Here is a 57,671-nt window from a genome sequence, read left to right as displayed (position 1 = left end):
ACGGAAGAACAAAAACCCGGAATGATAGTCGGGGAAGGAACGCCGGTAGAACCTCATGTTCAGCATATGGAGATGGGGAGAGATCAGGCCCATGGCGGTGGCGACTTAACCAACGCGGCCATCATAACCCGTTTGATCCATGCTCAGGGAACCAAAATAGACCCGGTAGCCGGAACCCCGTCTACAGCGGACAATGCAGTAGGCATAATGGAGTTTCTGAATGATCGAATTTTAGGGGCAGCCAACTATTTCTGGCAGTTCATGCTCGGTTATGACACGCCATGGACACCGCAGGCATACGCAATTACCGGCGGCGACCCTGATAACGTTGGTATGGGCGGATATATAAGAGACACTTATAATACAATTGCACACGGTTACTGGGGAAGATTTGGGACGGCTAACTTCTGGGATTTTTATTCCTACTATACGTATGTCAAACATGAGGATGTAGCCCAGAAAGCGCCATACTATTATGAAGCCTTCACCAAGAAACTCGTACCGAGCCCTGGTGGCTGGCGGAATAAGGATGCAGGCAATGACTTCTGGCTCTACTTGCCTCAAGAGGCTGAGGCTGATGCGGCAAAGTTTATTCCTCAGGATCAAACAAGCGGAAAAACCCTGCATCTGGAAGACCGGTACACGAATCTTGACAACAATACGGCTACTATGCAAGAGGGCGATACCAGATTTATTCGATTTAATGCAACGCAAGAAGGAAGTAAAATAGCTGTTCTCAGCTTTGCAGGCGCTGCCGGTTCGGGACCCTTCGGATTCAAGATTCGAACCAATGGCGTAACCACATTTGATTCGTTGGGTTCGACCTTTACTCTTCCGGATACGAAGGGGGAGTGGAAATATGTAGTGCTGGCAGGGTCTTTTTACGATATTGTCTTTATGACGGTAAAAGGGGCCCCCGGTGTTACCGTCGATATTGACTCCGTTGATGCGGCGGCAGGTACGAATCTGACACCGCCGGTATTCAAAGCCGGAAGCTCGGATTTGAAGATCTATTCTTATGTAGGAGCGTCCGTGAATATAGATTTGTCTGCTACGGATGCAAACAGCACGGATGTGATTGCATATGAGTTTCAGAATAATTCCAAAGGGCTTCCGATAGATGCCCATACAGGCGCATTTTCCTGGCAGCCTACAGAGGCCGGAAACTATTCCGTTGTCGTTGCGGCTACGGACGGCACTGCCGTTTCGGTCAAAAATGTAAACATTATCGTAAGCAGCGACCGTGCTTCCGCAGTACAAGCCATCATTGCTTCCTATGATCAAAACCAAGTTTACGTGGAAGCAACGCTCAACAATTTCCAAACGGTTTATAACGACACGTTGAGTCTGATTAACACTGCGTCCGAAGCGGAGTTCGATATGCAATTGCAAGCTCTAAGGGCTGCAGTCGATGGTCTGGAATTAGTGACGCCTTTAACTGATTTCGGTATGCCTTGGTCCAAGGTTGTAGCTTGGTCCACCTTTGGTAAAGATGCCTATTTAGTGAATGATGGTGATTGGGAAAGCGGCGCTTGGTTTGGTCTGGCGCAGGGGTCACCGCCGCATTTGTATCATTTGCTGGATTTCGGTCCCGATTATAAGGTTTCAGCTACCAAGTTTGGATTCAAGAGCAATATTTTCGTAGATCGTCTCGCCAACTCCACGGTATATGGATCCAATGATAAGATGAACTGGACACGTTTGACACCGGGAGTCACCCAGTATACGCAAGCTTATCATACCCTTGATGTGGATCCTGCGTACCAAAATGAGAAATACCGTTATATCAAATTGGAAATGATCAAACCGCTGCCCGATGTTCTTCGTGGGAATTTGATTAATCTCTTGGAAATGCGCGATTTTGACATTTATGGAACACGTCATGAAATCGGCAACAAGCTTCAATCGGTTTCCTTAAGTTCGGATCAGGCTCTTAACGGCAGGGTTGCACTAGGCAATACAATTAAAGCATCCATCACGGCCAAAGAAGCGATCCAAAACGTAACGGTCAAAATTCAAGGCCAGGATGCCACAGTCAGTACGACGGACAATATCAACTGGACGGCTACGGCAACCTTGACTGGAAAAGATCAAACAGGCGATGTAAAAGTTAGTGTCGATTATACCAAGCAGGACGGAACGAACGGAGACACCGTGTATGGTACAACCGATGGTTCCAAGTTGTTCGTTGCCGATGAATCGGATTTGATAAGCAATGTAACCAGCCTCGCGAATTTAATAGATTCTACTTCCGGAAGAAGCGCGGCGGATACATTAACACAAGTGAATAATTTATTTGACAACGATGCAACTTCGGGTTCCGACTTCCGGTTGAACGGCTCCGGCTCCGGAAGCTATATCACCTTTGACTTTAAGGAAGGCAATCTCGTTACGCTTTCGAGTGTAGAATTGCTTGCAAGACAAGGATCATTATCTGGCAGAATTAACGGTGCCGTTGTCCAAGGCTCCAACGATAATACGACTTGGACGACACTCACGAAAGCAGCGGTTTCTACACCGGATTGGCAAACGTTATCGGTCAGCGGCAATGTCCCGTATCGTTATATTCGAATTTTCAATGGCAATGCTTGGTATGGCAATATGTCCGAGGTGAAATTCCATGGAAAGATTGAATCCGTGACCCAAATCCAATCGGCTTCGATCAGCTCGCCTCAAGTCATTATGAACAGGATCGTGCCTGGAAACACGGTAAATGTAGCGATTGTAGCCAAAGAGCCTATTAAAGACGTAAAAGTCACGATTCAAGGCCAAGATGCAGTTGTGTCTTCTACCGACAATATCAACTGGATGGCTACGCCGACCTTAAATCAAGGGGTGGAAGCAGGCCCTGTTAAATTCACCGTTAACTACAATAGACAAGATGGAACGGAAGGGTTTCCGGCTACTCAAACAACAGACAACACTTCCCTTTATCTTGTCGATGAGTCGGATGTGATTCGCGATGTCACCAGCATCACAAATTTGATTGATTCCACTTCAGGAAGAACTGCCGCGCAAACCTTGCAGCAGGTGAATTACTTGTTTGACAGCAATGCAAGCACGGGTTCCGACTTCCGTATTGGCAACAACTCCGGAACGGGAAGCTACATTATCTTTGACTTTAAAGCAGGCAATCAAGCTACGCTTACGAGTGTAGAACTGCTCGGAAGAACTTTGTATGACAGAATTCGCTGGGCAGTAGTCCAAGGCTCTAATGATAATACGACATGGACGACTCTCACCACTCCGGCGGTATCTACACCGAATTGGCAAACCTTTGAAGTAAGCAGTAAAGTGCCTTACCGTTACATTAGAATTTATAATGGAAGCACTTGGTATGGGAATATGGCAGAAGTCAGATTCCATGGAGCAGTGAAAGCGGCGGACGTGACAGCTCCGGTCACAACGGATGATGCTCCTCAGGGTTCGGTTGTCATAGGTACAACGATAAACCTCAATGCCACAGATGATAGCTCAGGTGTTGCGGCAACTTATTACACCGTTGACGGCGGCACGCAACAAGCCGGTAAAACGGTAACATTAAATACCGATGGAGCGCATACGATCGTTTATTGGAGCGTAGACTGGGCAGGCAATGAGGAGCAGCGTCACACGCTTACTGTAAACATCGACGATACTACTCCGCCTGTTGAGGCCGGTTTGTATGCAGATATTACAGCGCCGACCAACAAAGATGTTACAGTGACGATCTACTATCCACTTGACGCGGCGGTGAAGGAGTACAAAGTGGGCGATAACGTTGAATGGACCGTTTACACTGCTCCTGTAACGGTTTCCGACAACACAACGGTGTATGCAAGAAGTGCGGATGCCGCAGGCAACATCTCGGAAGTGGCGAGCTACACGGTCAGCAACATCTATAAGACAGCACCTTCGGACGCTATCTTCACAGCTGACATTACAGACCCGACCAGCGGCAATGTTACCTTGACGATCAGCTATCCGGACAACGCGACGGTCAAGGAGTACAAAATCGGTGAGAACGGCACATGGACAGCGTACGAATCACCTGTCACCGTATCCGACAATGTTATTGTCTATGCACAGAGCAAGGACTTTGTAGGCAATGTATCGAATGTGACCAGCTATACCGTCAGCAATATCGACAGGACGCCGCCTGCGGACGCCGTATTGTCCGCCGACATTACAGAGCCGACGAACCAGGATGTAACCGTAACGGTCACTTATCCGGTCGATGCTGCAGTGAAGGAGTATAAGGTTGGCGAGACCGGCGTTTGGACCGCGTACGGCGCTCCTGTGGTGATCTCCGAAAACAGCATGGTGTATGCAAGAAGTACGGATGCTGCCGGCAATGTCTCCAACGTCACCGAATATGCGGTTGGCAATATCGACCGTATACCGCCGGCTGACGCAATCTTGGCAGTAGATACCACAGTTCTGACCAATCAAGGTGTAACCGTAATGATCACCTATCCGGACGATGCGGCGGTGAAAGAGTATAAAGTGGGCGATAGCGGCCTGTGGGAAGCTTATACGGAGCCCGTTGTTGTTCAGGAGAATGATACGGTATATGCAAGAGGAACGGACGTTGTAGGCAATATATCGAATGTAACCAGCACGGTTGTAAGCAACATTTGGAAGAATGCACCTGTCACCACGGCAGCATTAAGCCCTGCTCAGCCTACCGGCAAGAACAGCTGGTACACAATGGATGTTACCGTAAGCTTATCGGTATCCGCCGATCCAGCTGGAGGAGCTGTAATAACGGAGTACCAGGTCAATGACGGCGAGTGGATGGTATACACCGGTTCCATTCCTTCCTTTGGCGATGGGGTTTATAAGCTCAGTTACCGCAGCAAGGATGAAGCCGGCAATGTAGAACAACTCAAAACGATTGAGTTCAAAGTGGACAAGACAGCCCCTGTATTATCTGTCCAGTTGGACAAGACGTCGATTTGGCCGCCGAATCATATGATGGTACCTATCAATGCCACTTTGCTTTCGACCGATGACGGTTCAGGAGTTGAATCTGTGGTGTTGACCTCCATCACAAGCAATCAGCCGGACAGCGGTAATGGCGATATTCTTGCCAATTTCGGTACAGCCGCCACTTCATTCAGCGTGCGTGCGGAAAGAGGAAGTATCTACACCATCACGTACACGGCTACTGATAAAGCGGGCAACAAAACGCCTGTATCTGTAACTGTCACCGTGCCTCACGATCAATCCGGCATTTAATAAGAAGAATCATGTTGCGGGAGGAAGGCCTTAGTGCCTTCCTCCTAATACCGGTCAGCAATGGTATACGCAAGCGATCAACAACAATACGGCATACCGTTATCTGCGATATTACACGCCGAATGGTTTTGCAAACGTCGGGGAGTTGCAATTCCTCTTTGTGGATCGTACGTTGCTTGCGCTCTTGCTGAACCAAGCGGATCAGGTCGTTGCCGACCACTATACGGCTGAAAGCGTTACAGCGCTTCAGGTTGAAGTATCGGCTGCACAATCTGTGAATAACAATACCGGGGCATCGCAGGGCGAGGTCGATGCGGCAGCTCAGAAGCTGCGTGAAGCGCTGGAAGGTCTGAAGATCAAGATCACGGCTTCGCTCGATCCTTCCGCACCGAACGGCCTGAACGGCTGGTATACAGCTCCCGTGACGGTGACGTTATCGGCCTACGGGAATGTGCAGTACAGCCTGGACGGCGGTAGCAGCTGGAGCAGCTGGAAACGGCTGAAGCGAGAGCGGCAGAAAGAAAAGGCACGGAAGCCCGCAAACTGCTGCAAGCGTATTTCACGGAAGTGAACAAGCAAAGCGGTAACGTGTTCACGGCCGAGCAAGCGGCAGTGCTTGTCCGCTGGGCACAGTGGCTGCACGATGTAACGCCGTTAGCATCGGGAGCACCGGGTAAACCGGTCCTTTCCGACAACAACGGACATGACACGGGACTGAAGGACGGCAGCTATACCGTCACCATGAACCTGTGGTGGGGGAACAACGGTACCGAATTCAAGCTGTACAAGAACGGCAAGCTGATCTCTGCGCAGAAGCTGACGGACAACTCGCCGGAGGCCCAAACCGTGAAAATCGATATCACGGATAAAGCGAACGGTACGTATACGTACACCTGTGAACTGACGAACGTCTTCGGCACGACAGCATGCGACCCGCTTATCGTAAAAGTCACCGACGCTTCGCCGGGCAAACTGGTATTGTCCCATAACAACTGGGACGGCGACGGGAATTACGATGTTACGATGAACATGTGGTGGGGAACGAACGGTTCCGAGTACCGCCTGTACGAGAACGGCGTATTGATTGACACGAAGACGCTGAGCGTGGCAACGCCGAAAGCCCAGCAGGCGGTAACGAATATATCCGGCAGGGCTCCGGGCGTATACGAGTACCGCGCTGTACTGGTCAATGCGGCAGGCGAGACGTCCAGCGAGACGATCACCATTACCGTCAAGCAGCAATAAACCGGACAAACCGGTACGTTTGGCCAAGTCGCTGAATTATTAGGCATCAAAGCACGGAGTAAAGGGGAGGCCGAATGGAGAGCACGAGTCGGTCTTCCCCTTTAGTTTGTTATTTCGTTTGCAATCCTGCTCATGATTTAGGCCGTCCCTTTAGGCGTAACGGTCAACCGAAAAATGTAAGCGTTGCCACAACGGCGCGCGGGGGAATCTTGTACACGCAAGCCGATTTTGACTTGCCCAGCAAAAGGTCGCAATGGGCGCGAGAGGATTAAGATTTTTCCCGCATATAAGATGAATTTTCAATTAACGATAATGTTGTAAGCGATTACAACATGTTGAAGAGCGAAAGCACTTCAATCCAACGATAGCTATATATTTGTACGAGATTTCAAAAATGCGTTTGAAAGGGGGGATGCGATAGAGGAAGCGCTTGTAAACGGGCTGCGGAGATAAAACAGGCCACAGTGAGCAGTTAAAAAAAGGAGGTTAATGACATGTATCTCTTCAAGAAGAACAGTTTTCCCCACAGGATTGTTTCCGGCATTCTTTGTTTGGTGTTGGCGATGACGACCTTTCTCACGATCGGCAGCCAAACGGCAAAAGCGGCGATTTCGCCGCTGATTACTTCTTATAAGCCGCAGGTAGTAAGTACGTCTGCAAATTTGTCGTATATCAATTCCTCAGGGAACACGGTAATGGGAACCATTCACCATCCTGGCATTGCGATGAGACAGGCGGATCTGGACAACATGCGCGATCACGTAAGAGCGGGGGATGAGCCTTGGAATACGGCGTTTAATGCCTTTGCCGCCGACTCCCAATCCAGTAAAACGCCAAGAATCTATTATGAAGATGTTTATATATTCCGGCACATTCAAGGGCCTTGGGGGTTTACCGACCCCGAGACGGGTGTCTATTACAGTAATCCCAGCGAATATGTAGGAGCGCGTGCCAATACCGATTCCGAAACCGCTTTCATGCAGGCGGTTATGTGGTATATTACCGGAGATGAAACGTATCGCACCAATGCCATGAAAATCATCAGGAGTTATTCTGCCGCAGTAGATTGCGTTACCCATACGAACTTCCGTTTAGCTACGATGAGTTATCTTCTCTCGGCGGCGGCGGAAATCCTGCGCTATTCCGATACGCCTACGGCGAGTCTGAAATGGACGGGTGCGGATACAGCGAATCTTACCCATCTCATGGACATCGTTTCCGTCACTTATAACGCTCATAGCTTTTTTATGAATCAGCATCAGTTTACGGTGATGGGAACGATGGGAAGAGCTATCTTCACCAATAATCTCCAGCTTTACGATGAGGCTGTAGAAGCTGCAACCGTAAATGCCGCAGGCGATCAAGGGGGAAGAAACGGTTCCATTAAGCATCAGATGCGGTGGATGACGACAAATGAGCGAACAGGAGCGGCATTGGACCCGGCGGACTACCATGTGCAGGCTATCGAAATGGGGCGCGATGTGGGGCATTCTTACGGTAATGTTGCCGGACTGTCTACATTGGTGCGGACCATCTATGCCCAAGGTACGAAGGTTGACCCGGGCACCGGGGCGAGGTCTGCGGCTTCCAATGCAGTGAATGTATTCAACTTCCTAGAAGACCGGCTGCTGGCAGGAACCACTTATCTGCTCAAGTATCATCTGGGTTACGATGTGTTATGGACGCCTGCGCGGGCAAACCAAAGCAGTACGATTCAATATTATGATACGATCAACGCAGACGGCAGAGGCAGAATCGATGCGTTCTACAGTGTTTTATATAACTATTACAAATATATCGAAAATCAAGATATGACTGGGGAGAAGTACAAATATTTGGCCTATGCCTACGAAACGAGAATGCCTGAGGTTGCGTTTAAGGATTATCCGCTTTTCATGCTGCTATACACGCCCGATGCGGCCAAGACGGTTGGCCTCAGCAACAAGATCACGTTAGGCTCGATTACGGGATTGACGGCAACGGCAGCGGGTGCGAATACGATCTACTTAAGCTGGTCGGATGTGCCGAATGCGCTGGGGTATAACATCTACCGCTCCACAGATCCGAATGGCACCTTTACAAAGATTAGCAGCGCCCCCAATGCAGCGACATTATATCGCGATACAAACTTGACCCCTGATTCGAGCTACTATTATCAGGTAGAAGTAGCCGGAGGATCAAAATCCGCTGCCGTATCTGCAACTACAGGAGGAACTTTGGGGACTGCTTCGGTCAGATTCAAAAACGCCGCCACCGGCTTGTACACCGATGGGATGGGCCGCACGGTGAACGGCTCCGCTGCCGGACAATGGAGTTCCGGCACCAGCAATAATCAGCGGTGGATTGAAGAAATTAGCGGGAGCTATGTGCGATTTAAGAATGTCGCAACCGGACTTTACCTGGACGGTATGGGCCTCACGACCAACGGCTCCAATGTCGGGCAATGGAGCTCAAGCACCAGCAATAATCAGCAATGGTCCGTCTCGATCGACGGCAACAATGTGCGGCTCCAAAACCGCGCAACGGGGTTATATCTGGACGGGATGGGCCGTACGACCAACGGGTCTGACCTGGGCCTATGGGGAGGAGGCAGCAGCGCCAACCAAAGATGGCAGATTGTAAACTGAGTATACTGAATATACTGAATACTTGAGTATATGCCGCTCATATCCGTCGGGTGTGAGCGGTTTTTTGATGTTACACGCTAACGGGCACAAGATTCTAAAGAAATCAAAATAAAGTAAATGATTTTGAAATTGATGAAATGAGCATGATTTGCTAGTCTAAGCTAGATTCAGAACCTTTGGGCTAATCCGATCTGCTCGAAACGGATATCTTCATTCGCTGCCCTGAAAGAAGATCGTCCTGGATCGCAATATATATTTTGAGGTGAAAGTACGATGGTAGAAGCATCATATGGAGAGAATAGTATTTGCTTGAGTTTAGATGATAGCGGAAAAATATGGTACACCGTTAAGCGTAATGGGGCTGAGGTTGTTCTTCCTTCCAGGCTTGGTCTGCACCTTGCCGATTCCCATCCATTATGTGACAGGTTTACGATAACAAAAGTAACCAAAAGAAATGTGGCAGGTACATGGAAACCGATATACGGAGAACGGGCTGAGATTGACGATAGTTTCGAAGAGGCAACGGTTTGCGTGGAAGATGATCTGGGACGAAGAATGGAAATCCGGTTGCGTGCCTATATTGAAGGTACTGCATTGCAATACGTTATACCGGAGCAGGAAAAATTAAAAAGTTTTACCATTATCCAAGAAGATACAAGCTTTGCATTTCCAGAAGGAAGTCTTGCATGGGAAGAGCATGGAGTAGAAGGGGAATACACTGTAAAACGAGTCGGTGATGTGAGCGGCTATTGTGAACGTCCATTTGCCGTGCAAGTACCGGAAGGCGGATATGTTCTTATTCATGAAGCAGGGCTGACAGATTACGCAAGAATGTTGATTGTAAAGGATCAAGAAGCCGAAAACACATTAAAAGTACATTTGTCAGGACATTTGTGCGGACTATATAGGCAAGATGATTATGTAGGATACGGTTTTACTTTAAACGAAGATGAAGATGACAGTATATCTTCTTATGTGGAAGGAACTACCCCTTTTGCAACACCATGGCGTACTTTCATCCTTGCAGACCATGCAGCGGAATTGCTATGCCGGAGCGATATGGCACTTAACCTAAGTGAGGCTTGTAATGCTGATGATTTTACATATGTAAAGCCCGGAAAAGCACTTAGGGATATGCTGCTGTCTACCCGAAGTGCGTTTGCCTGTATCGATTTTTGTGCAGACCATGGGTTCCAATACATTCTTTTTGATGGAGGCTGGTATGGATCGCTTGATTCGGAAAATAAAGCAATTGATCCAAGAAGGGAAGATCCCGACCGGGACCTGGATTTAAGGAGAGTCATTTCATATGGGAAAGAAAAAGGGATAGGCGTATTCCTCTATATTGATAGAACTGCTGCGGAACCGTATTTGGATGAATCATTGCCTATTTGGAAGGATTGGGGAATATCAGGTATTAAATTGGGTTTTGTGAAAGTAGGACCTCAAGAGTGGACACGTTGGGTGGTAAATGCAGTAAAAAAGTGTCATGAATATGGATTGATGGTAAATATACATGATGCCTACCGTCCGACAGGCCTTTCACGTACCTATCCTAATGTACTTACACAGGAGGGTATTCGGGGAAACGAGCATTTTCCCACGGCTAAACATAACACAACATTACCTTTTGTACGTTTTCAGGCAGGCGCCGGTGATTATACGCTTTGCTATTTTGATAAACGGTTGAAGGTAACACATGCTCATATGCTGGCAATGGGCGTTATTGTTTATAGTCCAATGCAGATGATGTTCTGGTATGATAAGCCGTCGGATTGGAATGGTGAGGAGGAAATTGAATTCTTGGAGCGACTACCGGTAACTTGGGACGAGTCAATCGGAATATCGGGTGAGATCGGAGAGTATGCAATTATTGCAAGACGCAAGGACAGCAAGTGGTTTATTGGATGCATTAATAATGAGAACGTCCGTACTGTGAAAATTCCGCTGCATTTTCTGGATGCCGGGAATAAATATGCTGCACAGATTTATGAGGACGTACCGGAACTTGAAACTCGCACAGAGGTGGGTATTCGGTCTGTCGAGGTTACCAACGGTTCCGTACTTGAGTTTCATTTGGAAAGCTCGGGAGGATCAGCTATTTATTTAGAACCTATGTAATGTAAAGCTCTTACTGCTGGTATTGGAAAAATTTGATACGGCGGCTATTAAACTAAATCGGTTGGAGGTACCAATATGTCAAATGAAACAAAACTGATTACGTATCCGGGTCCCGCGGGGGTAGCGGAAAATCACGATTTCACGGTCAGGGCAAGACCGGCGGGCGGCGAATGGGAGCAGCTCTTCGTCTATGATGTCAAAGTAGACATGCATCAGGTCCGGCATGCCTCTATGGCGATGTTTGATTGCTCGGGCCCGATTGAGATTGAGGTTACAAAGAACGAGGGGACCGTAAACGAATGCGTCATTCGTCCGTTGTCGCGCGGCGTTTCTTTCGCGCTTAACGGCAATACGATCACGTTTGCCATTGACGGCCCGCAAAAGCTGTCGGTGGAAGTGAATGGGGATAGATTCCATAATTTGCATCTGTTCGCCAATCCGCTCGAGCAGGATGCGCCGTCCCCTGACGAGCCGGGCATCGCGTACGTCAAGCCGGGTATCCACCGGACCGAGGATCTTCTGGCGCTGCTGACGGCTGCGGGAACAGACGGCTGCGAGACGCATACGCTCTATTTTGGGCCGGGCATGCATCATTTGGAGGAAGTGATTCTGCGAATCCCGTCGGGGAAGACGGTTTACATCGCCGGGGGAGCGGCGGTCGCGGGCTCGATGGTATGCGACTCCGTCAGCGATGTCACGGTCCGCGGCAGAGGAGTTCTTTACTTGACCGAATTCGGGCGATTTTCCGCATTCCGCGGGGTACGCATCATCTTCTCCAAGCGGATTCGCGTCGAGGGAATTGCCCTTATCGATCCGCCGCATTACAGCATCTATATCGGCAAGTCCGAGCAGATCCGGATCGCGAACTTCAAAGCGTTCAGCACGAAGGGCTGGTCGGACGGGATCGATATGATGGCCAGCTCAGATATCGAGATCGAGGATGTGTTTATGCGCAATTCCGACGATTGCATCGCGGTTTACGCCAGCCGTTGGGATTATCAGGGGGACACGCGGAATGTCGCCGTCCGAAATTCCGTCTTATGGGCGGACGTGGCTCATCCGATGAATCTCGGCGGGCATGGCAATCACCATAAAGGGGACGTCATCGAGAACGTCCTGTTCGAAAATATCGATGTGCTGGAGCATCATGAGCCGCAGCCCGACTATCGGGGCTGTATGTCGATTAACTGCGGCGATAACAATACGGTCCGAAATGTGACCTACCGGAACATCCGGGTTGAACCGTTCGAGTTAGGACGTCTGTTCGATATCCGCGTGCTCTTCAACCCGAAGTACAATCCGGTACCGGGCAAACGAATCGAACAAATCCGCTACGAGAATATTTCCTTTTTCGGGGACTGCAGCAATCCATCGCGAATCGGTGGGTACGATGCGGACAGGACGGTCGAGCATATCGTATTCAAGAATGTCACAATCAACGGGAAGCCGGTGACGGACGCCGAATCGGGCAATATCCAGGTGCTTCCGTTTGCTAATGACATCCGTTTTGAATAACGCATAAGGCTGCAACCTTCAGCGGAAGCGGCAAGTTCGGTATTGTCCCAAAAGCGGCAAGCTCTCCTTTAGTCAGACAGGTTAAATAACAAAACCTGCAACCTAAAGGAGAGCTTTTTTCTAACGATTCGAGTTCATATTCACCCCCAAGCATGGTTCATGGCTGAACCATCATTGAAGTGTTCTTTGCCATGATGTTCAAGCAGGTACTTCGATATATTCGTGTTCAATCCAAGGAAGAATTGAAACGATCGTTCTACTAGTATCTTTTTTCTGTTCAAATTCCACTTTATAACAAGCTTCGTTTGACATTCATTTTGAGAACGATTATCATATTCAGCAGATAGATTCATTAACCCTTTAGGAGACATAGCATATGGTTCCCTTCGATTTACCTTTATTTCAAAATCGATTCAATATTTCACTTGAAGCATGTACGAACAAGGAAGCAATAGCTTTGGATTCTGAAGAACAATTTGTTTATTTGCTGAAACGTTTCGGTGAAAATTTGAATACATCGAATAGCAGAGTCATCGGTTCTCTATTTATTAAACGTTACGGCTCATTAATTGCTGGGGGATTGTATTTATGGACGCACCATCAAATCGGCATCGATATGTCGGTGGAAAAGGTGAAAATAACGGTAAACGGCAGCGGATTAAACTTTCATATCGCAGATTCGGTTGAATTTAATCCATTGAAATCTGTCCATGACCCGAAACGGAAAAATGATTTGTATATTGGACATTTACTTTCGGAAAACGTCCATCCCGTGTTTACTAAAACCGTGTATCATACCGGAATTCGAGAATCAAACTTGTGGGCTACCTTCTCCTATCTGCTTGCATATTGGAAGAAGGAATGGATCAAAGAGGCTGAATCAAGCGAAAATCGCAGCAACATTGAGAATGTTTTCCGCGCCATGACAGAGCCTTATCAATCAGATTGGTTTCCCGGAAAAGCGTACAATCCTATAATTACCCGCTTTCGGAGCGTAGATGATCCGCTGCATGAGGGACAGCAAATTTTGCTTCGGGCAAAATGCTGTTTAAATTACCGTCTGCCCGGTGAGGACCGTTATTGTTATACATGCCCTCTCATATCGGATGAGAAACGCGTTGAAAAATATTTGGCGGCCCACGAAGGAGAACATAAACCACTATCGGCACAAGGGAAACCATAAGGTGCATGAAAGAAAAGAGAAGCAACTTGAACGGAAAAGTCGCTTCTCTTTTTCATTTCGTCTAGGAATGATTTTTAATGGAATATCGGGAGGGTGCTATGTCTGTGACAAAAATTAGACTAACGATCGACTCTAGCGTAATGGATGAGACGGGTCGCGCCAAGCTGGCCGGTCTGCATCTCGACGTTGTGGAGCAGGTGATGCGGCTTGGCATCTCTGAATATGTGAAAGTGACTCTTGAGTGTAATGGCGCTTGTCAGGAAAAGAATCCGGCAGAGGAGCCACTTCTAGGTCATGATGCGGCACTTCCGGCGCCGCTCAGCAACAGGCAGCAGCAAATCGCGGTCATGCTCTGCGGGCATTATTCAATAAAGCGGATTGCCGGAGAGCTTTACGTTTCCGAAAACACGGTTAAAAAGCATATTCAAAACATGAAAAAGGCGCTCGAGATTGAAAAATCAGGCGCGGATTTTATTTATGTATTAAAACAAATGCTGCAAATAGGGGGGAAGTAGTGAAGAACATACTCTAATCGGATAGTAGAGATTATCCGATCGAATCATTTACCAAGGGTCGTACATCATGCTAATCTGAATATAGATAAAATGATAATGATTATCAATATCATAATTTATGGTCAGTAAGGGAGGATGGAAATCATGGTTTTGGTGCTGAAAAAAAAGGAAGAGCTGACAGCTATTAAAAACTCGGTGGCCGAATGTGTTGGCAATACCCCCATGGTCCGTTTAAGCCGGATGTTCCCGCAGACGCATGTCGAAGTTATTGCGAAATTAGAGTATATGAACCCCGGAGGCAGCATGAAAGACCGCCCCGCCCGATTCATCATCGAAGAGGGATTAAAAAGCGGAGCCATCCATACGGGCACGCATATTATTGAAAGCACCTCGGGCAATTTGGGCGTAGCTCTAGCAATGATGGCGCGCATATACGGACTGACCGTCACCTGTGTGGTCGATCCGAAAATCGCCAAGACCAACCTGAGCATTTTAAAGCAAATGGGCGCCAATATCGCGATGGTCGAGGAACGTGACGATCAAGGCGGATATTTGCAGACGAGAATACGCCGGGTACAACAGCTGCTGCAATCTGATCCGAACGGTTACTGGATTAATCAGTATGCCAACGATAACAACTGGCGCGCACATTTTGAAGGGGCTGGCTCGGAAATAGCGGAATCGCTCGAATATGCGGATATATTTGTGGCGGGCGTCAGCACGTCAGGGAGCATCATGGGAACTAGCAGGAGGATGCGTCAAAAATTTCCTCAGCTCCGGGTCGTTGCCGTTGACGCGGTCGGCTCGATTATTTTCGGAAGTCCGGCAGGACCGCGGGAACTACCGGGAATAGGGGCAAGCCGCGTACCGGAGTTGTTGAACAGAGCGGAAATTGACGACGTCATCCATGTGGGCGACCGGGATTCGGCCAGAGGCTGCCGTGAGCTTCTACTGAGCGAAGGTATCTTTGCGGGCGGTTCTACCGGCTCGGTCGTTGCGGCGATACAGCAATTGATTATGACGCTTGAGCCGGTAGCGGAAAGGCCGATTCGTATCGTTGCCCTGTTTCCCGACCGCGGAGACCGCTATTTGGATCTCGTTTACAATGACGAATGGGTGGAAGGGCTGCCGGAGTCGTCCTTATAAAAAGCATTGCAATTAAGAGAGGAGCATACATAAATGAGCATGAAAGCAGCAGGCGGAACTGCACAAACGATATCGCCTGAACAGACAAGATCCAACAACGGTAAAGCGCCAACGCTGCTTTATTTAGACAGAGAAACGATCGCCTCGCTGGGAGGAGAAAGATCTGATCTTTATGTGGAGGCGATCGAGCAGGCGCTGACACTGCATGCGAGGGGAGAGTACGTCCAGCCGCTTAAACCTTACTTGCGTACCGACAGCAAAGACGGACATATCGCTGACCGTATCATCGCCATGCCCGCGCATATCGGGGGGGACACTCCTATGTCGGGTATCAAATGGATCGGAAGCAAGCACGACAACCCGCAAAGAAAAGGACTCGAGAGGGCGAGCGGCATTATCGCGCTTAACGATCCGCAAAGCAATTATCCGGTCGCCATTTTGGAGGCGGGACTCATCAGCAGCATGCGTACGGCTGCGGTAACCGCAGTCGCGGCAAGGCATCTCGCACGCAAAAACTTCCGCCGCGTGTCCTGCATCGGCTGCGGCCTCATTGCAAGCGCACAGCTTCGAACTCTTTTGGAACAGTTTGCGCATATTGAAGAGCTTCATCTTTATGACGTGAATGCGGCAGCAGCGGAAAGGCTGAGAGACGAGCTTGCATCGCGGTATATGAATATTAAAATCCATATCGAGCAGTCGGCTGAAAACGCAGTCCGGCAAGGCGAAGTCGTCGTGACATGCACGGTGACAGATACCCCGTACATTCCGTATGAATGGCTGCAGAAGGGGGTTTTTGTCAGCAATACATCCATTATGGACGTACAAAAGGATGTATTTCTAAAGGCGGATAAAGTGGTTGTGGACGACTGGGATCAATCGAACCGCGAGAAAAAAATGATCAACCAGCTGGTGCTGGAAGGCAGCTTCTCCCGTGAGAGTCTGTATGCGGAGCTCGGGGAAATCGTGATTGGTCAAAAAGCCGGCCGGGAATCGGATGAAGAGATTATTATTTTGAATCCGATGGGGATGGCCATTGAGGATATTTCATGCGCACGCCATATTTATCTCAAGGCATTGGAAGAGAAAGCGGGCGTAAGCCTGAAGCTTTATTAACAGATCGGCAGAGAGCCGGTCGCCTCAAATTCGATAGAAGGGAGAAACCAATTTGCAAGGACATCCATTATTACCAGCCGTCGATCCGATTAGCAGACGATTGGCCGAGAACGCTTCGATTCGCGGGCTGCTCAACAGCTTTCTCCGGGAAATTGGCGCATTCGACATGAGATGCGAAAGGGCGGAGTCCGGTTTATTTCCGCCGGACGAACAAGGAGAGCCGTTCACGGTAGAGCTTCCGCACAGCAAAAAACGGATTGCCGGACAACTCGTCTATTATTCGGAGACCGGTCAGCATCAGTATGGCAGCTCTTTTTATATGGCCAACTGCGGCGGCGTATTGTCACCGGTTGAACCGGATCGTTTAATCGGCGCGATTGTTGAGGAAGTCAGCTTATACGATGAGGATATGAAACGGAGTGAAAGACTGTCGGAACTACGCGGGCAAATCGAGAACAGCATGCGGAAAATGCGGTTTTATATCGCCGGCGCTCTTGAACGCAGGGAGAGCGGCAAGTCTGATCGGCTGGATTACGTCGGTTCCGAGCAGACGCTGCTTGCGGGCCATCCGTTCCATCCGACTCCGAAGAGCTCGGAAGGTTTCACAGACGAGGAGCTTCCGGTCTATGCTCCGGAATTCCGGGCGGCCTTTACGCTGCACTATTTCGCCGCATCCGCCGGGCTGGTCGAAGAAGAACGGCTTGACGGTTTCGAGGACGCGATCTCTCCTGCCGTGATCGTTCAGGCAGAACGGCTCCTTGGAGAGAGATTACCGCTCTATCGGCTCATTCCGCTCCATCCGTGGCAAGCGCAATATGTAAAGCGCGATGAGGCGGTACGGCAGATGCTGCTGGACAAAACGCTCATCGATCTCGGACCGCTCGGTTCTCCCGTATACCCGACCTCTTCCGTTCGCACCGTGTGGGATCCGGAGTGGGGATACTTTTTCAAGCTCCCGCTGCATGTCAGAATTACGAACTTTATTCGTGAAAATACGGTCGAACAAGTGAGCCGCACGATAGACGCAGCCAAAATTTTGAAAAGTCTTGGCGTCTTTAACAGTAGAGGCAGCTTTCAAATTTTGCCGGAAACCGGGTATCGGACCATCCGATGCGATGCTGCCGCCGGAAGCCCGGGCATATGTGAACGGCTCGCGGCGAGTTTCGCGGTCGTATTCCGCAAGGCTGACCAGCTTGCCGGGAACGAAAGCCGGCACAGCTTTGTCGTAGCGTCGCTGCTCGAGAGTTTTCCCGGGGAGCGTGAACCGAAGCTGATTCAAGCTATCAGGCAGTCGCATGATGGAAGTATACCCGATCCGAAAGAATGGCTGGCCGCTTATTTGCGAATTTCGATGCTGCCGCTTTTGAAATTGTTGGCGGATACAGGAGTCAGCCTTGAAGCGCATGTCCAAAATTCCCTCGTTGCTATTGAGAATGGCATGCCGAGCCGGTTTTACGTTAGAGATTTGGAAGGGATCAGTGTCGACCGCGGCCGTGCGGAGCATGCCGGCTGGGTTCAGACGCTCGTTTCCGCAGACAGCCCGGTGCTGTATCCCGCAGAAGAAGCATGGTTTCGTCTGAAATACTACTTCTTCGTCAATCATTTGGGCGCATTGGTCCATACCTTGGCTTGGCATCACCGCATAGGGGAGAAACAGCTGTGGGCCGTTGTCCGCCGTCTCCTTGAGGATGAACAAAACGAATCAAGCTGCTCTAGGCTTCGCGATTATATTGGGGATTTGCTTACGAATGCGAAGCTTCCCGCGAAAGCCAATTTAATTAGCCGTTTTCAACAACGGGGGGAATCGCCGCTTTATGTGGACATTCCCAATCCGATTTCCCACTGTAAGGAGGAGCTATGAATCAATCAAACCTGTTAGAAAAACCGGATGCCGGAAAAGGCGCCGAATGGACCAATATCATTAAGCCGGAATATATGGATGGTGTTGAAAAACGAATTATCAGCCAATTACTCGAAACGCTGTTATATGAACGGATCATCCCGTTCGAGCGCGAGAGCTTGCAAGGCGGGGAGGAGCGGTTTATCGTTCCGGTGCAGACGACGGATGGCGGCACCGCAGCTTATGTTTGTATCGGACGGATTAAGCAAAGCTTCGGCCGTATTCGAATCCGTCAAAATCCCGTAAAACGGATTGAACCCGGCGGAGTAACGACGGAAGCGCGTCTCACGGAGTTTGTAACCGAGGTGCTTGGAAATGCCGGATGCGAGGAGCGTCTCCCCGTGTTTTACGACGAGCTTATTCAGACGCTGCTAAAAGACACTCAGGCGCATGCGCAGAGGCCGTCCGTACCGCTTTCCGAAACGGAAAGGTCGTATGACGCTTTGGAAGCGAATGTGCTGGATGGCCATCCCTATCATCCTTGCTATAAGTCGAGGATCGGTTTCAACCTTGCCGATAATGCCGTATACGGACCGGAATTTAAACAGGAAGTGAAGCCTTTATGGCTGGCGGTTTCTGAGGACGATTGCCGTCTGTCGCATTCCCGTTCGATCGACTACGACGCATTCATTCGGAGGGAGCTGGGCGACGAGACGCTTGCGCGCTTTCAGGAAAAGATCAAAGCAGCAGGAGGAGAAACGGAAGCATTCAGGCTGGTCGCGGTTCATCCGTGGCAGTGGAGAGAGATTGTCGGCGCGGCATTTTACCGTAATATCGCTGAAGGCCGCATCATTGCGCTCGGCGAAGGCGGGGATTCGTACCTGCCGCAGCAATCGATTCGCACGCTTTCGAACGCAGCGTCTCCGGACAAATCGTATTTGAAGCTGCCGCTCAGCATTACGAATACGTCAACCGGCCGGATACTGGCCCGCCATACGATTTTGAATGCCCCGCTTATTTCCGACTGGCTTCACGGACTAATTGAGGGCGATCCGGTTGCGAAGAAGACCAGCGTTGTTCTTCTTCGCGAAGTGGCAGGAGCGGCGTTCGACCATGAAACGCTGCCGGAGCTTGCGCAGGCGAAAGCGTACGGCACGCTTGGCGCTATTTGGAGGGAAAGCCTGCACGGTTATTTGTCCAAGGGGGAAGAAGCGGCTCCGTTCAATGGGCTTTGTCATGTCGAAGCGTCCGGCCGTCCGCTTATCGCCCCGTGGATCGAGCGGTATGGCATTCTCGAATGGACGGAGGCGCTCATCAGGTGTTCCGTAGTTCCGCTCATTCATATGCTTTATGCGCATGGGGTAGCGCTGGAATCACACGCGCAAAATATGATTTTGATTCATAAGGACGGTAAGCCGGAACGTGTGGCGCTCAAAGATTTTCATGACGGAATTCGTTTCTCGCGCCGCCATCTGGCCGATCCGGGCGCCTGCCCGACGCTGCATCCGGTACCGGCTCACCATCCGAAAATAAACCGGAATTCGTTTATTGAAACGGATGATCCGGCAGTTGTTCGCGATTTTGTCCACGATGCGTTCTTTTTCATTAATCTTGCTGAACTGTGCATGTTTCTGGAGGAGCGTTTCGGCCAAGAAGAGTTAGTATTTTGGCGGATTGTGGCGGAGGTCATTCGCGAATATGAGCGGGAGCATCCGCAGCACCGCGAACGGTTTGAACAGTTCGATCTGTTTGCGGATACGATTCAGGTTGAGCAGTTGACGAAACGGCGTCTATTCGGCGATGCGGAGTTACGCGTGCATGACGTCCCCAACCCTCTCAGCCGTTTCCGTTAAGAAAGGGGGCCGGGCGTATGTTGAAGGAGAACCGGTTGAAGCGAAAGCTGGGTGAAGGTCATCTCGTTTTCGGACTCTTTTGTTCTATTCCGTCCCCTGTTGTCGTCGAGATGATCGGTTGCGCCGATTACGATTTTGTCATTATCGATACAGAGCATGTGCTGGTTAATCCGGAAACGCTGGAACATATGATTCGGGCCGCTGAAGCGGTCGGCATTACAGCGCTTGTGCGCGTTTCCGAACCAAATCCGAAAGAAATTTTGCGGGCGCTTGACGGAGGCGCTGGGGGCATCGTCATACCATCCGTGGAGAACAAGGAGCAAGCAGAGCAAGCCGTACGAGCCTGCCGCTATTATCCGTACGGCTCAAGAAGCCTGAACGGCGGGCGGCCGGGAGCGTTCGGCAAGTATGATCTCGCTGCATATATGGAGCGGGCCAACGAAGAGATTATGGTCGTACCGATGATAGAAAGCCGGGAGGGCGTAGAGCGGGCGGACGAAATTTTATCCGTTCCCGGCGTTGATATGGTGCTTGAGGGGGCCGCGGATTTGTCGCAGTCTTATGGTGTACCTTGGCAGATGCGCTCACCGCGCGTCCGTGAGGGGCTGCTGCAGGCGCACGCCGCGGCCAAGCGGAACGGCGTGCCTTATTGTGCGATTCCGCGAGCCGCCGAAGATATCGAGGATTGGCGCGAAAGAGGGGTTCGTGCGTTCGTGCTCGGCGACGAGAGGGGCATTTCGTTCCGGGCGCTGCGCGGGCATCTTCGTACATATTCAGAATTAGCACAGAAAGGAAACGGCAATGAATAATGTGATATCGGCTAATAAAGTCGTGAATTTTATCGAGCAATGGCCGCAGACACGGGCGGAACCGGTTTGCGCGTTCATTTATGATATGCAGGCGCTGCGGGAGCATGCGGCCTTACGTGTGCAGTCGCTTCCGAAAAAGTGCCGGTTGTATTATGCGGTCAAGGCCAACTCCGATATGGAAATTTTGAAGCAGTTGTCCGGCATCGTTCATGGGTTTGAAGCCGCTTCTCTCGGAGAGATCCTTAAAATCAGGGGAGTTTCGTCAAGCGTTCCGATTTTGTTTGGGGGACCGGGAAAAACGGATTTGGAACTAGCCGGCGCGATCGACAACCGGGTCAGCCTGATACATGCGGAAAGCGTACACGAGCTGCTGCGCATCAATCTTCTCGCACAGCAGCGCGGAACGACCGTTCAGGTTCTGCTGAGGGTTAATCTCCATTCTACTCTTCCCGAAGCGACGCTTGCCATGGGCGGAAGGCCGACACAGTTCGGAATCGATGAAGAGGAAGTTCCGGATGCGATCCGCCTCGCTTTGTCGTTGCCTTCCATCAAGCTGGAAGGTTTCCATCTGCATTCGATCTCTAACAATTTGGATGCTAGGCGCCACGCTGAGCTGATTTCCTTATATTGCTCGCGCGTCCGGCAGTGGGTCGATGAATTCGGTCTGACCGTTTCCGTCCTGAATGCGGGCGGCGGCATCGGAGTCAACTATGCGGATCTGGAACAACAGTTCGATTGGGATACGTTTGCGCGCGAGCTGCAGAATGTGCTTGACGAACAGGCGTGGGACGGACTGCAGGTGCTGTTCGAGCCGGGACGGTACATAACGGCGGCTTGCGGCTGGTATGCGGCCCAGGTTATAGACATCAAGCGGAATCATGGCAAACACTACGCGATCGTCCGCGGCGGGACGAACCATTTCCGTCTGCCGGTATCTTGGCAGCACAGCCATCCGTTTGAAATCATTCCTCTTCCGCACTGGCCGTACCCTTTTCCGAGAACGGAACTGGAAGATGCTGAAGTAACGGTCGTCGGTCAGCTCTGCACGCCGAAGGATGTGCTGGCAAAAGAAGCGCGCGTTTCGCAGCTGCGGGTTGGGGACGTGATCATATTCCGTTATGCGGGAGCCTATGGGTGGTCTATTTCGCATCATGATTTTTTAAGCCATCCGCATCCCGAGCATGTGTATCTGATGTAAATGGGGCGGAGCGGTGAGAGGAGAGCCATATGATTGATCCGATAACGGTCAGGAGCGAGGGTGAGGGGCTGACGGGCATGCGAAGTAATCGCGCGCTGGCAGAGGCCTCGTCCTATGTGATGACCGATTTAGTTAACGCCTTATTGGCGGAAGGACTGCTGTCTGATGGCGGCGAAGGCCGCGCAGCAGCAGTTAACGAGCTGCCGCCGCCGCTGCGTGACGCCTGTCTTGCGAACGATATCGGCAGTCCGGAGAAGCTTATGTTCCACCGGCACGTTCGAGGGAGAGTAGATTACAGCCTCCTTATTCCGATTGAACCTTCTTACCATCAGCCGTACCTCTTTCGCGGCGGTGATGCAATCATTCAAGCGAAGGCTGCTAAGAACGGCAGCGTTACATTTAGGGCATTGGATTTGGAATCTCTATTAGAGGTGTTGGCCGAATGCTGGAACGAATTGCTTGCGGCGAAATACGATTACACGCGTTTATTTGAACAGGTTCGCCTCTCGGTACGGCAAAAGGCGTTATCACTGCAGGCGCAAACGTCAGACGGCGGAGGGCCGTCTTCATTTCCGATCCCCTTGCTGGAGCTGGAACAGAGGTCCGCGCTAAGGGATCGTCCGTTTCACCCGGCTGCAAAAGCGAAGGGCGGATGGGACGATAAAGAGTACGTCAATTACAGCGCGGAATACGGCGCGGCATTTCCGCTGCAGTGGGTGGCGTTAAGACGGGACGTCATGCTGTCCGGAGACGGCGCGGAGGGACAGGAGCCAGCCGATTTTCTTCTGTCTGCGGAAGAACGGGATAGGGTTGAGGCCGCCTTCAAACGGCTCGGCTTAAGCAGGGATAATTATGCGGCGCTGCCGGTTCACCCTTGGCAAATGGAATGGATGCTGCCCCGGGAGCTGGGGCGCGAGCTAGAGGACGGAGTATGCGTTCCGCTAGGGATTTCGGCCGGCGAATACGCCGCAACGTCTTCAGTCCGTTCGCTGGCGCCTGCAGGCGGAGGACATCATGTCAAATTGCCGCTAGGGATTGTATCGCTCGGGGCAATCCGATCGCTTCCGGCGCTTTATATGACGAACGGCGACCGGGCGCAGCGGCTGCTTAACCGGCTGCGGGCTGTTGATGAAACGCTGGCCGGGCGGCTTTTCCTATGCGATGAAACGGCTTGGTGGGCTTACATGCCCAAAGCCGGAGACTGGTTTGACGACCGGCCTCGGCATCTGTCCTGCCAGATTCGCCGGTTCCCGGAGCAGTTGCTGTCCAATCCAATGTGCCAGCTCGTACCGATGTCGGCGTTTTCTGTTTGTGAATCCGGGGCGGCAGGGCACCTGTTCGACTCTTGGATGGATTTACGAGGCATGCATCGCGGCGCGGCGGCGGCTTTGCAGCTATTTGGTGAATTATGCGGCGAATATTTGAATCTTTGTATGCGCATGCTCCGCTACGGTGTTCTGCCCGAAGTGCATGGGCAAAATGTGCTGCTTGTTCTGGAACGGGGAACGCCGGCGGGCATTGTGCTGCGCGATCACGATACGGTCCGTCTTTATATCCCCTGGCTTAATAGATTCGGCATTGCCGATCCTGAGTATATTGTTAAACCTGACCGGCCAAATTCGCTTTACAACGAATCTCCGGAGCAATTGCTGTTTTATTTGCAAACACTCGGCATTCAGGTCAATTTGTATGCGATTGCCGATTCGCTCGTCAAGTGCTACCAAATGGAAGAGGATTCGCTCTGGCAGGTGATGCGCGACTGTCTGGAGCGGGCAGTCGCCTGCGCCGGTTGGCCGGACGAGGACCGTAAAATGATAGAAAAGTTGTTGTTCGAGAAGGAAACGTGGCCGTGGAAACAAATTGTGACGCCGCTGCTGATTCAGCAGGGCGGACCGGGGGGAAGCATGCCTTCGGGAAGCGGGCAGGCTCCGAACCCGTTTATAAAACTGAGAAATCACGAGCTGACGGTAAAATGAGCGGTATTTCGAATTGGAAACGCAGCTTGCGTCTGCTGTGGGGCGGTCATTTTTTATCGATTGCCAGTCTGACGGCGATCGCCCCGTTTTTGCCCATGTATATGGAGGAAATGGGAGAGCGGGAAGACGTTTTACTATGGAGCGGACTTGCCTTGGCGGCTCCGGCTCTTTCGTATGCGCTGACGGCGCCCCTTTGGGGTAAGCTCGGAGATCGGATCGGCAGAAAGTGGATGGTCGTTCGGGCGCTTCTAGGCCTATCGGTCGTGCTTATCGCGATGGGATTCGCCCAAACGCCGGCGCAGATGCTATTGCTTCGGCTGCTGCAAGGCATGTTCGGGGGCGTTGTAGACGCCGGTGCCGCATTTGCCGGGGGCGCCGTACCGGAAAATAAACGGGGAAAAGCACTTGGGAAGCTGGAGGGAGCGGTAGCGGCCGGTTCGTTTGCGGGACCGCTGATTATCGGACTGTTCTGGGGTCTGGTCGGTTTTAACACCTTGCTTTTGCTGTTTGGGGTTTTGTTGTTGGCATGGTCGATCATTGCTGCGTTCGGTTTAAACGAAGGCGGACGGAAGCGGGAAAATATCACGAAGCCGGCGGGTGTTCTCGTTGTTCTCCGTCATCTGTTTGCCGACCGCAGGTGCAGCGCATTTATTATAGCCGGGATTTGCGCCAATATCGGGGCTTACGGCTTAGTTTCCGTATTTGCGCCCCACGTGAAGCAAATGGTGGGTGATTCAGGCCGCGCTGCAATGTGGATCGGCGTATTGCAAGGCGTAACCTGGGCCGCCTCATGGGCGGCTGCTTCCTGGTGGGGGAGGCGGAACGACACTGCCTCCGTCGAACGCAACTTCGCGTGGGCTGCCGCGCTTTGCTGTGCCGCCGTAATGCTGCAGGCGGCCGTTTCCCGTCCCGAGTGGTTAGTCGCGCTGCGATTGCTGCAGGGCTTTGGATTCAGCGCACTGCTGCAATCCGTATTTTTTGTGGTCTGCCGGACATCAAGCGCGGATAATCGGGGGACGAGCATCGGTTCGGCCAGCAGCCTTCTCGTCATCGGTCAAATTGTCGGTCCGCTGACGGGAGGGCTGGTTGCCGGATGGTTCAGCCCCGCTTTCGTCTTTATTCAATTCGGCGCGTTTTTCGGACTGGGCGCGCTTATGGTGCTGGCGGCGTCCAGGGCCGCGCTTGATTTACCGGTAAAAGGAGTAAGCAGATGAATCATATATCAGATTATATTCAAAGCTGGAAACGCAGGCATCCGGATGAACCGTTCAGCGCGTTTATATACGATCTTGCCGAGCTTAAACGCAACGCAACGCGTATCGTCGCGTCATTACCTGCCGGAGCAAAATATTTTTACGCGATTAAAGCCAATTCAGACAAAAAAATAATCGAAACTCTTCTGCCTATTGTGGACGGTTTCGAGGTCGCCTCGCTGGGAGAAGTGGAAAAAGTACGCGAAATATCCGGCAGCGCCGACATTATTTTCGGAGGTCCAGGAAAAACCGACGGTGAAATCGAAAACGCGCTGCGCCATCGGGTAGCTTTACTCCATGTCGAAAGCATAGCAGAGCTGCTTAGGACGAACTGGATTGCAGGCCGATTGGGCATAAAAGCCGACATTTTGCTGCGGGTAAATCTGCGCGGTCCGCTGCCTGCAGGCACGCTGCAAATGTGCGGCGTACCGTCGCAGTTCGGCATCGATGAAGCGGACATTCCTCAAGCGATAGAGACTGCCGGAAGCTGCCCGAACATATCGCTGCGGGGATTCCATTTTCATTCGATGTCTAATCAACTAGAAGCGCCGCTGCATGCGGCTATGGTTGGGCATTATATGGAACGTGCGCGGCTGTGGCAGACACAGTACGGCTTCGATTTGCGGTATGTAAATGCCGGCGGAGGAATCGGAATCCATTATGAGAAATTAGAAGCACCTTTCGAATGGGACACATTTGTCCGGGAGCTTGAGCATATAATCGAAAAGGAATCCGAAGGAAATGCCCCATGTCCGGAGATTTTGTTCGAATGCGGGAGATATACGGCCGCTTCTTGCGGTTATTACGCCGCGGAAGTGCTGGATATCAGGCAAATCGGGGATTCAAGCTTTGCGGTCATAAATGGAGGGCTGCATCAATTTTTACTGCCCGGGGCTTGGAAACACCGGCACCCGTTCTTCATCGTACCGGTCGACGGATGGTCCTATCCCTTGCCCAGAACTGAAATCAATGACCGTCCGGTGACAATTGTCGGGCGAATGAACAGCCCTCGCGACATTTTGACGCGTAACGAAAATGTCGCCAGACTCCGGACTGGGGATGTGATCGTATTTCCGTATGCAGGGGCTTACGGTTGGTCGATCTCCGCACACGATTTCAGCAGTCTGGAATACCCTGAGTTTTTGTATATGCCTTGGCAAGCGTAAACGGCTGTCGCCATCCTTGGTGGCAAAAGCTTGTTTCGCGGTGAAATATAAGTTTATTTATAAATGTGAAACTTATAAATTTTTATATTTTAAAATAAAGCAACCGCAACGCAGAGCGAATCGTATGACTTGCCTGCGGTTGCGGTTGCGTTTTTTTGCGGCATTGGTTACTTAGGAGAACACAAGGTTAGCCGGTTGCGGTTCCGGAATTTCGACAGTTCTGCCTTTTCCGTAAGGGATACACATCGGAGTGCCGAATATCGGATCGGGAATAATTTTGCATTTCATTGCGAAAACGGCTTCGATCATGTCGGCCGTCACGATTTGTTCGGGTGCCCCTTCGGCAAAAATCCGTTGATTTTGAATCGCAACGATGTTATGGGCATACCGGCAGGCCAAATTGATGTCATGCAGCACCATGATGATGGTTCTCTGTTCGGTTATGTTCAACTGGTACAACAGGTCGAGCACCTCGATCTGATGGGTCAAATCCAGATAAGTGGTCGGCTCATCCAGCAAAATAATGTCTGTTCCTTGCGCGAGCGTCATTGCGATCCAGGCTCTTTGACGTTGTCCGCCGGACAATGAATCGACGGTCCGCTCGGCCAAATCTGACATACCCGTAACTTCAAGCGCCTCCCGCACCATCCGCTCATCTTCACGGGACCACTGCTGCAGCCAGCTTTGATAGGGGTAACGGCCCTGTTTCACAAGCTGGAGTACAGTTAGCCCTTCAGGAGCGTTCGGCCCTTGCGGCAATAGCGACATTTGTTTGGCAACTTGTTTGGTCGGAAGGGAGGCGATATTATGACCATCGAGGATTACAGCTCCGGTTTGGGGTTTGAGCAGACGCGCCATCGACCTTAAAAGCGTTGATTTTCCGCAGCCGTTTCCGCCAATGAACACCGTTATTTTTCCTTTTTGAACGGTAAGATTTAATTCTTGGAAAATGTATTGATTGCCGTAAGACAGGGTCAAATTTTTCGCTTCTAACGCGGCCATCTGCAATCAGCTCCTTATGAGTGGCGATTGATTCAGTTTAAATTGTATGGGATGAAAAAGCGCCTGTCAACGAATTTGATAATCATTATCATTTTTATATTGATAATTATTATCATTTATTCTAAAATAGAATTTGTTGAATTTTACATAACGATGGGGAGGGAATCTCGAGTGAGGCAATTGTACGTAATGGCTGTCCTTGTATGCATATTCATTTTGGCCGGATGCGGCTCGGAATCCGATAATAAGGAAGCTTTGGGAATCCATAAGGCAACGACGGTTACCAACGATTCCGGGTCAAGCACGAATGACGGAGAGAATAAGGAAGAAAAGACAGATGAATTGCAAGCGAAAGAGGCGGAAACAGCAGCAGAAGTAAAAGAAGTCGAAGAAGCAAAAGCGGCAAAAGAAGCAAACGAAGCGAACGAAGTGAAAGAAACCGCTAAAAAAGAGGAAAAAGAAGAACTCAAACCATCCAAACAAACCCAAGAGGTTAAAAAAGCGATTGCAGCGAATAAAGCGGCAAATGCGGCTGTAGGCGGCTCGATCATGAATAAAAATGAGCCGGATGCACCTGCCGTAAAAGATACGGACAAAGCCGGAATAGAGAAAGCTGTGAAGGAGATCAGGTCGCTTGCGAAAGATTTAAAGCAACAGGCTGAAGGCGGCGATACCGCAGAAGTAAAAGCGATTGCCGGCCAAATCATTCAGGCTTGGGATGCCGTGAAATCCGATATTAAAGCAAGCGCTGCGGATATGTACCCGTTTCTTGACGAGAAAATAACGAAGCTGGCCGAACAAACAAATGCGGAAGAAATCGATTTGGAAGCGGTCATACAGATTGACTATCAAATCTATCAAGGGTTCAGACAATTAGCCGAAAAGCTGGGCATTGAATAATGGATTAAATCGAAAAATCTGCACTTGACAGATAGAAACGATAGTTATATAGTCATAGATGAAAATGATTATCATTGTCAAATACATATAATAAGAGGAGAGAGTAAGTAATGGTTAAATCGATGTACCGGTATTTAGCATTAACGCTTGCAATTATTCTAGCATTCGGAGCGGTTCCTTTTACTGCGGCCGCCAAAGCCGCGATCGCCGTCGTCTTGGATGGTAATAAGATTTCTTTTGACGTGCCGCCTCAGATCATAAGCGGCCGTACGGTAGTTCCTTACAGAACGTTGGCCGAAAAAATCGGAGCCAGCGTAACATGGGATCAAAAAGCCGGAAAAATAACGGTACTTAAGGGGAAAAAGACTGTCGTGCTTACCGTGAACAGCAAAGTAGGCATGGTAGACGGTAAGGCGGTCGCCATGGACGCTGCGCCTGTCATCCAAAACGGTCGGACGCTTGTCCCGCTTCGATTCCTTGGAGAGTCGCTCGGTCTGTGGGTAAGCTGGAATGCAGCCGCAAAAACAGTTTCGATCGAGAGCAAAAAGACAATCACCCATGCAATGGGGAAAACGACTTTAAACAGCGTTCCGCAGCGTGTAGTCGTATTGTTTAACGGAATGGTGGACATTTCATTAACACTGGGCGTTAAACCGGTGGGCGCGGTAGAATCATGGGTCCAACAGCCATGGTACCACTACTTGAGAGCGGATATGGGCGGCGTTAAAAACCTCGGTGGCGAATTTCAGCCGAATATGGAAGCGATTGTCGCATTGAAACCGGACTTGATTATCGGATCCAAACTGCGTCATGAAAAGATTTACGACCAATTATCCAAAATCGCCCCGACGGTCATGACAACAGATGTCTTTGATTGGAAAACGAACATGGAAATTGCGTCACAAGCTTTGAACAAACAGGATGAAGCCGCTGCTTTTATGGCAGATTGGAATAAACGGGTCGCGAAGTTCAAATCGAAAATGGGCGACAGACTCAAAACCGAAGTATCTATCATTCGATTCCAACCCGACGGAAGCGCGCGGTTTTATGTCACCGGATTTGCGGGCACGATCCTGCAGGAGCTTGGCTTGGCCCGCCCTAAAGCCCAGCAAGTCGAAGGGAAGGTCGTCGTTGGCTTAAGCTCGAAAGAGCAGATTCCAATGCTGGACGGAGATGTTATATTTGATATTACGTCCGACTGGGCCGGTGATGAAAAATCGTTCAAATCGCAGCAGGACTGGACGTCCAATCCGCTCTGGAAGAACTTGAAGGGCGTTAAAAACGACAAGTATTACAAAGTAAACGACATCACTTGGAATATGTCCGGCGGTGCGACGGCAGCTAAAATGATGATGGATGATCTGTATTTCTATTTCGATTTGGAGTAGTACGGAATAAGCAAGGAATCATATAAGCGGCATAAAAGAATGGGCGATTGCGCTCATTCTTTTATGCGTATTGAGACTGGAGAGAGGTAAATGGGGAACGTTTTACCGGGGGTTGCCGCCAAAAGTCTGGGGATTGTTATCGGAGCCCTCCTGCTGATTGCTTGCATTTACTCAAGTATCGCTCTTGGCGCGACAAAGGTAGGGTTCAGCGACGTCGTTCAATCGTTTACACATTACGATGAAAGCTCGAACAATCAAATTATTATCAAAACTTCCCGAATGCCGAGAGCGTTAATCGCGGCTGCCATCGGAGCAAGCCTGGCAATTGCCGGGGCACTTATCCAGGCCATTACAAGAAATCCGCTGGCGGACCCGAATGTGCTCGGCATCAACTACGGTGCGTCTTTTTTTATTGTCTTTGCGATTACCGTGTTGTCCGTCTCATCGACTTCTTCATTAATGTGGATTTCTTTTTTAGGGGCGGTGGTCGGAGCGGCTGCTGCTTACCTGCTTGGGTCGATCGGCCGGGACGGATTGACGCCGTTAAAAATCATTTTGGCGGGTGCGGCATTAAGCGCTTTATTCTCTTCCTTTACACAAGGCATGCTTGTCCTTGACGAGCAAGGCTTGAACGATGTGCTGTTCTGGTTAACGGGCTCTATTGCGGGACGGACGATGGAAATGCTGTCCGCTGTTTGGCCTTTCATGGCTGTCAGTTGGATAGCCGCGCTGCTTATCGCAAGGCATATCAATGTATTAACGATGGGGGAAGATGCAGCCAAAGGGCTGGGACAGCGAACGCTGGCAGTGAAAATTGCGGCCGGAGCGATTATCGGTATACTTGCTGGATGTTCGGTTGCCATTGCGGGCCCGATCGGTTTTATTGGAATGGTCATCCCGTATATAGCCCGTTTTTTTGCCGGTATCGATTATCGTTGGATCATTCCGTACAGTGCCATACTTGGAGCGATCCTGCTTCTTCTTTCCGATATTGCGGCCCGGTTCATCGTCATGCCGGAAGAGCTTCCGGTCGGCGCCGTAACGGCGATCGTTGGAATCCCCTTCTTCATCTACGTTGCGCGAAGGGGGCTCGAAAAATCATGAAGCATTTTTCTCTGCTTCGTTCAGGCAAACTGCCGGTTTCGATATTGCTCCATAAAAAAACGTTCTCGATTACGGTCGCATTAGTTCTGGCCAATTTGGCGGTTCTTATCGTAAGCACAGGCTTGGGTGATATGAACATTGGCCCGATTGACGTCCTGAAGACGATCTTAGGTAAAGGGACCGACGACCATACTATTGTTATCCATACATTGAGATTGCCGCGCATTATTGCCGCCTTTTTGGTCGGAGCATCGCTTGCCGCGGCGGGAGCGATTCTGCAAGGCGTGATCCGTAACCCTCTCGCTTCTCCGGATCTCATAGGGATTACGAGTGGAGCGTCCGTCGCGGCGGTTGCATTCATTACCTATTTTTCAGAGACGGTCAGCATCAAATGGCTCCCGGTCGCAGCCATGATTGGGGCCGGAATCACGTCGATGATCATCTATTTACTGGCATGGAAGAAAGGTGTTTCGCCGATCCGTCTTGTGCTCATCGGAATCGGTATGAATTTTTTACTCGTATCGTTAACGAAAGTAATGCTCGTATTAAGTCCGATTTATTCGTCAAGCGAAGCATACATATGGTTAACCGGAACGGTTTATGGAACTAGCTGGGAAATGGTATGGGCGCTGCTTCCCTGGACGGTTTTCTTTATACCGCTCGCAATGGCAAATGCGCGCAACGTGAATGTTCTGCAGCTTGGCGACGATGTTGCGGCGGGCGTAGGCAGCGCCGTACAGCGCCAGCGGTTCGTATTGATGTGGATTAGTGTGGCGCTTGCCGGCAGCGCAGTCGCCGTAGGCGGCGGGATCTCGTTCATTGGCCTAATCGCACCGCACATGACCCGTAGAATGATCGGCCCTTCATTCGGAGGCGTACTGCCCGTTTCCGCATTAATCGGCGGCCTCATTGTAGTCGTTGCGGATCTGATCGCAAGAACGGCTTTTATTCCTTATGACATTCCTGTAGGCGTCTTTACCGCAGGAGTGGGCGCGCCATTCTTCATTTATTTGCTATATCGGAACCGAAATTCCCAGTCATAGCATTACACCTTCGTGGTTTAAATAAAGTAGTGGAGCGAGAGGAAGTCTATATGGCTATTAAAGGCCGGCCGGGATTCGTACCGCTGGAGAAAAGGAGAGGTTTCCCGGGAAATCGGGTACCTCTCCTTTTATTATCATTTAAAGTTGAAGTCTCCGTGCAATGTGATCGGCTGTCCGAATGGCGAGCGCAATCGTCGTCAACGTTTGATTTTCGGCTCCAGTGTCAGGTAAGGCGCTGTTATCGGCCACATAGAGACCGGATATGCCGTGGATTTGACCGTATTGGTCAGCGACTGAAACAGCAGGGTCATCTCCGATTCGGCATGAGCCCGCATCATGATGCAAATCCCCGAGAGGGGTCAGACAAATGGGCGGTCTGCCGCCCTCGGAATTAAGACGTATGCCTGCACTAGCGGCTATACGTCTTATCCCGTCCGACATTTGGCGAACGACTGCCCAATCGGCTTCACTTAAGGAAAAATGCACCTGTATTTCAGGGATCCCATAATCGTCTACTTTGTACGGATCCAGCGTAATCCGGTTCTCGTATCTGGATTCGACCTTGCCATAGCCATATAAGTTGACAGTTGTTATGCCCGTTAGCGGCCTTTCTACAGCAACAGGGTACCAATAGAAAGCTTCCGGTCCCGTCATCAGTACGGAGTACGGATTTTCCGGCGTTTGTTGAATCATGATGTTCAGGGGGCCCCATGGGATTGGGAAATCAGCAGTGCTTATCGTTCCTGTGGCTTGCACAAAGGTTTGATTCGTGAAATAGTGCCCCAGCGCCGGGTTCTGAATGCCCGAATATAGCAGCAGGCGCGGCGTTTCAAAGGTACTTGCGCAACAAACAACCGTTTTGGCTTTTATCATGTAAGCGGTTTTATCCGGAGACATAACCTTGACGCCGGTAACTTTGCTATTATCATGGATAATCTGCACGGCGCGTGAGTTGATCGCCAAATCGAACGGACCCAGATTGAGCGCCTTGGCGAGCAGGGAAATAGAACTCGTGAACATGTCGGTATGAATTTGTCCAAAGGACTGCGGCACAATATCGGCCGCGAGCGGAAGGGGCGATGCCTTGGAATAACCGCGCATCCACAGCCGCTCCAGTAATATTGCCGTGAAAGAAGAGCCCTCTGCAAAGGACTTTGTCACATTCATGACTTCCTCGGCAACGCCATAGTAGCTCTCCATCTCATGAATCGGGATAGGCCATTTCGCTAAATCCCATTCGTGCATCCGGGGCGTAAAGGTATACCAGAATAACGTTCTGCCTCCCAGCGCAAAAAGCTGCCTTGCTCCCGGATATTCCGGATCGGCGCCGGGCAGCGGTTTGGATAAATGCGTAAAATACGCGATTAGCCGCTCTTGATTCATCGTCGACAGGTTTCGGGCTTGCGTCGGAATGTACTGGTCTCCCCGTTCAATAATGCCAATCCGTTTCCCTTGCTGTTTCAACTGCTCGCATAATCTCCAAAGGACGGCTCCCCCGCCGGCTCCGGTGCCGATAATGAGAACATCATATTCGTTTTGAGCCATTTCCTCCAAAGGTGTGAGGGGAATCCAGTTATTAAGCGGTTCTGTAGGAACGGTCGGACAAGTCGGAAGAGGACTTCCAGACATAGCGCCCGGATCGATTCTTAGGTCTGGTTCTACTACGGAAGGAAGATATACAGGCTGGCCTGTAATGACTTGATCGGGATGTGCAATATGTTGATTGAACATGAATAGCTCTTCAATGGAAAACTGGTGTTTATTTGCGATTGTTCTGAGTGTGTCATGCCCGTTAGAAATCCATATTCTCAATAAAGTCACTCCCATCCAAATGGCAAGAAAGCATAGCCTATCAACGTATATCGGTCCTATTTATACTTTAATGCAGAGACAGCAGTTTTTATGCCGGATAATACCGTGCCTGTTTTATTGCGCAAAAAAATAAGCCGTCCCAGGTTTATGACCGTTGGGACAGCTTATTTGCCGCCAAGGATGGCGCCAGCCGTTTACGCTTGTGTGATTGGAACCTTGACGGTAGACGGCTGCAATCCCCGTTCCCGTCTCCTTGCGACGCCTGAAGCGTATGCGGCTTTGATGACCGCTTCTTTTACTTTCTCGGCGACATGCGGATTAAACACGCTTGGGATAATGTAATATTCATTCAGCTCATCCTCGGTAACGACCGAAGCGATAGCATGGGCGGCAGCCAGCTTCATCTCCTCTGTGACGCGGGAGGCGCGGCAGTCCAGCACTCCCCGGAACAATCCAGGGAAGCAAAGCACGTTGTTGATCTGATTCGGGTAATCCGAACGTCCGGTCGCCATTACACGCACAAGCCCTTCAGCTTCTTCAGGCGCAATTTCCGGCGTCGGGTTAGCCATAGCAAAAACGATCGGATCCTTCGCCATCTTGCGAATATCGTCTGCTTTCAAGACGCCAGGCGCGGAAACGCCGATGAATATATCGGCTCCCGTAATCACGTCGGATAGCGATCCCTGCTCGTGTTCCGGGTTCGTGTGCCCTGCATACCAATTCCATGCCGCATGCTCATAGACCCGGGAGCCTACAAGCGCACCTGCGCGATCGACGCCAATAATGTTGGTGACCCCTGCGGCAAGCAAAATTTTGGTGCAGGCGATTCCGGCCGCACCGACGCCGTTAAGCACGACTTTGCAATCCTGCAGCCTTTTTCCCGCGAGCTTCACCGCATTCAAGATGCCGGCCAGCAGCACAACGGCTGTACCATGTTGATCATCGTGGAAAACCGGAATATCGAGCTCCTCGATCAGCCGTTGTTCGATTTCAAAGCAGCGCGGGGATGAGATGTCCTCCAAATTAATTCCGCCGAAGGCCGGCGCGATCCGTTTGATCGTAGCGATGATTTCTTCTGTATCCTGCGTATCGAGGCAAATCGGGAAGGCATCCACGCCTGCCAATTGCTTGAATAGCATTGCTTTTCCTTCCATGACCGGCATAGCCGCGAGAGGGCCGATATTACCGAGCCCGAGCACCGCCGTACCGTCCGATACAACGGCAATCGTATTCCGTTTAATCGTCAATGTATGCGCACGGCTAGGATCTTCATGGATGGCCATGCTGACGTTCGCAACGCCAGGCGTATAAACTCGTGAAAGATCGTCTCTCGTCTTAATGGTCATCTTTGGCGTTACTTCAATTTTTCCGCCCAAATGCATGAGAAACGTCTGATCGGACACCTCAAGCACGCGCACGCCGGGCAGTTTATTTAATGCGCTTACAATTAACTCTTTGCGAAGCGTTTCGGAAATATTGACGGTCAAATCCCGAATCGTCGTCGTCTTGCTCGTACCGCTCACATCGACGGCGACGATATCGCCGCCAGATGCGCCAATCGCAGTGGCGATTCTCCCGAACGTCGTGCTGTCCTTGTCCATTTCCAAGCGAAGTACTATGTTGGTGCTTGCAGATGCCGGCATTGCCATGTAGACCACACTCCCGTTCAACGATATCTATAATTGATTCCCTTTATGTTATCGTTTACATGAGAGAGTGGGAAGCTTTTGGCCATAATGTTATTTTTGTTCATATTGGTCACAGCTTCCGCACATACCGGTTAACGGGCCGGCCGACGCCGCCGTAATTGATTTCCAGCTTGACGAGCCCCGTCTTCTCGAGATAGTCCAAGTAACGCCTGGCAGTTACGCGGGCAATTCCGACGGCTGCTGCTGCCTCCTCCGCCGATAAACCCCCGTCGTGCAGCCGCATGGCATGCAGCACCTGATTCAGCGTGACGGCATTCAAGCCTTTGGGCAAATCATCCTGTTCGTATGTGAGGGCATCCTTCGTTTGAAGGGCTCCAGCATTGACGGTATACCCTGATGCGCCCGCGGTATGCAGCAAGCGGTCCAAATCGTCCTGCGTGACAGGCGGGACTTCCGTCCAAGCATCATGCTGCAAGCGGTAGCGCTCCAACGTTTGCTTAACCCGTTCCAGCTTAAATGGTTTTATAATATAGTCGAATGCGCCGTGCCTGAGCATGGTGCGTATCGTTTCCGCATCCTTGGCCGCTGTAACAGCGACCACATCGACCGGCAGCGCCATGGTCCGCAGCTTCTGCAGCGTTTCGATACCGCCGAGTGAAGGCATGAACACATCGAGGAAAACCAGGTCTGGCGACAGCTCGCGAACAAGCTGCAGCCCGTCATTACCGTTTCCGGCGACACCGACGACTTGAAAGCCTTGCACCTGCTCGATGAACTGTTTATTAACCTCTTGAACCATCGGATCGTCTTCAATTAATATAACCTTGAATATCGGTTTATCATTCACTTTCATTTTGAAGCCCCCCTGTCATCGAAAACGAAATCTCCATCGAAGTGCCGCGGCCAAGCTCCGATTCGCAACGCAGCTGGCCGCTTCCTTTTCTGACGATGCCTTGCAGCAAATAAAGTCCGATCCCGCGATCTTTGCTCTCCTTGGTCGAAAAACCGCGCTCCAGCATCGATGCTTTTGTAACGTCTGTCATTCCGCAGCCATTATCCTCCACGAGGATAGAGAGCAGCTCTTCATTTTGCTCCAGGCTTACATAAACTTCTTTACGCTCCCGCTTTGCTTCGGCCAAAGCGTCAAAAGCATTCTCGATCAAGTTGCCGAGCAGCAGAACGAAATCGTGATGATCCAGCAGGGGAGGGAACCGTTTCAGCACGCTGTGCGGATCGATCTGCACGTGAATGCCGAGCTCTTTGCCGCGGCTGATTTTACCGAGCAGCAGCCCGGCGAGACTGTCATCCGCAATGTTTTCCTGCATAAACCTTGTAATCCCTTCCTGCTGCTCAGCTATATCGTACACATATTGAAGCGCTTGATCTTTTTTGTCCAGCTGAATTAGTCCGGCAATGGTGTGAAGCTTGTTGCTGTGTTCATGGTTTTGAACCCGGAGCGCATCAACGAATTCGCGCACCCCGGTCAGCTCCTCCGCCATCCTTGCCACTTCCGTGCGGTCCTGGAAAATCGCAATGGCGCCTACAGTCGTTCCCTGCTCACGAATGGGGATACGGTTGCTCCATATAAGCGTGTTGCCGATCCGCAGCTCTTGATTGAGCACGGGCCGCTCAAGCTCCATCACCTCAGGCAGCCGGGTATCAGGCAGCACGTCCCGAATGGAACGGCCGACGGCATCCTGCTCCACGCCGAATATTTGTTTGGCACGCTCGTTAAAAATCGTTATCGTCTCGCTGCGGTCGATAGCGATTACACCCTCGTGCATGGCTTGAAAAGCTGCGCTTCGCTCCCTGTACATACGGGCGATCTCCTGCGGCTCCAAATTGTACATCTGCTTTTTGATATGACGGGCAAGCAGCGCGGAACCGAAAATGCCGAAAAGCAGGGAGAGCAGAGAGGTGAGCGCGATCGATTGCCGCTCTTCCGCGATGAGCTCTTTAAGCCCGGGCAGCAGTCCGCCCGCTACGATGACGCCAATCTGCATATGCTGCTCGTTCATAACCGGCACGAAGGCGCGCAGACCGACGCCGGCCTCTCCTATTACTTTGGATACATACGTGTGCTCCGCAAATGCCGCATCCGCGTCGGTCGCGTTAAAGGTTCCGCCGATCTTCTCCGAGAGCGGATGGGAAAGTCTCGTCCGATTCATATCAAGTACGACGATATAAGCAACGTTATTAATAATCCGAATGTTATCCGCTACCGGGGCAATCTGCCGCGAACTGTCCGGCTGTCCAATGTTCTGCCTGATATTGGGCAGATTGGCGACTGTCCGAGCCGTAATCATCAGTCGCTGCCGCAGCTCGTCCTCTTTGATTCTGGTTACGCTGCCGATTACGACGACACCGCCGATCAGTAGGGAGAAGAGCACCAGTCCAAACGATAAAATGACGATTTTCCAATAAATGCGCAATTGATTCAAGGACGGCTGCTCTCCTTCCGGGCTTTAGTTTACGATTTGTCTCTATTGTGAAATAATGATCGTAAAATAGCAACTGGGAGGTGTACGGTGAAAACGTGGATAGGCATTGGCTTGTTTATTGTGCTCGGGATGTTTGCGGCTTTCATGATCGGGTTCCGGCCGCATTTTGCAGACTCGCTGCCGATAGATGACGAGCAGAGAGGGCTGAAGGATCGTATTATTATCAAATTCAGCCATATCGTTGCCGAAAACACGCCCAAAGGCCTCGCTGCCGCGCATTTTGCAAGGCTCGTGAAGGAGCTGAGCGATGACCGAGTGGAAATCCAGGTGTTTCCGAACGGGATGCTGTATTCCGGAGATACGGAATTCGCGGCGCTGCAGAGCGGAGCCATTCAAATGATCGCGCCTTCGTTCTCGAACATGAGTGTGGTCGATCCGGCGTGGCTGGCGATGGATTTACCGTTTGCTTTTGCGGATCAGCAGGCCGTGGACGCTGCTCTGCAAGGCGAGCTTGGGCGGCGTTTGCTCGGAACGCTTAACGCTCACAAGGTGCAGGGAGCAGCCTTTTGGGCGAACGGGTTCAAACAGATGACGAGCAGCGTGCGGCCGCTTCAGGTTCCGGACGATTTCCGCAGCCAGACGTTCCGCATCCAGCCGAGCCAAATGCTTGTTAGCCAATTTCAAGCGCTTGGCGCGTCAACCGTCAAAATTCCGTTCAACGAGACATACGGTATGTTAAAGGACAGGGCTGCAGACGGGCAGGAGAATACGATATCGAATATAGCAACCAAGCGTTTGTATCAAGTACAAAATTATATGACAATCAGCAATCACGGCTATTTGGGTTATGTGGTGCTGTTCAACAACAGGTTCTGGGCGGACCTTCCTCCGGATGTACAAAGGCTTCTGGAGCAAGCGCTGGAGGAGACGACCGCATGGCTCCATCAAGAGGCCGCTTCGATGCATGCGAAGCAGCTTCGCGAGCTGAAGGAAATCGGCGGGCTTACGATTCATGTGCTCACGGAAGAGGAAAGACAGCAGTGGATTCGCAAGCTGGAGCCGCTGTACGATCAATATGAGCAGACAATCGGCAGCGAGCTCATGAGCGAAATCGGAAGACCAAAATAACCAAAACGAACAATATGACCGCATGCTTGTTTGGAAGCGGTTTCTCTCCTATTATGAGGGCAGAAGCAAAATAAAAGCGTTTTCAAAAAAACGAAAGCGAGGCTGCCCTCATGCGATTTAAGTTAAATTTGAGAAACCTTACTGTACAAGTCGTAATTGCCATTATTCTTGGTATACTGTTCGGACACTTCTTCCCGGCAAACGGGGAACAAATGAAAATACTTGGTGACGCTTTCATCAGGTTGATCAAAATGGTCATTGCGCCGATCGTATTTTTCACGGTTGTGAACGGCATTGCCAATATGGGCGACATGAAAAAGGTCGGCCGGATCGGCGGCAAAGCGCTGTTGTATTTTGAGATCGTAACGACGGCTGCGCTCGCGATCGGTCTAGTCGTTGTCAATCTGGTCAAACCGGGAGCGGGGATTGATGCCGGCGCTGCGAAGGGCGATATTTCCAAGTACACGGATGCTGCGGCGGAACCCGGCCATAGCATTACAGACTTCCTGTTGAACATTATTCCGGATAATGTCGTAGGAGCGATGGCGGCGGGCGAGCTGCTGCCGATTCTGGTCTTTGCGATTTTGTTCGGGCTTTCTTTAACGGCAATGGGCGAGAAGGCTCAGCCTGTAATCGCTTTGTTCGATAAGCTATCTCATGCTTTCTTCGGTATCGTGAACATGATCATGAAGGTGTCGCCGATCGCCGCTTTTGGTGCGATGTCCTACACGATCGGCAAATTCGGAATCGGCTCGCTGTTGTCGCTCGGCAAGCTGATGGGTTCGGTTTATCTCACAATGGCGCTCTTTATCATCGTGGTGCTGGGATCGATCGCTCGTGCTTATGGATTCAGCATCTTTAAGTTTATTCGTTACATTAAAGAAGAAATTTTGCTCGTGCTCGGCACTTCTTCCTCGGAATCGGCTTTGCCGAGGTTGATGGATAAGCTGGAGAAATACGGCTGTTCCAAGTCGGTTGTAGGTCTTGTCGTTCCTACCGGCTATTCCTTCAATCTGGACGGCACCTCGATTTACTTGTCGATGGCTGCGTTGTTCGTAGCGCAAGCCTCCGGCGTAGATATGACGATCTGGCAGCAGCTGACACTGCTCGGCGTACTCATGCTTACCTCCAAGGGAGCGGCGGGCGTAACAGGCTCCGGCTTTATTACGCTGGCGGCAACGCTGGCGGCGTTCCCGAGCATTCCGGTTGCAGGAATGGCTCTGCTGCTCGGGGTCGACCGCTTCATGTCGGAAGCCCGTGCGATTACGAACTTGATCGGGAATGGCGTAGCCACTGTCGTCGTAGCCAAAATGGAAAAGGAGTTCCATCCGGAGGGAATGCAGGCAGCGGATGAACCGGTTGATTATAGCGAGCTTTCGTCAACGGGAGCAGCTGTAAGCCATGTCAAGACGACTACGAATCTAGGGTAATGAAGCAATGGAATAGAATAGATTGGAAGAAGAAGACACTGGTCGAATCAGACCCGTGTCTTTTTTTTGTATGTCCGGTTGCAGCGAATAGAGAGTCCGCAGCATAATTTGTTCTTTATTAAGAACTAAATTGATGATATATTAGATCTATAAGTTTGGTTTTATAGGTTTACGGGTTATTTTTTTTACATTTTGTTCGTTAAGAAGAATATTGTGCGTATAGGGGTTAGCGAGATATACCATCGTTAAAGCCGGGTGCCGTTATTTTGCGATTGCGGGGGTTAAGATAAATGAAAAATAAGAATGTATTTAACAAAGATACGATTCCCTATTTGCTTCAAAAAAGAGCAGCCGAATCCCCTCATGATGTCGCGTACAGCTTTCCGGCTGTCTCACAGCATCATACATGGTCGAAGATTTGGGAAGAGGCCCGCCTTCTGGCCAAAGGCTTCTTGCGGCTGGGCATTAAGAAGGGCGACACCATCGCGCTGCTTATGCCGGGCAGGATAGAAATGATTATTTCGATGTATGCTGCCGCTTGTACCGGCGCTGTCATCGTTCCGCTTAATACATACTCCAAGAAGCAGGAGCTTCAACATTATTTGAAGGACGCTCGTCCTACAGCCATGATCATGGGGAAGGAGGGTCATCATATTCATTATCCTGCCATGATGCAGGAAATAATAACGGATTGCAGGAAAGCGGGAATGGATAGCGACTGGCTCCCGGAGCATATTTTTATACTGGAAGAAGCGGGCCGGGCGGCCGGGCCCTTCCAGCCTTTCTCGGCATTGAGAGCGCTCGGCGCAGCCGTGGAGGAGAACATATTTTTACATGCATGCACAGCCATTGCCCCAATGGACCCTCTCATCTTACTTTATACCTCGGGCACGCTCGGCCTTCCGAAGGGTGTTTTGCGTTCCACTGCTTCCTTCTTAATGACTGCAAATCATGCAGAGGAACCGCGGAGAGGCACGTCCTTGCTCATGAGACTAAGCGATAGGATCACCCGTTTTTTTTCGGTTATGAGCCTGCTGCCCTTATATCATTTAGGAGGGTTTGCGATTCTGTTTACAGGACTGAAGGCCTATAATATCCGCATTGTCATGCTCAGCCACTTTAACCCTTTGAACGCTTTATCCGCCGTTGAGAAGGAAAATTGCAGAGTGCTCTTAGGGACTCCGTCTATGATCCAGCAAATGCTTTCGTCCCCGAAGAAGGACGAGTTTAATTTGCGATCGCTGCTCGGCGTAACTTTTACATCAGCGGCGGTGAACCATACTATTTTGCAAAAAATGATAAAAAACTTGGATCTCTACTTTTTTATGGTGAGCTACGGCTCCTCGGAAGCCGGCTCAGTCGCGAATGGAATCTGTTTTATTAACCGCAAAAATAACGTTGTATTACGGCTCGTTTATGAAATGCTGAAGCATACGAATCTTTTAAGCGGGTTAATTCCATATAAGGAATTTGAAAAAGGGACCTACAGCATTGGCGGAAAGGTCGATAAGGTTGTAGAGGTGAAAATATTGAATCCGGAAACCGGGGAGACGATGCCTCCTCATGAGCATGGTGAAATTGCGATTCGAAGCCACCGGGTCATGCGCTATACGAACGAGTCCCACGATAGGGCCAGCATTACCGCAGACGGATGGTACAAATCCGGAGATTTAGGATTTCTGGATGACCGGGGAAACTTAACGATTACCGGCAGGCTGAACAGGCTCATTTCCCGCTGCGGCGAAAAAATTTCACCGGTAGAAATTGAGCATGCGCTGCTGCGGCATAAGGATGTGGAGGAAGCGCTCGTGCTTGGCGTGCCGGATGAGCTTTACGGGGAACAGATATGTGCCTGCATCGTCGCCAGGCAGGGAGCGAGCCTAACCTCCGACCAGCTGAAAAATGATATGGCAAAGCATTTATCTGCCTTTAAGCTGCCGCGTTATTTTGTGTTTCTTCCCGCATTCACGCTCTCGCCGACCGGAAAGATCTCAATTGCCGAAATGAAAACATTGGTGCTGAACGGGACAAGAGAGCTGCGGAAACATGCGTAAATACTAACCGGGAGAAGAAAGAACGTTATTTTTTATGAAAAACTCCATAAAAACCCTTGTTTGAGTATAACTGTAAATATATTTTTTCATACGACATCAAACGATAAATTATTTATCAACCAATCATTATACTAGCTAGGTACGTATTATTGGGTTGTACGATAAATAATCTATGAAGCGAGGTTGAATCTATGAAGAAGCATATTGTACGGGTAAAATGGACGTTGCTCTTATTATTGGTACTCTTGGTCATCCAGTCACCTTTGAATGCCTTTGCTGCGGGCAGCGCAACAGGGCCAGTCATTACGAACGTAACTCCGGCAGATCATGCGACGGTCTATACGTCTATGCCAAGGATTACGGCTAAATTGCAAGACACTGGTTCTGGAATTAATGTAGCTACTATTCAAGTGAAGGTGAATGGATTCGCGACACCATTCCAGTATAACGTTAACACGGGAATGGTGGCGGCGGCGACCGCTGGATTGCCTAACGGTACATATCAGCTGACGATCGACGTTTCCGATACAGCTGGAAGTCCGGCAGAACAATGGAAATCAATGTTTAGTGTATCGGTTGATGCTGGAGCGGGCAAGATTGAATATCTTGCGTTAGGTGATTCCTTAGCAGCAGGCATGTCACCGTACAAAATATTAGGCCTTGGCTATACGGATATGCTGGCTGAGAATATTCACAGCTTTGGATATTTAGGTGAATTCAATAAAAATCATACATATCCGGGATATACGACTCAGGATGTCCTGAATGATATTCAAAATAATGCAGTTGCTCCGAACGGGAAGACAATCCAACAGAATATCGCGAGCGCGGGCGTCATTACCTTAGACGTTGGGGCAAATGATTTTATAGGGCAGTTAAGTCCTGCCTATTCGTTAGACCCTAATGTAGTACCAGCCTTAATTCAACAAATCAGTACGAATACCGGGCTTATTATATCAGCGGTCAAACAGCTAAACCCAACAGTAAATATATACATAATGGGCTATTATGACGCGTTCCATAATTTCCCGTTAACTGCCCTTCAGAAGCAGCAGTTTACAGTTGTATTGGATTACTTAAACCAAGCGCTGACAGGTGTGGCTGTGCAAACAGGAGCTATATTCGTGCCTACTGGAGCGGCTGTTGCTGCGGATTATGGGAATAATCTTCCTAATCCTTTGGATATCCACCCAAGTGAGTTAGGTTATAGGGCCATAGCAGATGCTTTTTGGAATGTGATGAAGACCTCATATGCGTGGCCTCTAGATAGCACGCTGACGGCTGGGAGTATTGCCTCGTCAAGTCTCACATTGAATTGGACATCCGCTAATGGCGGTGCTTCAGATTATAAAATTTATAATGGGACTTCAGAAGTAGCTACAGTATCCGGAAGCGTATTTAATCAGCAAGTAAATGGGTTATTATCGGATACATCATATACCTTTAAAGTGGAGGCTAAGCTCCCGAATGGATTATGGACCACCAATGGGCCGACAATAACAGCCAAAACACAGGCAACGAGCTCCTCCGCAGATCATACTATTCCACAAATCAACCAACTAACCACTAAAGAGATAAGTGACCGGATTACATCAGCCGGCACGTCGGCAGCGATTACGATTGATGTAACAGAGTATGATGACATCCGCTTGCCTGGCACTGTGGGTGAACTACTGCAGCAAGCGAATAAAGCGTTGGTCATAAAGTCCAGTGGACAATCCGTAACTATTCCATTCTCCGTCCTGAACGATCTTAGCAAATTAGGCAGTGGAGATGAATGGAAGGCTGCGCAGCTTAAAATATCGTTAAAGGCAATACAAGGTTCAACTGAGGGCGGCTTGGTGAGTGCTGCCAATCTTGCAAGTGGAGCATCGATCAAGCAAAACGGACTGCTGTATGAGTTTGATTTAACGTTAGAGTCCACAGCAGGTAAGACGATTCGATTGGATCGCTATAATGCGCCGGTCACTTTACGCTATACACTTGTTTCTGACAATACGGATACAAGTCTGCTGGGTATTTATTACCTCAACGAGAGTCTGAAGCAATGGGAGTACGTCGGGGGAAAATTAGGGATTGCTGACGGGTCAATCGAGACATCCTTGTCGCACAATTCCAAATATGCTGTCCTTGAATACAAAAAAACGTATAAGGATGTACCCGCGGACCACTGGGCGTTTCATACCATTCAAAGATTAAGTGCTATACATGTGATCGAGGGTGTAAACAGTCAACAATTTAATCCCGCTCAAACGACGACTCGAGCACAATTTGTCACCATGCTGGTTCATGCTCTTGGCATTCAGCCTACTGGAGCACATACGGCTTTTACTGATGTATCCGAAGGAGCTTGGTATTCTGAAGCGATCGCAGGAGCTGTTCAAGCCGGAATTATAAAAGGATTCGATGAACGCCATTTTGTACCTAATGTTACGATCACTCGTGAACAAATGGCCATACTGCTGGTAAGAGCTTATGAGTACAAAACAGGCAAGCTGCTTGAAACGAGTGACATGCTTCTCCAGTATAAGGATGCAGATCAAGTATCCTCATGGGCACAAACGGAAGTGAACAAAGCACTCGGGGCCGAACTTATGCAAGGGCCGGATAAGAATACATTTGTTCCAAATGGCTTAACGGTTCGCGCCGAAGCTGCGCAAGCGATTTATAACTTAATTGAAAAATAAATAAAGAGCAACATAAGGGGCTGCCTAAGGCAGCTCCTTTATGTTGCTCGTTACGAGTTATGGCCTAAATGCCAGCAAACGCCGGCTGGCTCACGCTCGCCCTCAGGACAATCCAGCCTTAGCTTAGGCTCCAAATCCGTGGCAGCGAAGCAGAGGGAAATTTGCCGCGTAATGCTATTTCTCTACAACAGTTCCGCTGTAAAAAAAGTCATCGACAGCTCTAATTTCAATGCTGCGGCGTCCGATTTCTTTATTGTTTTTGTAGGCGATGACTGACACAGTGCTTTTTTTGGCTGTCGTCTCAGGTGATTGGTCATTCATAGGTGACCAGTATATTTTGGTGCCTGATGCTGCGCTCATGCTTTTTCCTTTAGGAATGACCTTAGGAGCGGAAGGCGACCAGAGGGAAAGGCTTCCTTCCGTTACCGTGACAGTGATAGCATCGGCGCCTTCCGCGGAGATGCTTATTGGAAGTCCGGGCACGCTGCTCATGAAAGGGCTGTATTTTCCTAACGGAAGCTGGACGTTGGGCTTCATTTCGACGGGAGTTCCGTCCGCTGCATAAGCGGTAATCACAAAACTGGGGAATACCGCTTTTTCGCTGCCGGATTGGAGGAAGGAAGCGCCAAAGACCGCCAGAAAAATAATCGCGCAAGCAGCTGCCAAGAGGGCGGCTGTTTTTTTGAAAGCAAAGGCTTTACCGCTGCCCGGTGAAGGCTGCGGCTTTGCGCTGTTCATCAGCTGCCGCTTCAGCTCATCGCCAGCCTGTATTTCCTTCATTCCGTCTAGGTATCTATTCATTTGCAAGTCCTCCTGCCAGGCTTGTTTTTAACAGCTCTCGTGCGCGCTTCAGCTGCGTTCGGACGGTGCTCTCGTTCCGGCGCAAAAGACCGGCTATTTCTGCGGTGCTGTAGCTTTCGAAATAATATAAATAGAGGACGATGCGGTATTTTTTCGGCAGTTCCAGCACGCAGGCGACGACCTGTTTGTTTTCTTCGTTTTGGATAGGGTAATCCTTATCGCCGATAGGGGTGAAAAGTTTCTTCCACGGGCTGCGCAGCGCATCCTTGCAGGCATTGATCGTCACTCGAATGATCCATGCTTTTTCATGCTCGGCCTGCTTGAATGCCGGTTGCCGCTTAACTATTTTTGTGAAAACCTCCTGACATATATCCTGGGCGTCTGCGCTATTTTTTAGATAGGTAAAAGCGATTCGCATCATCATGTCAGCATAACGATGGACTAGCTCTGCAAGATAGTCGTCCGAATAATGTGGCACATTTGGCATTGGCGTCTACTCCTTCACTCCTAACACGATTAACGGGAGCAAAATGTTTCAAAGGCTACAAAAAAATCCTGACCGCGGCAGGCCAGGATTCCGTGTGCAGCGTATGATTTGAAGAAGCTGTTAAAGCTTGCATCCACATTTACTTTAGAAATTACCAGTTCTTTATGAGAGGGCTTACCTGAGCTCTTCCTCAGCTTCCTCATCGTCCTCTTCAGGGGATTCTACCAGACGGAAATCATCCGTTTTTCCCCCGTCTTCCCAAATTTCAACGAACAGAGCATCGCAATGGTCAAAGTCAGCTGCTTTCAGCGACAGCGCTTTTTCCTCGTCAGAGCCCACATACACATTTTCCATTCCATCCTCGTTGAACGATTGAATGACATAAATTTTCATCATGTTAAGCCTCCAGCATTTTAATATTGTAGCAGTATACCACAAAATGCGTTAGGAAAAGCAGTACAAACGCTGTTATTTCTTTAAGTTTAAGTATGTTAGAATGATTTTAAAATTAGAAATTATTTTTTAGGTTGTGCCGATATGGGGGAGGGATAAAGATGCAGCTTATTAATCAAGAGCAGGTGCAGCAAAGGATTGACAGTTTTAAGGATCAGGATCTCTATATTCATCTTGAAATGACAACGGGAGCCTACGCTGCCCATCTCGACAGCTCGAAGCATCCGGCGGCTAATTTTATTACGAATGCTGTCATTCGTTATTCTCATGGATCAATTGCAGGCAGCGGACCTTATCGGGTCGGTTTGAAAATGATACAGGGCTGGATTTACTCGGAAGGGCTTACGCACTGGGAGGAGAGTGAGCCGGAAAGGCTGCTGCTGGCAGGACATGACAGCCAAGGCAAGCTGATCGTTTCACTTCAATTAAGCCGGGTGCCCTTCGGATGAGAGAGGAGACGAAAGATGGTATGGAACAAAACATATTAGTGATACTGCCGCATCCCGATGATGAGGCCTTCACCGTATCGGGAACGCTGGCTAAGCATATACAAGACGGAGCCCATGTCACGTACGCTTGCTTGACGCTTGGCGAGATGGGACGGAATATGGGGATTCCGCCTTTCGCCAATCGGGTTACACTTCCGGCTATACGAAAAATCGAGCTTGAGGAATCCTGTCGCGCCATTGGCATACAGGATCTGCGAATGCTGGGCTTCCATGACAAAATGATTGAATTCGAGGATCAGGAGCAACTGGATGGGCAGATCGGCGAGCTCATTAAAGAGCTGAACCCATCGATCGTCTATACGTTTTATCCGGGTTACAGCGTTCATCCCGACCATGATGCATGCGGGACGGCCGTGGTCCGCACAATAAGCAGGCTGCCTAAAGAGGAAAGGCCGGTTGTTTATTGCTCAGCTTTTGCCAAAAATCATCAACAGGCACTAGGCAAGCCTCAGCTTGTAAACGAAGTGAAGGATTTTTTAACGCAAAAAATGGCATCTATTCAAGCTCATCGCTCCCAGTTTCAAGCGGCCGAATTGGTAGGCAGCAAAAAGCTGGACGATGAGAAAATTAGGAAGCGGTTTGGAATAGAGCGCTTCTGGATCTATCCCTTTGACTGATTAAAAATAGCGGCTGTCGAATGAATTCGACAGCCGCTATAGCAATAATAGAATATAGAACCGTTATGATTGCTGCGAAATCGATAAGCCAAGGCCTTCCGCGACCCGCTGCCCGTAATCGGGATCCGCTTTGTAGAAATGGCCGATTTGACGCAGCTTGATTTCGTCTTTCTCCACCGGCTTCATAGCGCCGACAATCGTTTCGATTAGGCGGGCGCGTTCCTCTTCGCTCATCAGGCGATAGAGGTCGCCGGCCTGCGTATAGTGGTCATGATGGTCATAGCCGACACTGTCTGCATTGCCCGATACCTCGAACGGAGCCGGCTTGTTCTCAAGCGATTCCTTCGGTCCGCCAAAGCTGTTAGGCTCGTAGTAAAGCGACGCTCCTCCATTGCCGTCCGCACGCATTTGACCGTCGCGCTGGTGATTGTTCACTGGAGCGACAGGACGATTGATCGGCAGCTGAGTGTGGTTGGCGCCAACCCGGTAGCGATGAGCATCGGAGTAAGCGAACAGGCGGCCCTGCAGCATTTTGTCAGGCGAAGCTTCTACACCGGGCACGAATGACCCTGGTGAGAACGTCGCTTGCTCAACCTCGGCGAAATAGTTATCCGGATTGCGGTCGAGCACCATACGGCCGACTTCGATCAACGGATAATCCTTTTGAGACCATACTTTCGTCACATCAAATGGATCGAAGCGATATGTATTCGCATCATCGACCGGCATGATTTGTACATAAAGCTTCCACGCCGGGAAATCGCCGCTTGCGATTGCATTGAACAAATCCTCGGTATGGTAGTCCGGATTTTCTCCGGCAATTTTGGCAGCAACCTCATTGGTTATGTTTTTGACGCCTTGCTCGGTTTTGAAATGGTATTTTACCCAAACGGCTTGGCCTTCGTCGTTCACCCATTTGAAGGTATGGCTGCCGAAGCCATGCATATGTCTAAACGTAGCGGGGATACCGCGGTCAGACATAAGGATCGTAACCTGATGCAGAGATTCCGGCGACAAGGACCAGAAATCCCATATAGCATTCGGATTTTTCAAGTGGGTTTGCGGATGGCGCTTCTGTGTATGAATGAAGTCAGGAAATTTAATCGCATCGCGGATAAAGAAAACGGGAGTATTGTTGCCCACCAAGTCGTAGTTGCCTTCCTCGGTGTAGAACTTAACGGCAAAGCCGCGTGGATCGCGGACCGTATCGGCAGAGCCAAGCTCGCCGGCAACGGTGGAGAAACGGATGAACATCGGCGTGCGTTTTCCTACCTCGGATAAGAAGTTCGCTTTGGTGTAGGGCGTAACATCATGCGTAACCTGGAAGTATCCGTGCGCGCCCGCGCCTTTGGCATGAACGACGCGTTCCGGAACACGTTCTCTATTGAAGTGTGCTAGCTTTTCCAGTAGGTGAACATCTTGAATTAATGTGGGACCACGAGAGCCGGCTGTCATCGAGTTTTGGTTATCTCCAACGGGAGCACCCCAACTAGTCGTAAGCTTGTTCTTCTCTGTACTCATAATAGATTCACCTCATTGATTTTGTTAGATTGCGCCTCACGTAATATGTTACCGCTTTCTATGGGAAAATCAATATCCATTTAGAATCATTACAAATGAAATTTTTCGTCAAAATGTGATAGCGGCAGTCATTATTCCGCATAGCGTCCGAGCGCCTTTGTCGCGGATTCCAGCATACGGCGCTGCAAATGCCCGCCATCCATAATGCGTACCCTCTTTCCGAGGAAACGGGTTTTTGAAAGCACATATTCGCTATCGCCGCTGGAGAAGTACAGCCGAATCGTATACTCATTAGACTCCGCAGCATAGCTCACTTCTTTCTCAAAGCAGGAGAAAGCATACAAAATCCGGGATAGCTCTTCATTGTATTCGCGTACGACGAGAATATCGGCGCTAACGCTTCTCCGCGCAAGCAAAGTCTGCGCCTTGGCCTGCACCTGCCCGTAATATTCCGTTGTACATTCTTGCTCGCGCAGCTCTACGATCTTTTGCAGCTTTGTACTCATCAGCATCCGATTGCTGATATGATACCAGATCAGATACCATTCCCGCTTAACCATCGAATATTCCAGCTTGTAGGGAAAGCACGCCTGACCGCTGTATGCTCGTTCGCCTTTGATGCCATAGCTTAATTGCAGAATGCTCTTATTCATGATGGCATGTCTTAAAGGACGAACGTATGGATGGTAGACATGCCTTTCCTTGCTGGCTGCCTTGTGCAGCAGGTCGTCCGTGTCCAGCGTTTGGTCATGCACCAGGATAAGCTGCAGCCTCCGAAGCGTTGCCGGAGCAAAGGCTTCCGAAGCAGCTGGGTGACCCAGCATCGTCTTCAACCAGCCGCGCTCATGCGCGGTAACCATAAACGTTCCTGAATCCTCTAGCTTGGATAGAATTTGATAGTTAAATATTTTCTCAAACAGATTCATAGTACGCCCTAATCTCCTTCCACTCCGCAATCATTTCCTGCCGCAGCTTCATCGGTGCCAGCACCTCGCAGCTTGAGCCAAAGCTTCTGATCCATGGCTTAATCTCGACCGTGCCGTTTACTTCGATTTCATAGACAAAGGATTCAGCCGATTCTTCCTCAATAATTCCCCATTGCCCCTGAAGCAGCACACGCTCCTTGACGAAGTTTGCTATGCCGGGCCCAGGGTTGAAGAAACGGACGCGAACCAAAACGGGCTTGCCCGTATCGATCAGCCAGCTCTGCCGGATACGCTGCTCCAGCTCTTCTTTTTTTGCCGCGTACTGCTCTTCGGCGACGCTATCCTCTTCAGAAATTTGTGTTAATCCTTCCAAGCGGTATTTTTTAATTCCATACCTGGAATGGAAGCCTAGTAAATACCAACGGCCATATTGATGATCGTAGACGACCTTAAGCGGCAGTGTTGTCTCCTGCATGCCCTCGGTATCGCGTTCGAATAACGGGTTCGTATTTTTGGAGGCGTAGCTCGTTTCCTTTTTCGGCGAGAAATAAAGGAAGCTGACCAAGCGCCGATTGCGAATTGCGCCAAGCAGCGTAAAGAGATGAGCCTCGTCCAAAATGCGGGAGTAATAGTGGTATTTATATAGAAAGGGCTCAAAGGAGCCGTCATCGGTCTGCTTCCGGCTAATATGCTTCTTCAAGCCGTCACGAAGCAAATAACCCTGGACGGAAGGAACCTGCGTGTTCGCCATAATGTCTACAAAATCGTATAAATCCAGCAGCTCATCATGCGATAGCTCCCTGACCAGATCGTTGTATATCCGATAGCGGAAGGGACGCGTTCCCGGCTCCTTCTTGATGACGCCGACCTGCTCTAAGTATTTCAGATCACCCCGTATCGTCTTCTCGTCGGGAAGCGATAGCTCTGCCGGCATGCTGCCGCAGCATAGCTCAAGCAGTTCCGTGGCAGTTAAGGGCTTCTCTTGCATCGCAGCAAGCAGCAAAGAAAGACGCCGACTCTCCGATTCTTTAAGTGACTTGGCCCGAAATAGAAACAGCAGCATCGGATCGGTTGATTCGAGATAGCTGTAGCGGATCGTCTCGGCAAATTCCTTCCCTTGGGTTTCGGGCAATTGCTGGTGGACGGAGCTTACGATTTCTTTCAGCCGCTTAATGGTTTTATCGAAGGTATGAACGGAAATCCCCAGTCTGTCTGCGTATTGCTGACGGTTATATGCCCCGCTGGTCAGGACAAGCATGCGCAAAAACTGGATCTCTTTATCGAAGCTCTCTCTTGCCATTTAGGAGTCCCCCTGATCATAAGCGGTATTCTCCATCTATCTTAACAGGACGAAGATGAATTTGAACTAGAAGGAAAATATTCCTTTGTCGTAATACTTCCGCCATGTTCGGGAGTCTCCAAATAAGGGAAGATAGAGCTCATAAGACGGTAGAACGCCGATATAAAAAAAGCAAGATGCACGGGAGGGTTTACAATGCTGATGCAGCACAAGAGACATGGCAGCAATCACCATGAAATGGAGCTTCCGCAAGGGAAGCTGCACTTATTCGCTAACGAAGAGGTATTCCAAACCTTCGAGGCTAAAGTATTTGAAATGGCAAACAATAACCTGCAAATTCCCAGGAATCAATATATGAGCTACACACCTGATGCGCATGTCGGCATCGGAACCTGCATCGGCACAACGGCCGTATGGAGTATGAAGGATGGCTGCGTGTCGCCGTCAATTGTCGGCTCGGATATCGGCTGCGGCATGCGCGTTCACACGACTTCGCTGCATAAACGCGACATTTTTACGAAAGAGATTCGTAGATCGTTGATTGCTTCTATCGAGAAATACGTGCCGACTAACGAACGTACCAATGCGAACTATGACGATATTGACGTGATGAGAGTGGTACAGCATGGCCTGAAGGGACTGCCCGTGAAATATGTTCCGGATGAGCGATGGCTGACGCATGTGGAGCAATCGCATTTCATTTATGACCATACCTATTTGAAGCAGCTTCCTCCGAAAATTATGAAATATGCTCGCGGACAATTAGGTACGCTTGGAAGCGGGAATCACTTCATTGAAATTCAGTACTTGGAGATTAATGAGGAGTACGCTGAATTAGCGGCCAAGTGGGGCTTGTTTGACGGGCAGGTTGTGGTGATGATCCACTCCGGCTCGAGGGCTTGGGGCGGCATGGTTGGCCGGGAGCATAACAAGGCGATCAAGGAAGCGATGAATCAGTGGGGCGTGAGCAATCCTGACCCGAGTCTGATTTATGCTCCAATTGCGAGTCCAGAAGGACAATCCTACTTAAATCTAATGTATTCTGCGCTCAACTTTGCTGTCAGTAACCGGCATATGATTGCGTTCGGCGTTCGTGAAGCCTTTCGGGATGTATTCGGAGCGGGCATGGAAATGCCTGTCCTCTATGACCTGATGCATAACTACGCGCTGAAGGAGTTTCACCGTAACCAGCCGATGCTTGTTCATCGCAAAGGAGCGACGCGTGCGCTTCCGCCGGGTCACTTCCTGAATACGCCAGTATATAAGGAGACGGGGCATCCGGCACTCATTCCCGGCTCGATGGGAACTTCCTCCTACATTATGGTAGGAAAGGACGAGGGTCTTAAAAACTTCTATTCCATCTGCCATGGCGCGGGGCGTGCAAGATCCCGCAAAGCGACGAAGCAGCTGGTGACAGTCGATGAGTTCGAACAATCGCTGAAAGTCGGCACGGATGACGAGATACTCGTCAACCACCGCACCTTGCATACGATTCTTGACGAATGTCCGCAGGCCTACAAGGATGTTGATCAAATCATCGACAGCGTCGTTGGCGCATCGTTAGCTGCCGTGGTGGCCAAATGCAAGCCGATGGCCGCCATTAAAGGCATCTAATCATTTACTTTCACTATTAAAGATAACTTCAATAATAGATGAGGCTATTTAACGAATGGCTTACCCGGGCTGGGATTTCCTTGAATCCCGCAGTGCATGCGCACACTGTGCGTTTGTATGCTGTATCGTCCATATCGGCATTAGTCTCGCAAAGAAAGGGTTCGAATCCCTTGATTATCGCCTGATCGCGATAACTCTCTGGCAGAGTTTATACGACTCCCTTCCAAGGAGCTCAAAATCCGAGTGAAAAACGGCCTTGAACAGGAACTCTCAGAGCGCGCCTGTGCGCGTTCACTGCAGCAAAGCCTATGCAATCGGCGGATACCGACTGGAAACGAATGCCTCTTGCGGCAGTGTAGGAAATAGAGCGAATAAGAATGGAAACCGCATTCTTATTCGTCTATCGATTGCTAAGCCATAAAGCAACTCAGCTCCCTTCTCAAGCCTGATTCCGGTGCAGCCGCAGGAGAGCTCCTGTTACGAAGGTCATCATAACCGTAAAGAGGTGTTACATCATGTTCAAAAAAGTAATCATCAAAAACGATGAGCGAGGACTGCTTTTCAAAAAAGGCAGCTACATCAAGCATTTGCAGCCGGGCGTTTACCGCCATAGCTCGTTTACCGACGATACCATCATTTTGCAAAATGTAGCGAAGCGCTTCGCCGTTCCGAATAAAGAACTAAATTTGTTTCTTCAGGATGAGCGGCTCGTAGAGGAGCTGACGATAGCAGACGTACAGGATTACGAGTATGTGCTGCATTTTGAAGACGGTAAGTTTGCTTCGCTGCTGACGGCGGGGCTGTATGCCTTCTGGAATGTGATGAAAAAACATACGTTTATTCGCGTTGATATACGGCATCCCGAGATTTCGGCGGAGATTGACCGGTCTCTGTTGTCGAAGCTGCAGGGCTATATTCAGATGTTCGAGGTTGCCAGTCACGAATCCGGTCTGCTTTTCTACAATAATATGTTACAGCGGGAGCTTCGTCCGGGGAGGTACTATTTCTGGAAGGGTCCAACAAGCGCGCAGGTGAGAACGGTCGATTTGCGCCAGCTGCAGCTTGACATAACCGGCCAAGAGATTATGACGGAAGACAAAGTCACGCTGAGGCTTAATTTTGTGTGCCAATATAAGATTGTCGACCCGCTTAAAGCGATTCAGATCAAGTCGTTCGAGGATCAGGTATATATTTTGCTGCAGCTTATTTTACGGGAATACGTCGGTACGCTTAAGCTGGATGATCTGCTGCGCATGAAGCAAGAAATCGCAAATTTCGTCCTCACGCGCTTGAACGAGCAGAAGGAGCATTACGGCGTGCAGTTTGTATCGGCGGGTCTTAAGGATATTATATTGCCGGGTGACATCAAGGATATTATGAATACGGTGCTGCTGGCGGAGAAGAAGGCACAGGCCAATCTCATTACTCGCCGCGAGGAAACGGCTTCTACCCGCAGCTTGCTTAACACCGCGAAGCTCATGGATGAGAATGGAACGCTGTACCGCTTGAAGGAACTCGAGTTTCTCGAAAAAATTTGCGAGAAGATCGGCACGATCTCGCTCACCGGCGGCAATTTGCTAGAGCAGCTCAATTCATTGCTAAGCGTGAAAAGTTTGGATAAATAATAATAGAAATTGCGCTGGCCTCGTAGATCATCTCATGATCTTCGGGGCTTTTTTGTTAGCCGGAATCAATCATTATTAGGTCAAATTTACATTTAATGAGGAAAATATTAATATTTTTTGTTTGATTCCACCTTCGATTTTTGTTATCTTTGAACCTGCGTGTCTTGTTGGGACACATTTATCATTCATTAAAGATCATGAAATTAATTTACAATTTAGGAGATCACCATGACTATACAGATCGATAAAGCAATGGATAAATTTTGGCCGCAGCTTTCCTATCCGTTATCGTATGCGGATGCGCTAGGCACATTATCCAAGCAGCAATTAACCGGCATTCGTACAAATTTGCAAATAAGCAATCTAAGCTCGCTTAATAAGCAGGAGCTTGTTGAAAAGCTGTCAAAGAAGATTCCGGAGAGCCTGGAGAATACGATTCGCTGCTGGGATCAAAATAGAATAAAGCTCATTCAGAAAATAATAAAAAACGATGGTGTCTGGGATAAGCCTTTGCTTGAAATACAGCAATATGACTATTTCCGCTTGCGCGGGATTTTGTTTCCCGGAACGATAAATGGCAAGCGTGCCGTCGTCATGCCATCCGAGCTGCTGGAGTTTTTTAATGCAGAGGGCTCATTGCTGGAGCATCCGAACGTTAATCGAAATACGGAATGGATTCGGCTGACGCAGGGCTTGCTTTACTATTATGGAACGTTAACGGTAGAGCAGCTGAAATCTTTTGTTATATCTGAGGCGGATCAGAAGCTTGCTTACTATGATCTGATGAACATTTTGTTTGACGCATCGGATTACTACGAGAAGTTTTTCATCGATGAGAGTGATAACATTTCGAATAGTTGGGCAGTAGACCCGCAAGCGATATTGAAAGAGCGGGCGCTCAGACATGATCTCGATTTTTGCCCGTTTACGAAGCAGCAGCTCTTGAAAGCAGGTGAGCCTGATTACGTCGAGCGGAACAGCCACTATATGAATTTGGTTCGCTATGTCCTTCATCATTATGAGATTGATCGCGAAGATGCTGATTTAATGGCCCAGGAATGTGTCGACGCCACCAAAAACGGAAGTTCGCTGGCTGCCGTTCTTGAAACGGTCAAAGATTTTATCGATATTCCGAACATGGAGACGTTGTCAGCCATAACGAATCTGCTGGTCCCTTTGATGAACAGCACGAAGCAGTGGGCCATCAAAGGCTACTCGCCAGAAGAGCTTTCGGCCAAAAGGGCGAGCGTCAGTCTGCTGCTTAATAACGTGCCAAATCAAGCCGTACAAGCTGAAGTCATCGATATCATGACTAAGAAAAAAATCGGACGCAATGATCCGTGTACTTGCGGCAGCGGGAAAAAGTTTAAGAAATGCTGCGGTTAGCAGTCGTACGCTAAAGACTTAATCGAGCTGGGAGGCGTGCAGCCACTCAATTGGATCGCGAGGGCGGCCCCGGCGGCCGCATCATTGATTCTTACGGCGGGAATTCGCTTCATCAGCAATCGCATGGCGAATCTTTTTTTGCCACATTTCTTCATCGTTTTAACGGAAATGGACTTTATATGATGGATGAGCCGGAGGCGGCTCTTTCTTCTTTTCGCCAAATGGCGATGCTTTCTCATATATAAGAGGGAAAGAATGCTTCAGGAGCTTTTTCAGGAAGAGGAATAAATTCAAAGGAGCTGTCAGGAATGTCATTAGAAATTGAACGCAAGTTTCTGCTGCCGCAATTTCCGGGCGCATTAATAGAAGAGACGAAGCTGAAGTTGCTATCCGAGCAAAGAATTGAACAAACCTATTTGGCTATGGATGAAAACCAAGAGCTGCGCGTTCGGCGCATCGTTGATCTGACGAGCGGCGAGGTTTCGTTCACCCATACCTTCAAGCTAGGGAACGGCCTCTCCCGGGAGGAAATCGAATATTCGATATCCGAAAGCATCTATGAGCAGGTTACAAAAGCTTTTGGCTTCGTGCCGTTGACGAAAAACCGCATAACGGCGGAATGGGATGGCCGTATAATCGAGATTGATACGTATGATCAAATTGAGCTTTCGGTGCTTGAGATTGAATTTGGCTCGGAAGAAGCAGCCCATGCATTCGAAGCGCCGGAATGGTTTGGCAAGGATATCAGCTCTGAACGGCAGTACAGCAACAAAAAAGTGTGGCGGGAGCTGCAAGGGAATCAGCGCAATTAAAGAAGGATTAAATGTTTAAATGCTTTTATTTAAAAAAGTTTTTAAAAAATGCTTGACCTCCTGGGCGCATACATGGTATATTCTAATTCCGGCCGAGAGAAACACGCGGACGACAAGAAAAACAAGCGAACCAAATGAAAGAAAAGATTGCTCTTTGAAAACTGAACAACGAGTAATAACTGCCTCGCAAATCCTTCGGGAT

General features: G+C 49.8%; 41 protein-coding genes and 2 pseudogenes (1 of these 43 running past the window's edge). 32 read left to right on the top strand and 11 right to left on the bottom strand.

The window, feature by feature from the left end; all coding sequences use genetic code 11:
- The 17 genes and pseudogenes from ASG81_RS11595 to ASG81_RS11510 form a co-directional block, all read left to right on the top strand.
- Positions 1 to 5,220, top strand: the 3' portion of a protein-coding gene (locus tag ASG81_RS11595; protein ID WP_056633710.1) for an OmpL47-type beta-barrel domain-containing protein. The gene continues 840 nt to the left of window position 1, outside the view; 5,220 of the gene's 6,060 nt are visible here — the last part of the coding sequence; its start codon lies off the left edge, out of view; its stop codon occupies positions 5,218 to 5,220.
- A 160-nt stretch (positions 5,221 to 5,380) separates the two neighbouring features.
- A complete protein-coding gene (locus tag ASG81_RS11590) occupies positions 5,381 to 5,791 on the top strand; it encodes an FIVAR domain-containing protein (protein WP_056633706.1) in 411 nt (136 codons plus the stop codon).
- Positions 5,792 to 5,889: 98 nt separating this feature from the next.
- Positions 5,890 to 6,465, top strand: a pseudogene (locus ASG81_RS11585) (chitinase N-terminal domain-containing protein); the annotation flags it as partial.
- 494 nt (positions 6,466 to 6,959) lie between these two features.
- Entirely contained in the window at positions 6,960 to 9,092 is a 2,133-nt protein-coding gene (locus tag ASG81_RS11580; protein ID WP_056633701.1) for an RICIN domain-containing protein, read from the top strand.
- A gap of 273 nt (positions 9,093 to 9,365) precedes the next feature.
- Complete coding sequence (locus ASG81_RS11575) at positions 9,366 to 11,213, top strand: glycoside hydrolase family 97 protein (RefSeq protein ID WP_056633698.1); 1,848 nt, start codon at positions 9,366 to 9,368, stop codon at positions 11,211 to 11,213.
- A gap of 75 nt (positions 11,214 to 11,288) precedes the next feature.
- Positions 11,289 to 12,728 carry a glycosyl hydrolase family 28 protein gene (locus ASG81_RS11570; protein WP_056633695.1) on the top strand — a complete coding sequence of 480 codons (1,440 nt, stop codon included), beginning with the start codon at positions 11,289 to 11,291 and terminating at the stop codon, positions 12,726 to 12,728.
- Positions 12,729 to 13,104: 376 nt separating this feature from the next.
- Positions 13,105 to 13,911: a (2Fe-2S)-binding protein gene (locus ASG81_RS11560; protein ID WP_056633689.1), complete on the top strand. Its 807-nt coding sequence runs from the start codon at positions 13,105 to 13,107 to the stop codon at positions 13,909 to 13,911.
- Positions 13,912 to 14,009: 98 nt separating this feature from the next.
- Positions 14,010 to 14,426 (top strand): helix-turn-helix transcriptional regulator, encoded by a 417-nt coding sequence (locus ASG81_RS11555; RefSeq protein WP_056633686.1) that lies wholly within the window; start codon positions 14,010 to 14,012, stop codon positions 14,424 to 14,426.
- Between the two features lie 144 nt (positions 14,427 to 14,570).
- Positions 14,571 to 15,572: a 2,3-diaminopropionate biosynthesis protein SbnA gene (gene sbnA, locus ASG81_RS11550; protein WP_056633684.1), complete on the top strand. Its 1,002-nt coding sequence runs from the start codon at positions 14,571 to 14,573 to the stop codon at positions 15,570 to 15,572.
- A 33-nt stretch (positions 15,573 to 15,605) separates the two neighbouring features.
- The gene (gene sbnB / locus ASG81_RS11545; protein WP_235548832.1) at positions 15,606 to 16,685 is read left to right on the top strand and encodes a 2,3-diaminopropionate biosynthesis protein SbnB; all 1,080 of its coding nucleotides are present in this window, start codon (positions 15,606 to 15,608) and stop codon (positions 16,683 to 16,685) included.
- 52 nt (positions 16,686 to 16,737) lie between these two features.
- Positions 16,738 to 18,546, top strand: a complete 1,809-nt coding sequence (locus ASG81_RS11540) for an IucA/IucC family protein (protein WP_056633680.1) — start codon at positions 16,738 to 16,740, stop codon at positions 18,544 to 18,546.
- Entirely contained in the window at positions 18,543 to 20,378 is a 1,836-nt protein-coding gene (locus ASG81_RS11535; protein ID WP_056633677.1) for an IucA/IucC family protein, read from the top strand. The genes ASG81_RS11540 and ASG81_RS11535 overlap by 4 nt, the downstream gene beginning before the upstream one ends.
- Positions 20,379 to 20,395: 17 nt before the next feature.
- On the top strand, positions 20,396 to 21,187 hold the full coding sequence (locus ASG81_RS11530) for an HpcH/HpaI aldolase family protein (RefSeq protein WP_056633674.1): 792 nt from the start codon (positions 20,396 to 20,398) through the stop codon (positions 21,185 to 21,187).
- Positions 21,180 to 22,385: a type III PLP-dependent enzyme gene (locus ASG81_RS11525; RefSeq protein WP_056633671.1), complete on the top strand. Its 1,206-nt coding sequence runs from the start codon at positions 21,180 to 21,182 to the stop codon at positions 22,383 to 22,385. The genes ASG81_RS11530 and ASG81_RS11525 overlap by 8 nt, the downstream gene beginning before the upstream one ends.
- 29 nt (positions 22,386 to 22,414) lie before the next feature.
- Positions 22,415 to 24,361, top strand: coding sequence for an IucA/IucC family protein (locus tag ASG81_RS11520; RefSeq protein WP_056633668.1), 1,947 nt, complete (start codon positions 22,415 to 22,417; stop codon positions 24,359 to 24,361).
- Positions 24,358 to 25,575, top strand: a complete 1,218-nt coding sequence (locus ASG81_RS11515; protein ID WP_056633665.1) for an MFS transporter — start codon at positions 24,358 to 24,360, stop codon at positions 25,573 to 25,575. The genes ASG81_RS11520 and ASG81_RS11515 overlap by 4 nt, the downstream gene beginning before the upstream one ends.
- The gene (locus tag ASG81_RS11510) at positions 25,572 to 26,780 is read left to right on the top strand and encodes a type III PLP-dependent enzyme (RefSeq protein WP_056633662.1); all 1,209 of its coding nucleotides are present in this window, start codon (positions 25,572 to 25,574) and stop codon (positions 26,778 to 26,780) included. Before ASG81_RS11515 ends, ASG81_RS11510 begins: the two co-directional genes overlap by 4 nt.
- A 171-nt stretch (positions 26,781 to 26,951) precedes the next feature.
- Here the strand turns inward: ASG81_RS11510 and ASG81_RS11505 are convergent, their stop codons facing one another.
- Entirely contained in the window at positions 26,952 to 27,782 is an 831-nt protein-coding gene (locus tag ASG81_RS11505; protein WP_056633659.1) for an ABC transporter ATP-binding protein, read from the bottom strand.
- Positions 27,783 to 27,953: 171 nt separating this feature from the next.
- On the opposite strand from ASG81_RS11505, the gene ASG81_RS11500 reads away from it, so the two are divergent.
- The 4 genes from ASG81_RS11500 (at position 27,954) to ASG81_RS11485 (ending at position 32,217) form a co-directional block, all read left to right on the top strand.
- Positions 27,954 to 28,682, top strand: a complete 729-nt coding sequence (locus ASG81_RS11500) for a hypothetical protein (protein ID WP_056633655.1) — start codon at positions 27,954 to 27,956, stop codon at positions 28,680 to 28,682.
- 110 nt (positions 28,683 to 28,792) lie between these two features.
- Positions 28,793 to 30,070: a stalk domain-containing protein gene (locus tag ASG81_RS11495; protein WP_081417275.1), complete on the top strand. Its 1,278-nt coding sequence runs from the start codon at positions 28,793 to 28,795 to the stop codon at positions 30,068 to 30,070.
- Positions 30,071 to 30,160: 90 nt separating this feature from the next.
- Complete coding sequence (locus tag ASG81_RS11490) at positions 30,161 to 31,174, top strand: FecCD family ABC transporter permease (protein WP_056633652.1); 1,014 nt, start codon at positions 30,161 to 30,163, stop codon at positions 31,172 to 31,174.
- Entirely contained in the window at positions 31,171 to 32,217 is a 1,047-nt protein-coding gene (locus ASG81_RS11485) for a FecCD family ABC transporter permease (protein ID WP_056633649.1), read from the top strand. The genes ASG81_RS11490 and ASG81_RS11485 overlap by 4 nt, the downstream gene beginning before the upstream one ends.
- A gap of 138 nt (positions 32,218 to 32,355) precedes the next feature.
- On the opposite strand, the gene ASG81_RS11480 is transcribed toward ASG81_RS11485, so the two are convergent.
- From ASG81_RS11480 to ASG81_RS11465, 4 genes are all read right to left on the bottom strand, one after another.
- Positions 32,356 to 34,038 carry a GMC oxidoreductase gene (locus tag ASG81_RS11480; RefSeq protein WP_442952859.1) on the bottom strand — a complete coding sequence of 561 codons (1,683 nt, stop codon included), beginning with the start codon at positions 34,036 to 34,038 and terminating at the stop codon, positions 32,356 to 32,358.
- A gap of 185 nt (positions 34,039 to 34,223) precedes the next feature.
- The gene (locus tag ASG81_RS11475) at positions 34,224 to 35,678 is read right to left on the bottom strand and encodes an NAD-dependent malic enzyme (RefSeq protein WP_056633644.1); all 1,455 of its coding nucleotides are present in this window, start codon (positions 35,676 to 35,678) and stop codon (positions 34,224 to 34,226) included.
- A 109-nt stretch (positions 35,679 to 35,787) separates the two neighbouring features.
- The gene (locus tag ASG81_RS11470) at positions 35,788 to 36,531 is read right to left on the bottom strand and encodes a response regulator (protein ID WP_056633640.1); all 744 of its coding nucleotides are present in this window, start codon (positions 36,529 to 36,531) and stop codon (positions 35,788 to 35,790) included.
- On the bottom strand, positions 36,518 to 38,119 hold the full coding sequence (locus tag ASG81_RS11465; RefSeq protein ID WP_056633637.1) for an ATP-binding protein: 1,602 nt from the start codon (positions 38,117 to 38,119) through the stop codon (positions 36,518 to 36,520). Before ASG81_RS11465 ends, ASG81_RS11470 begins: the two co-directional genes overlap by 14 nt.
- An 87-nt stretch (positions 38,120 to 38,206) precedes the next feature.
- Between ASG81_RS11465 and ASG81_RS11460 the strand changes: the two genes are divergently transcribed.
- The 4 genes from ASG81_RS11460 (at position 38,207) to ASG81_RS11445 (ending at position 45,418) form a co-directional block, all read left to right on the top strand.
- A complete protein-coding gene (locus ASG81_RS11460; protein ID WP_056633634.1) occupies positions 38,207 to 39,247 on the top strand; it encodes a DctP family TRAP transporter solute-binding subunit in 1,041 nt (346 codons plus the stop codon).
- A 110-nt stretch (positions 39,248 to 39,357) separates the two neighbouring features.
- The gene (locus ASG81_RS11455; RefSeq protein WP_056633631.1) at positions 39,358 to 40,677 is read left to right on the top strand and encodes a dicarboxylate/amino acid:cation symporter; all 1,320 of its coding nucleotides are present in this window, start codon (positions 39,358 to 39,360) and stop codon (positions 40,675 to 40,677) included.
- 290 nt (positions 40,678 to 40,967) lie between these two features.
- On the top strand, positions 40,968 to 42,731 hold the full coding sequence (locus ASG81_RS11450) for a class I adenylate-forming enzyme family protein (RefSeq protein ID WP_056633628.1): 1,764 nt from the start codon (positions 40,968 to 40,970) through the stop codon (positions 42,729 to 42,731).
- 191 nt (positions 42,732 to 42,922) lie between these two features.
- Positions 42,923 to 45,418 carry an S-layer homology domain-containing protein gene (locus tag ASG81_RS11445; protein ID WP_056633625.1) on the top strand — a complete coding sequence of 832 codons (2,496 nt, stop codon included), beginning with the start codon at positions 42,923 to 42,925 and terminating at the stop codon, positions 45,416 to 45,418.
- 174 nt (positions 45,419 to 45,592) lie between these two features.
- On the opposite strand, the gene ASG81_RS11440 is transcribed toward ASG81_RS11445, so the two are convergent.
- The 3 genes from ASG81_RS11440 to ASG81_RS11430 all read right to left on the bottom strand — a co-directional run bounded on the left by ASG81_RS11440 (position 45,593) and on the right by ASG81_RS11430 (position 47,102).
- A complete protein-coding gene (locus ASG81_RS11440) occupies positions 45,593 to 46,219 on the bottom strand; it encodes a hypothetical protein (protein ID WP_056633621.1) in 627 nt (208 codons plus the stop codon).
- Complete coding sequence (locus ASG81_RS11435; RefSeq protein WP_056633619.1) at positions 46,212 to 46,706, bottom strand: sigma-70 family RNA polymerase sigma factor; 495 nt, start codon at positions 46,704 to 46,706, stop codon at positions 46,212 to 46,214. The genes ASG81_RS11440 and ASG81_RS11435 overlap by 8 nt, the downstream gene beginning before the upstream one ends.
- A 174-nt stretch (positions 46,707 to 46,880) precedes the next feature.
- Positions 46,881 to 47,102: a hypothetical protein gene (locus ASG81_RS11430; RefSeq protein ID WP_235548830.1), complete on the bottom strand. Its 222-nt coding sequence runs from the start codon at positions 47,100 to 47,102 to the stop codon at positions 46,881 to 46,883.
- A gap of 158 nt (positions 47,103 to 47,260) precedes the next feature.
- Here ASG81_RS11430 and ASG81_RS11425 point away from each other — a divergent pair, with 158 nt between their 5' ends.
- Positions 47,261 to 47,608: a YojF family protein gene (locus ASG81_RS11425; RefSeq protein WP_056633616.1), complete on the top strand. Its 348-nt coding sequence runs from the start codon at positions 47,261 to 47,263 to the stop codon at positions 47,606 to 47,608.
- Between the two features lie 20 nt (positions 47,609 to 47,628).
- A complete protein-coding gene (bshB2, locus tag ASG81_RS11420; RefSeq protein ID WP_056633613.1) occupies positions 47,629 to 48,285 on the top strand; it encodes a bacillithiol biosynthesis deacetylase BshB2 in 657 nt (218 codons plus the stop codon).
- 63 nt (positions 48,286 to 48,348) lie between these two features.
- Here the strand turns inward: bshB2 and katA are convergent, their stop codons facing one another.
- From katA to ASG81_RS11405, 3 genes are all read right to left on the bottom strand, one after another.
- Complete coding sequence (katA, locus tag ASG81_RS11415) at positions 48,349 to 49,806, bottom strand: catalase KatA (protein WP_056633610.1); 1,458 nt, start codon at positions 49,804 to 49,806, stop codon at positions 48,349 to 48,351.
- 131 nt (positions 49,807 to 49,937) lie between these two features.
- The gene (locus tag ASG81_RS11410; RefSeq protein ID WP_056633608.1) at positions 49,938 to 50,732 is read right to left on the bottom strand and encodes a WYL domain-containing protein; all 795 of its coding nucleotides are present in this window, start codon (positions 50,730 to 50,732) and stop codon (positions 49,938 to 49,940) included.
- Positions 50,719 to 52,032 (bottom strand): helix-turn-helix transcriptional regulator, encoded by a 1,314-nt coding sequence (locus tag ASG81_RS11405; protein ID WP_056633605.1) that lies wholly within the window; start codon positions 52,030 to 52,032, stop codon positions 50,719 to 50,721. The genes ASG81_RS11410 and ASG81_RS11405 overlap by 14 nt, the downstream gene beginning before the upstream one ends.
- Before the next feature lie 195 nt (positions 52,033 to 52,227).
- On the opposite strand from ASG81_RS11405, the gene ASG81_RS11400 reads away from it, so the two are divergent.
- The 5 genes and pseudogenes from ASG81_RS11400 (at position 52,228) to ASG81_RS11380 (ending at position 57,469) form a co-directional block, all read left to right on the top strand.
- Complete coding sequence (locus tag ASG81_RS11400; protein WP_081417274.1) at positions 52,228 to 53,646, top strand: RtcB family protein; 1,419 nt, start codon at positions 52,228 to 52,230, stop codon at positions 53,644 to 53,646.
- 515 nt (positions 53,647 to 54,161) lie between these two features.
- On the top strand, positions 54,162 to 55,271 hold the full coding sequence (locus ASG81_RS11395) for a slipin family protein (RefSeq protein WP_056633602.1): 1,110 nt from the start codon (positions 54,162 to 54,164) through the stop codon (positions 55,269 to 55,271).
- Between the two features lie 228 nt (positions 55,272 to 55,499).
- On the top strand, positions 55,500 to 56,657 hold the full coding sequence (locus ASG81_RS11390; protein ID WP_056633599.1) for an SEC-C metal-binding domain-containing protein: 1,158 nt from the start codon (positions 55,500 to 55,502) through the stop codon (positions 56,655 to 56,657).
- Positions 56,658 to 56,704: 47 nt separating this feature from the next.
- Positions 56,705 to 56,902 (top strand): annotated as a pseudogene (locus ASG81_RS11385) (AAA family ATPase); the annotation flags it as partial.
- 63 nt (positions 56,903 to 56,965) lie between these two features.
- Positions 56,966 to 57,469, top strand: a complete 504-nt coding sequence (locus ASG81_RS11380; RefSeq protein WP_056633593.1) for a CYTH domain-containing protein — start codon at positions 56,966 to 56,968, stop codon at positions 57,467 to 57,469.
- Positions 57,470 to 57,671 lie beyond the last annotated feature (202 nt).

This window comes from Paenibacillus sp. Soil522, from assembly GCF_001428245.1.
Taxonomy (GTDB): Bacteria; Bacillota; Bacilli; order Paenibacillales; family Paenibacillaceae; genus Pristimantibacillus.
Note: the sequence above shows the minus strand (reverse complement) of the source record. Positions and strands in the feature narration are given on the sequence as shown.

Bases quoted from the DNA above. Each gene is read 5' to 3' on its own strand.
- ASG81_RS11580 (WP_056633701.1), top strand. From the start codon at position 6,960: ATGTATCTCTTCAAGAAGAACAGTTTTCCCCACAGGATTGTTTCCGGC.
- ASG81_RS11555 (WP_056633686.1), top strand. From the start codon at position 14,010: ATGTCTGTGACAAAAATTAGACTAACGATCGACTCTAGCGTAATGGAT.
- ASG81_RS11445 (WP_056633625.1), top strand. From the start codon at position 42,923: ATGAAGAAGCATATTGTACGGGTAAAATGGACGTTGCTCTTATTATTG.
- ASG81_RS11470 (WP_056633640.1), bottom strand. From the start codon at position 36,531: ATGAAAGTGAATGATAAACCGATATTCAAGGTTATATTAATTGAAGAC.
- ASG81_RS11510 (WP_056633662.1), top strand. From the start codon at position 25,572: ATGAATCATATATCAGATTATATTCAAAGCTGGAAACGCAGGCATCCG.
- ASG81_RS11410 (WP_056633608.1), bottom strand. From the start codon at position 50,732: ATGAATCTGTTTGAGAAAATATTTAACTATCAAATTCTATCCAAGCTA.
- ASG81_RS11505 (WP_056633659.1), bottom strand. From the start codon at position 27,782: ATGGCCGCGTTAGAAGCGAAAAATTTGACCCTGTCTTACGGCAATCAA.
- ASG81_RS11535 (WP_056633677.1), top strand. From the start codon at position 18,543: ATGAATCAATCAAACCTGTTAGAAAAACCGGATGCCGGAAAAGGCGCC.
- ASG81_RS11485 (WP_056633649.1), top strand. From the start codon at position 31,171: ATGAAGCATTTTTCTCTGCTTCGTTCAGGCAAACTGCCGGTTTCGATA.
- ASG81_RS11515 (WP_056633665.1), top strand. From the start codon at position 24,358: ATGAGCGGTATTTCGAATTGGAAACGCAGCTTGCGTCTGCTGTGGGGC.
- ASG81_RS11530 (WP_056633674.1), top strand. From the start codon at position 20,396: ATGTTGAAGGAGAACCGGTTGAAGCGAAAGCTGGGTGAAGGTCATCTC.
- ASG81_RS11520 (WP_056633668.1), top strand. From the start codon at position 22,415: ATGATTGATCCGATAACGGTCAGGAGCGAGGGTGAGGGGCTGACGGGC.
- ASG81_RS11440 (WP_056633621.1), bottom strand. From the start codon at position 46,219: ATGAATAGATACCTAGACGGAATGAAGGAAATACAGGCTGGCGATGAG.
- ASG81_RS11400 (WP_081417274.1), top strand. From the start codon at position 52,228: ATGCTGATGCAGCACAAGAGACATGGCAGCAATCACCATGAAATGGAG.
- ASG81_RS11495 (WP_081417275.1), top strand. From the start codon at position 28,793: ATGGTTAAATCGATGTACCGGTATTTAGCATTAACGCTTGCAATTATT.
- ASG81_RS11570 (WP_056633695.1), top strand. From the start codon at position 11,289: ATGTCAAATGAAACAAAACTGATTACGTATCCGGGTCCCGCGGGGGTA.
- ASG81_RS11525 (WP_056633671.1), top strand. From the start codon at position 21,180: ATGAATAATGTGATATCGGCTAATAAAGTCGTGAATTTTATCGAGCAA.
- katA (WP_056633610.1), bottom strand. From the start codon at position 49,806: ATGAGTACAGAGAAGAACAAGCTTACGACTAGTTGGGGTGCTCCCGTT.
- ASG81_RS11455 (WP_056633631.1), top strand. From the start codon at position 39,358: ATGCGATTTAAGTTAAATTTGAGAAACCTTACTGTACAAGTCGTAATT.
- ASG81_RS11430 (WP_235548830.1), bottom strand. From the start codon at position 47,102: ATGATGAAAATTTATGTCATTCAATCGTTCAACGAGGATGGAATGGAA.
- ASG81_RS11560 (WP_056633689.1), top strand. From the start codon at position 13,105: ATGGTTCCCTTCGATTTACCTTTATTTCAAAATCGATTCAATATTTCA.
- ASG81_RS11450 (WP_056633628.1), top strand. From the start codon at position 40,968: ATGAAAAATAAGAATGTATTTAACAAAGATACGATTCCCTATTTGCTT.
- ASG81_RS11405 (WP_056633605.1), bottom strand. From the start codon at position 52,032: ATGGCAAGAGAGAGCTTCGATAAAGAGATCCAGTTTTTGCGCATGCTT.
- sbnA (WP_056633684.1), top strand. From the start codon at position 14,571: ATGGTTTTGGTGCTGAAAAAAAAGGAAGAGCTGACAGCTATTAAAAAC.
- sbnB (WP_235548832.1), top strand. From the start codon at position 15,606: ATGAGCATGAAAGCAGCAGGCGGAACTGCACAAACGATATCGCCTGAA.
- ASG81_RS11435 (WP_056633619.1), bottom strand. From the start codon at position 46,706: ATGCCAAATGTGCCACATTATTCGGACGACTATCTTGCAGAGCTAGTC.
- ASG81_RS11425 (WP_056633616.1), top strand. From the start codon at position 47,261: ATGCAGCTTATTAATCAAGAGCAGGTGCAGCAAAGGATTGACAGTTTT.
- ASG81_RS11575 (WP_056633698.1), top strand. From the start codon at position 9,366: ATGGTAGAAGCATCATATGGAGAGAATAGTATTTGCTTGAGTTTAGAT.
- ASG81_RS11490 (WP_056633652.1), top strand. From the start codon at position 30,161: ATGGGGAACGTTTTACCGGGGGTTGCCGCCAAAAGTCTGGGGATTGTT.
- ASG81_RS11395 (WP_056633602.1), top strand. From the start codon at position 54,162: ATGTTCAAAAAAGTAATCATCAAAAACGATGAGCGAGGACTGCTTTTC.
- ASG81_RS11380 (WP_056633593.1), top strand. From the start codon at position 56,966: ATGTCATTAGAAATTGAACGCAAGTTTCTGCTGCCGCAATTTCCGGGC.
- ASG81_RS11475 (WP_056633644.1), bottom strand. From the start codon at position 35,678: ATGGCAATGCCGGCATCTGCAAGCACCAACATAGTACTTCGCTTGGAA.
- ASG81_RS11390 (WP_056633599.1), top strand. From the start codon at position 55,500: ATGACTATACAGATCGATAAAGCAATGGATAAATTTTGGCCGCAGCTT.
- bshB2 (WP_056633613.1), top strand. From the start codon at position 47,629: ATGGAACAAAACATATTAGTGATACTGCCGCATCCCGATGATGAGGCC.